54 protein-coding genes, 1 tRNA gene, 1 pseudogene and 1 riboswitch (2 of these 57 only partly in view) are annotated in these 54,106 nt (G+C 71.1%); of the genes and pseudogenes, 35 read left to right on the top strand and 21 right to left on the bottom strand.

Annotated elements, in window-relative coordinates:
• Positions 1 to 346 carry the 3' portion of an RdgB/HAM1 family non-canonical purine NTP pyrophosphatase gene (gene rdgB, locus ACH4F2_RS02585; RefSeq protein WP_398130838.1) on the top strand. The gene continues 257 nt to the left of window position 1, outside the view, so 346 of the gene's 603 nt are visible here — the last part of the coding sequence; its start codon lies off the left edge, out of view; the stop codon is at positions 344 to 346.
• Between the two features lie 42 nt (positions 347 to 388).
• Here rdgB and ACH4F2_RS02580 read toward each other — a convergent pair.
• The 3 genes and pseudogenes from ACH4F2_RS02580 to bcp all read right to left on the bottom strand — a co-directional run bounded on the left by ACH4F2_RS02580 (position 389) and on the right by bcp (position 1,527).
• Positions 389 to 472, bottom strand: a tRNA-Leu gene (locus tag ACH4F2_RS02580).
• A 12-nt stretch (positions 473 to 484) separates the two neighbouring features.
• Positions 485 to 923: pseudogene (locus ACH4F2_RS02575) on the bottom strand (HNH endonuclease).
• Between the two features lie 136 nt (positions 924 to 1,059).
• Positions 1,060 to 1,527 carry a thioredoxin-dependent thiol peroxidase gene (bcp, locus tag ACH4F2_RS02570; protein ID WP_398130837.1) on the bottom strand — a complete coding sequence of 156 codons (468 nt, stop codon included), beginning with the start codon at positions 1,525 to 1,527 and terminating at the stop codon, positions 1,060 to 1,062.
• Between the two features lie 92 nt (positions 1,528 to 1,619).
• On the opposite strand from bcp, the gene ACH4F2_RS02565 reads away from it, so the two are divergent.
• The 3 genes from ACH4F2_RS02565 (at position 1,620) to ACH4F2_RS02555 (ending at position 2,819) form a co-directional block, all read left to right on the top strand.
• The gene (locus tag ACH4F2_RS02565; RefSeq protein WP_398130836.1) at positions 1,620 to 1,952 is read left to right on the top strand and encodes a DUF3618 domain-containing protein; all 333 of its coding nucleotides are present in this window, start codon (positions 1,620 to 1,622) and stop codon (positions 1,950 to 1,952) included.
• A gap of 75 nt (positions 1,953 to 2,027) precedes the next feature.
• The gene (locus ACH4F2_RS02560) at positions 2,028 to 2,330 is read left to right on the top strand and encodes a GroES family chaperonin (RefSeq protein ID WP_398130899.1); all 303 of its coding nucleotides are present in this window, start codon (positions 2,028 to 2,030) and stop codon (positions 2,328 to 2,330) included.
• A gap of 66 nt (positions 2,331 to 2,396) precedes the next feature.
• Positions 2,397 to 2,466, top strand: a riboswitch (guanidine-III (ykkC-III) riboswitch).
• A 32-nt stretch (positions 2,467 to 2,498) separates the two neighbouring features.
• Positions 2,499 to 2,819, top strand: coding sequence for a multidrug efflux SMR transporter (locus ACH4F2_RS02555; RefSeq protein ID WP_055417143.1), 321 nt, complete (start codon positions 2,499 to 2,501; stop codon positions 2,817 to 2,819).
• Between the two features lie 16 nt (positions 2,820 to 2,835).
• On the opposite strand, the gene ACH4F2_RS02550 is transcribed toward ACH4F2_RS02555, so the two are convergent.
• Positions 2,836 to 5,214, bottom strand: a complete 2,379-nt coding sequence (locus ACH4F2_RS02550; RefSeq protein ID WP_398130835.1) for a transglycosylase domain-containing protein — start codon at positions 5,212 to 5,214, stop codon at positions 2,836 to 2,838.
• A gap of 253 nt (positions 5,215 to 5,467) precedes the next feature.
• Between ACH4F2_RS02550 and ACH4F2_RS02545 the strand changes: the two genes are divergently transcribed.
• The 4 genes from ACH4F2_RS02545 to ACH4F2_RS02530 all read left to right on the top strand — a co-directional run bounded on the left by ACH4F2_RS02545 (position 5,468) and on the right by ACH4F2_RS02530 (position 9,049).
• Complete coding sequence (locus ACH4F2_RS02545; RefSeq protein ID WP_398130834.1) at positions 5,468 to 6,274, top strand: ABC transporter permease; 807 nt, start codon at positions 5,468 to 5,470, stop codon at positions 6,272 to 6,274.
• Positions 6,267 to 7,139, top strand: a complete 873-nt coding sequence (locus ACH4F2_RS02540; RefSeq protein ID WP_398130833.1) for an ABC transporter permease — start codon at positions 6,267 to 6,269, stop codon at positions 7,137 to 7,139. The genes ACH4F2_RS02545 and ACH4F2_RS02540 overlap by 8 nt, the downstream gene beginning before the upstream one ends.
• 86 nt (positions 7,140 to 7,225) lie before the next feature.
• Positions 7,226 to 8,179: an ATP-binding cassette domain-containing protein gene (locus tag ACH4F2_RS02535; protein ID WP_398130898.1), complete on the top strand. Its 954-nt coding sequence runs from the start codon at positions 7,226 to 7,228 to the stop codon at positions 8,177 to 8,179.
• Positions 8,180 to 8,212: 33 nt separating this feature from the next.
• Positions 8,213 to 9,049 (top strand): DUF1707 domain-containing protein, encoded by an 837-nt coding sequence (locus ACH4F2_RS02530; protein WP_398130832.1) that lies wholly within the window; start codon positions 8,213 to 8,215, stop codon positions 9,047 to 9,049.
• 200 nt (positions 9,050 to 9,249) lie between these two features.
• Here the strand turns inward: ACH4F2_RS02530 and ACH4F2_RS02525 are convergent, their stop codons facing one another.
• A complete protein-coding gene (locus ACH4F2_RS02525; protein WP_398130831.1) occupies positions 9,250 to 10,614 on the bottom strand; it encodes an SGNH/GDSL hydrolase family protein in 1,365 nt (454 codons plus the stop codon).
• A gap of 208 nt (positions 10,615 to 10,822) precedes the next feature.
• Here ACH4F2_RS02525 and ACH4F2_RS02520 point away from each other — a divergent pair, with 208 nt between their 5' ends.
• A complete protein-coding gene (locus ACH4F2_RS02520; RefSeq protein ID WP_398130830.1) occupies positions 10,823 to 12,316 on the top strand; it encodes a DUF445 domain-containing protein in 1,494 nt (497 codons plus the stop codon).
• Positions 12,317 to 12,421: 105 nt separating this feature from the next.
• Positions 12,422 to 13,933, top strand: coding sequence for an MFS transporter (locus tag ACH4F2_RS02515; RefSeq protein ID WP_398130829.1), 1,512 nt, complete (start codon positions 12,422 to 12,424; stop codon positions 13,931 to 13,933).
• A 57-nt stretch (positions 13,934 to 13,990) separates the two neighbouring features.
• On the opposite strand, the gene ACH4F2_RS02510 is transcribed toward ACH4F2_RS02515, so the two are convergent.
• Complete coding sequence (locus ACH4F2_RS02510; RefSeq protein ID WP_337306383.1) at positions 13,991 to 14,293, bottom strand: hypothetical protein; 303 nt, start codon at positions 14,291 to 14,293, stop codon at positions 13,991 to 13,993.
• 275 nt (positions 14,294 to 14,568) lie between these two features.
• Here ACH4F2_RS02510 and ACH4F2_RS02505 point away from each other — a divergent pair, with 275 nt between their 5' ends.
• Together ACH4F2_RS02505 and ACH4F2_RS02500 are read left to right on the top strand one after the other, a co-directional pair.
• Positions 14,569 to 15,453, top strand: a complete 885-nt coding sequence (locus ACH4F2_RS02505) for an alpha/beta fold hydrolase (protein ID WP_398130828.1) — start codon at positions 14,569 to 14,571, stop codon at positions 15,451 to 15,453.
• A 155-nt stretch (positions 15,454 to 15,608) separates the two neighbouring features.
• On the top strand, positions 15,609 to 16,079 hold the full coding sequence (locus ACH4F2_RS02500; protein ID WP_398130827.1) for a carboxymuconolactone decarboxylase family protein: 471 nt from the start codon (positions 15,609 to 15,611) through the stop codon (positions 16,077 to 16,079).
• Positions 16,080 to 16,173: 94 nt separating this feature from the next.
• On the opposite strand, the gene ACH4F2_RS02495 is transcribed toward ACH4F2_RS02500, so the two are convergent.
• Entirely contained in the window at positions 16,174 to 16,869 is a 696-nt protein-coding gene (locus ACH4F2_RS02495) for a hypothetical protein (protein ID WP_398130826.1), read from the bottom strand.
• 217 nt (positions 16,870 to 17,086) lie between these two features.
• Here ACH4F2_RS02495 and ACH4F2_RS02490 point away from each other — a divergent pair, with 217 nt between their 5' ends.
• On the top strand, positions 17,087 to 17,914 hold the full coding sequence (locus ACH4F2_RS02490; RefSeq protein WP_398130825.1) for an SAM-dependent methyltransferase: 828 nt from the start codon (positions 17,087 to 17,089) through the stop codon (positions 17,912 to 17,914).
• 253 nt (positions 17,915 to 18,167) lie between these two features.
• On the opposite strand, the gene ACH4F2_RS02485 is transcribed toward ACH4F2_RS02490, so the two are convergent.
• Positions 18,168 to 19,796, bottom strand: a complete 1,629-nt coding sequence (locus tag ACH4F2_RS02485; protein WP_398130824.1) for a hypothetical protein — start codon at positions 19,794 to 19,796, stop codon at positions 18,168 to 18,170.
• Positions 19,797 to 19,845: 49 nt separating this feature from the next.
• Between ACH4F2_RS02485 and ACH4F2_RS02480 the strand changes: the two genes are divergently transcribed.
• The 4 genes from ACH4F2_RS02480 to ACH4F2_RS02465 all read left to right on the top strand — a co-directional run bounded on the left by ACH4F2_RS02480 (position 19,846) and on the right by ACH4F2_RS02465 (position 22,637).
• The gene (locus tag ACH4F2_RS02480) at positions 19,846 to 20,031 is read left to right on the top strand and encodes a hypothetical protein (protein ID WP_398130823.1); all 186 of its coding nucleotides are present in this window, start codon (positions 19,846 to 19,848) and stop codon (positions 20,029 to 20,031) included.
• A 320-nt stretch (positions 20,032 to 20,351) separates the two neighbouring features.
• Positions 20,352 to 21,395 (top strand): peptidoglycan-binding protein, encoded by a 1,044-nt coding sequence (locus ACH4F2_RS02475; protein WP_398130822.1) that lies wholly within the window; start codon positions 20,352 to 20,354, stop codon positions 21,393 to 21,395.
• A gap of 230 nt (positions 21,396 to 21,625) precedes the next feature.
• The gene (locus ACH4F2_RS02470) at positions 21,626 to 21,976 is read left to right on the top strand and encodes a hypothetical protein (RefSeq protein WP_398130821.1); all 351 of its coding nucleotides are present in this window, start codon (positions 21,626 to 21,628) and stop codon (positions 21,974 to 21,976) included.
• 70 nt (positions 21,977 to 22,046) lie between these two features.
• Entirely contained in the window at positions 22,047 to 22,637 is a 591-nt protein-coding gene (locus tag ACH4F2_RS02465; RefSeq protein ID WP_398130820.1) for a L,D-transpeptidase family protein, read from the top strand.
• Between the two features lie 728 nt (positions 22,638 to 23,365).
• Here the strand turns inward: ACH4F2_RS02465 and ACH4F2_RS02460 are convergent.
• The 3 genes from ACH4F2_RS02460 to ACH4F2_RS02450 are packed head-to-tail and all read right to left on the bottom strand — an operon-like array spanning position 23,366 to position 24,718.
• A complete protein-coding gene (locus ACH4F2_RS02460) occupies positions 23,366 to 23,662 on the bottom strand; it encodes a hypothetical protein (protein ID WP_398130819.1) in 297 nt (98 codons plus the stop codon).
• A 9-nt stretch (positions 23,663 to 23,671) separates the two neighbouring features.
• Entirely contained in the window at positions 23,672 to 23,869 is a 198-nt protein-coding gene (locus tag ACH4F2_RS02455) for a DUF397 domain-containing protein (RefSeq protein WP_398130818.1), read from the bottom strand.
• A 6-nt stretch (positions 23,870 to 23,875) separates the two neighbouring features.
• Complete coding sequence (locus tag ACH4F2_RS02450) at positions 23,876 to 24,718, bottom strand: helix-turn-helix domain-containing protein (protein WP_398130817.1); 843 nt, start codon at positions 24,716 to 24,718, stop codon at positions 23,876 to 23,878.
• A 207-nt stretch (positions 24,719 to 24,925) separates the two neighbouring features.
• Here ACH4F2_RS02450 and ACH4F2_RS02445 point away from each other — a divergent pair, with 207 nt between their 5' ends.
• Complete coding sequence (locus ACH4F2_RS02445; protein WP_398130816.1) at positions 24,926 to 25,585, top strand: ATP-binding protein; 660 nt, start codon at positions 24,926 to 24,928, stop codon at positions 25,583 to 25,585.
• Between the two features lie 31 nt (positions 25,586 to 25,616).
• On the opposite strand, the gene ACH4F2_RS02440 is transcribed toward ACH4F2_RS02445, so the two are convergent.
• Complete coding sequence (locus ACH4F2_RS02440) at positions 25,617 to 28,766, bottom strand: DUF3427 domain-containing protein (protein ID WP_398130897.1); 3,150 nt, start codon at positions 28,764 to 28,766, stop codon at positions 25,617 to 25,619.
• 278 nt (positions 28,767 to 29,044) lie between these two features.
• On the opposite strand from ACH4F2_RS02440, the gene ACH4F2_RS02435 reads away from it, so the two are divergent.
• Positions 29,045 to 29,629 (top strand): dihydrofolate reductase family protein, encoded by a 585-nt coding sequence (locus ACH4F2_RS02435; protein WP_398130815.1) that lies wholly within the window; start codon positions 29,045 to 29,047, stop codon positions 29,627 to 29,629.
• A gap of 331 nt (positions 29,630 to 29,960) precedes the next feature.
• Here ACH4F2_RS02435 and ACH4F2_RS02430 read toward each other — a convergent pair whose 3' ends face one another.
• From ACH4F2_RS02430 to ACH4F2_RS02420, 3 genes are all read right to left on the bottom strand, one after another.
• Positions 29,961 to 30,413, bottom strand: a complete 453-nt coding sequence (locus ACH4F2_RS02430) for an SRPBCC domain-containing protein (RefSeq protein ID WP_398130814.1) — start codon at positions 30,411 to 30,413, stop codon at positions 29,961 to 29,963.
• 124 nt (positions 30,414 to 30,537) lie between these two features.
• Positions 30,538 to 30,957: a DUF3592 domain-containing protein gene (locus ACH4F2_RS02425; protein ID WP_398130813.1), complete on the bottom strand. Its 420-nt coding sequence runs from the start codon at positions 30,955 to 30,957 to the stop codon at positions 30,538 to 30,540.
• A gap of 89 nt (positions 30,958 to 31,046) precedes the next feature.
• Positions 31,047 to 32,072, bottom strand: a complete 1,026-nt coding sequence (locus ACH4F2_RS02420) for an SEC-C domain-containing protein (protein WP_398130812.1) — start codon at positions 32,070 to 32,072, stop codon at positions 31,047 to 31,049.
• Between the two features lie 150 nt (positions 32,073 to 32,222).
• Between ACH4F2_RS02420 and ACH4F2_RS02415 the strand changes: the two genes are divergently transcribed.
• The 3 genes from ACH4F2_RS02415 (at position 32,223) to ACH4F2_RS02405 (ending at position 34,437) form a co-directional block, all read left to right on the top strand.
• On the top strand, positions 32,223 to 32,573 hold the full coding sequence (locus ACH4F2_RS02415) for a DUF6412 domain-containing protein (RefSeq protein ID WP_398130811.1): 351 nt from the start codon (positions 32,223 to 32,225) through the stop codon (positions 32,571 to 32,573).
• A gap of 99 nt (positions 32,574 to 32,672) precedes the next feature.
• Positions 32,673 to 33,386 (top strand): YidC/Oxa1 family membrane protein insertase, encoded by a 714-nt coding sequence (locus ACH4F2_RS02410; RefSeq protein WP_398130810.1) that lies wholly within the window; start codon positions 32,673 to 32,675, stop codon positions 33,384 to 33,386.
• A 193-nt stretch (positions 33,387 to 33,579) separates the two neighbouring features.
• Positions 33,580 to 34,437, top strand: a complete 858-nt coding sequence (locus tag ACH4F2_RS02405) for a fumarylacetoacetate hydrolase family protein (protein WP_398130809.1) — start codon at positions 33,580 to 33,582, stop codon at positions 34,435 to 34,437.
• A 112-nt stretch (positions 34,438 to 34,549) separates the two neighbouring features.
• Here ACH4F2_RS02405 and ACH4F2_RS02400 read toward each other — a convergent pair whose 3' ends face one another.
• From ACH4F2_RS02400 to ACH4F2_RS02390, 3 genes are all read right to left on the bottom strand, one after another.
• Complete coding sequence (locus ACH4F2_RS02400) at positions 34,550 to 35,422, bottom strand: LLM class F420-dependent oxidoreductase (RefSeq protein ID WP_398130808.1); 873 nt, start codon at positions 35,420 to 35,422, stop codon at positions 34,550 to 34,552.
• Positions 35,423 to 35,528: 106 nt separating this feature from the next.
• Positions 35,529 to 36,011, bottom strand: coding sequence for a heme-degrading domain-containing protein (locus ACH4F2_RS02395; protein ID WP_398130807.1), 483 nt, complete (start codon positions 36,009 to 36,011; stop codon positions 35,529 to 35,531).
• Positions 36,008 to 37,111, bottom strand: coding sequence for a Gfo/Idh/MocA family oxidoreductase (locus ACH4F2_RS02390; protein ID WP_398130806.1), 1,104 nt, complete (start codon positions 37,109 to 37,111; stop codon positions 36,008 to 36,010). Before ACH4F2_RS02390 ends, ACH4F2_RS02395 begins: the two co-directional genes overlap by 4 nt.
• Before the next feature lie 248 nt (positions 37,112 to 37,359).
• Here ACH4F2_RS02390 and ACH4F2_RS02385 point away from each other — a divergent pair, with 248 nt between their 5' ends.
• The gene (locus tag ACH4F2_RS02385; RefSeq protein WP_398130896.1) at positions 37,360 to 38,664 is read left to right on the top strand and encodes an ROK family protein; all 1,305 of its coding nucleotides are present in this window, start codon (positions 37,360 to 37,362) and stop codon (positions 38,662 to 38,664) included.
• Between the two features lie 187 nt (positions 38,665 to 38,851).
• On the opposite strand, the gene ACH4F2_RS02380 is transcribed toward ACH4F2_RS02385, so the two are convergent.
• Positions 38,852 to 40,402, bottom strand: a complete 1,551-nt coding sequence (locus ACH4F2_RS02380) for a PQQ-dependent sugar dehydrogenase (RefSeq protein WP_398130805.1) — start codon at positions 40,400 to 40,402, stop codon at positions 38,852 to 38,854.
• 234 nt (positions 40,403 to 40,636) lie between these two features.
• Between ACH4F2_RS02380 and ACH4F2_RS02375 the strand changes: the two genes are divergently transcribed.
• The 12 genes from ACH4F2_RS02375 to ACH4F2_RS02320 all read left to right on the top strand — a co-directional run bounded on the left by ACH4F2_RS02375 (position 40,637) and on the right by ACH4F2_RS02320 (position 51,760).
• Complete coding sequence (locus ACH4F2_RS02375; protein WP_398130804.1) at positions 40,637 to 41,488, top strand: hypothetical protein; 852 nt, start codon at positions 40,637 to 40,639, stop codon at positions 41,486 to 41,488.
• A 138-nt stretch (positions 41,489 to 41,626) separates the two neighbouring features.
• On the top strand, positions 41,627 to 42,382 hold the full coding sequence (locus ACH4F2_RS02370; protein ID WP_398130803.1) for a GntR family transcriptional regulator: 756 nt from the start codon (positions 41,627 to 41,629) through the stop codon (positions 42,380 to 42,382).
• A gap of 166 nt (positions 42,383 to 42,548) precedes the next feature.
• The gene (locus ACH4F2_RS02365; RefSeq protein ID WP_398130802.1) at positions 42,549 to 43,673 is read left to right on the top strand and encodes a TIGR03364 family FAD-dependent oxidoreductase; all 1,125 of its coding nucleotides are present in this window, start codon (positions 42,549 to 42,551) and stop codon (positions 43,671 to 43,673) included.
• An 8-nt stretch (positions 43,674 to 43,681) separates the two neighbouring features.
• A complete protein-coding gene (locus ACH4F2_RS02360; RefSeq protein WP_398130801.1) occupies positions 43,682 to 44,383 on the top strand; it encodes an HAD family hydrolase in 702 nt (233 codons plus the stop codon).
• On the top strand, positions 44,383 to 45,543 hold the full coding sequence (locus ACH4F2_RS02355) for an ABC transporter ATP-binding protein (protein WP_398130800.1): 1,161 nt from the start codon (positions 44,383 to 44,385) through the stop codon (positions 45,541 to 45,543). Before ACH4F2_RS02360 ends, ACH4F2_RS02355 begins: the two co-directional genes overlap by 1 nt.
• Positions 45,536 to 46,414, top strand: a complete 879-nt coding sequence (locus ACH4F2_RS02350) for a 2-aminoethylphosphonate ABC transporter permease subunit (protein ID WP_398130799.1) — start codon at positions 45,536 to 45,538, stop codon at positions 46,412 to 46,414. The genes ACH4F2_RS02355 and ACH4F2_RS02350 overlap by 8 nt, the downstream gene beginning before the upstream one ends.
• Positions 46,401 to 47,198 carry an ABC transporter permease gene (locus ACH4F2_RS02345; protein ID WP_398130798.1) on the top strand — a complete coding sequence of 266 codons (798 nt, stop codon included), beginning with the start codon at positions 46,401 to 46,403 and terminating at the stop codon, positions 47,196 to 47,198. Before ACH4F2_RS02350 ends, ACH4F2_RS02345 begins: the two co-directional genes overlap by 14 nt.
• A gap of 57 nt (positions 47,199 to 47,255) precedes the next feature.
• A complete protein-coding gene (locus tag ACH4F2_RS02340) occupies positions 47,256 to 48,308 on the top strand; it encodes a 2-aminoethylphosphonate ABC transporter substrate-binding protein (RefSeq protein ID WP_398130797.1) in 1,053 nt (350 codons plus the stop codon).
• Positions 48,309 to 48,454: 146 nt separating this feature from the next.
• Positions 48,455 to 49,234, top strand: a complete 780-nt coding sequence (locus ACH4F2_RS02335) for an HAD-IIA family hydrolase (protein ID WP_398130796.1) — start codon at positions 48,455 to 48,457, stop codon at positions 49,232 to 49,234.
• Between the two features lie 102 nt (positions 49,235 to 49,336).
• Positions 49,337 to 49,963: a hypothetical protein gene (locus ACH4F2_RS02330; RefSeq protein ID WP_398130795.1), complete on the top strand. Its 627-nt coding sequence runs from the start codon at positions 49,337 to 49,339 to the stop codon at positions 49,961 to 49,963.
• Between the two features lie 6 nt (positions 49,964 to 49,969).
• On the top strand, positions 49,970 to 50,644 hold the full coding sequence (locus ACH4F2_RS02325; RefSeq protein WP_398130794.1) for a class F sortase: 675 nt from the start codon (positions 49,970 to 49,972) through the stop codon (positions 50,642 to 50,644).
• An 84-nt stretch (positions 50,645 to 50,728) separates the two neighbouring features.
• Entirely contained in the window at positions 50,729 to 51,760 is a 1,032-nt protein-coding gene (locus ACH4F2_RS02320; RefSeq protein ID WP_398130793.1) for a glycoside hydrolase family 6 protein, read from the top strand.
• Positions 51,761 to 51,851: 91 nt separating this feature from the next.
• On the opposite strand, the gene ACH4F2_RS02315 is transcribed toward ACH4F2_RS02320, so the two are convergent.
• Positions 51,852 to 53,789, bottom strand: coding sequence for a galactose oxidase-like domain-containing protein (locus ACH4F2_RS02315; protein WP_398130792.1), 1,938 nt, complete (start codon positions 53,787 to 53,789; stop codon positions 51,852 to 51,854).
• Positions 53,786 to 54,106, bottom strand: partial view of a glycosyltransferase family 2 protein gene (locus ACH4F2_RS02310; protein ID WP_398130791.1) — the 3' portion only. It continues 1,683 nt past the right edge of the window; the window shows 321 of its 2,004 coding nt (coding positions 1,684-2,004); its start codon lies beyond the right edge, outside the window — the gene reads right to left on this strand; it ends in the stop codon at positions 53,786 to 53,788. Before ACH4F2_RS02310 ends, ACH4F2_RS02315 begins: the two co-directional genes overlap by 4 nt.

Raw genomic sequence — 54,106 nt, 5'->3', positions numbered from 1 at the left:
CTTCTCCGCCCGCTGGTCCGGCACCCACGGCGACGACAAGGCCAACCTCGACCTCCTCCTCGCCCAGCTCGGCGACATCGCCGACGAACACCGCGGCGCCCACTTCGCCTGCGCGGCGGCCCTCGCCCTGCCCGACGGCACGGAACGGGTCGTCGAGGGCCAACTGCGAGGCACCCTGCGCCACGCCCCCGCCGGTACGGGCGGCTTCGGCTACGACCCGATCCTCCAGCCGGAGGGCGAGACACGGACGTGCGCGGAACTGAGCGCGGAGGAGAAGAACGCGATCAGCCACCGGGGCAAGGCGTTCCGGGCGCTGGTGCCGGTGGTGCGGGAGCTTTTGGGCTGAGGCCCACGAGAGGGGCCGCCCAATGGGCGGCCCCTCTGTCCGTGCGGCCGGTGGGACTCGAACCCACACGGGCTTTCGCCCACGGCGATCTAAACGCCGCTCGGCTGCCAGTTACGACACGGCCGCGTGGCCGCCATGTTACCGGTTGAGGGCCACTTGACTACGTCTGCCCCCTCGGCACCAGGTGCGGGTGATCGCGTGGCAGTTGGGGCAGAGCAGCCGCAGATTCTCGCGCCGGTCGTCGCTCCAGTCGCCGTTGATGTGGTCGATCTCCAGTGTCATCGGTTTGCCGAGCCATACTGGGCCGACATCACAACGAGCGCACTGTTCAGTTGTCCCAACCGCCAGAAGCGCCCGGCGTAGGCGCTTCGTCGTTGTTCGGTGGGTGCGGCGGTGCTTGACCAACCTCGCGCTCGAAGTGCGAGACATCCACTCCCAGCTTCCTCATCCGATCGAAGACATACCGCCGTTTCCAGCTCTTCGGATCCACCCCCAACCGCACCAACGCCTCCGTCAGCGTCCGTGCCCCCCGAGCCGCCTCCTCCAGCCGCTCCTGGCTGTACGCACTTGCTGCCATCGATTCCCCTCCGTCCCCGGCCGCCCGTTCGCAGCCTCCCTCGTACGGAGTAACGAACCGGTTATCGGACAGTCACGCACGATAAACGGAAGGGGCCGTACCGGTCGTGCGGTACGGCCCCTGTGCGGACGGGGACTCAGATGCCCAGGTCCTTGATGATCTTGGCTACGTGGCCCGTCGCGCGGACGTTGTACAGGGCGTGTTCGATCCTGCCCTCCTCGTCCACCACGAACGTGGAGCGGATGACGCCCATGTAGGTCTTGCCGTAGTTCTTCTTCTCGCCGAAGGCCGCGTACGCGTCGAGGACCTTCTTGTCCGGGTCGGCGAGGAGGGTGACCTTCAGGGACTCGGCGTCGCGGAACTTGGCCAGCTTCTCCGGCTTGTCGGGGGAGATGCCGATGACGTCGTACCCGGCGCCGGCCAGCAGCTCCAGGTTGTCCGTGAAGTCGCACGCCTGCTTCGTGCAGCCGGGGGTAAGCGCGGCGGGGTAGAAGTAGACGATGACCTTGCGGCCCTTGTGGTCGGACAGGGACACCTCGTTGCCGTCGGCGTCCGGGAGGGTGAAGGCGGGGGCCGGGTCCCCGGGCTGGAGTCGCTCGCTCATCGATCCAGCGTAACCGGGGGTCCTGACAGTGCACGGGGGCGTGGAGCTGACAGACTGTCCGGGACAGTGTCGGAAGACTTCGGAGGCGTACGGTGGCGGACACGTCGGACATCAGAACCCCGGCGCAGATCGAGGCGGACATCAGGCGTCGCCGCGAGGTGCTGGCCGAGACGCTCGACGAGATCGGGATGCGGGTGCACCCGAAGACGATCGTGGGCGATGCGAAGGCCAAGGTCGCCTCCAGCGTCGATCACACCCTCGGGCGGGCGTACGTCCAGGTCAATCGTGTGGTCAGCGATGTGAAGGCGCAGTTCGTGGACGAGGAGGGCTCGCCGCGGATGGAGCGGGTCGTGCCCGTCGCGCTCGTCGTGGTCGGGGTCGTGGGGCTGTTCGCCCTGAGCGGCACCCGGCGGCGCGGGCGCTGAGCCCGGGCAGGTAGGTTTCAGGGCGTGAGCGCCAAGAGAAACGAGCACCCGCAGGACGACAAGCTGCCCATCCGGATGCTGCACGACCGTGTACTCGTGAAGCAGGACACCGGTGAGGGCGAGCGGCGTTCCGGGGGTGGCATCCTGATTCCCGCCACGGCTGCCGTCGGCAAGCGGCTGGCCTGGGCCGAGGTCGTCGCGGTGGGGCAGAACGTGCGGACCGTGGAGCCCGGTGACCGGGTGCTGTACGACCCGGAGGACCGAGCGGAGGTCGAGGTGCGGGGTACGGCGTACGTGCTCATGCGCGAGCGTGATCTGCATGCCGTGGCCGCGGACCGGTTCGAGGGGTCGGAGGATTCGACCGGGCTGTATCTCTGATCCGGCAGTAGGCGAAGGCCTCAGGAGGCTTCAGGGGCTGGTGATCAAGGTCACCAGCCCCTTTCTCCTGTCTTTGCTAGCTTGGAGGTACCCGACGAGACGCGCCGTACCGGGCTGAAGGAAAAGACGACGCACCACCGTTCAGTTCGTTTCACGGAGGTGCCTGTCATGGCCTGGGTTCTGCTGCTCGTCGCCGGTCTGCTCGAGGTCGGCTGGTCGATCGGGATGAAGTACACGGACGGTTTCACCCGGCTGGTGCCCAGTCTGTTCACCGGTGCCGGGATCGTCGCCAGCATGGTGCTGCTGTCGTACGCGGCCCGGACGCTGCCCATCGGTACCGCGTACGGCGTGTGGGTGGGGATCGGTGCGGCCGGTGCGGCGGTGCTGGGCATGGTGGTGCTGGGGGAGCCGGTGACCGCCGCCCGGATCTTCTTCATCTGTCTGCTGCTGGTCGCCGTCGTGGGGCTGAAGGCGACCTCCGGTCACTGATCCGGCCGGTGCGGTGTCACTGGCGGCGGGGCGGGGTGGGGAGGCCGCCGATCACTCCGGTGTCCGAGTCGCCGTCGCCGTCGCCGCCGCCCGCGCCGGTCGAGTCGCCGCCGCCTCCTTCGGTGGTGCCGCCGTTGGACGAGTCGTCGCCGGAGGGGCCCGGTGCGGTGGTGGGGCCGTCGGTCGGCGGGGCGCCGGTTTCGCTGCCGCCGGGCGGGGTGCTGCCGCCGCCGGTCCGGTCCGGGGTTCCGGTGTCGCTGTCCTCGTCGTCGCGGGTCGACGTGTCGCCCGGCTGCTCGCTGCCGCTCTTCTCGCCCGGGCCCGGCTCGTCCGAGGAACCGGCGGACGGGGACTCGGTGATGTTGGCGCCGGCCTGGAGCTGGAGGTCGAAGGCGGTGACCGGTTCGCCCTTGAGGGCGTTGCGGGTGTACTGGCCCCAGATCTCGGCGGGTGCGCCGCCGCCGTTGATCCGCTCCAGGCCCATCGCGCCGTACAGCGGTTTGTGGGCGGCGGTGACGGGGTCCTGGCCCATGACGGCGACGACCGTGGCGAGCTCGGGGGTGTAGCCGGCGAACCAGGCGGCCTTGTCCTCCTCGGCGGTGCCGGTCTTGCCGGCGGCGGGGCGGCCTGCTGTCTGGGCGGCGGTGGCGGTGCCGTTCTGGACGACGCTGCGCAGGACGGAGGTGGTGGTGTCGGCGGCTTCGCGGCTGACGACCTGTTCCTCGTGGCGCCCTGGCAGTTCGACCTCGTGCTTGCCGTCCTTCAGGACCTTCTCGACGAAGGTGTACGTGCCGTGCCGGCCGTGGTTGGCGAGGGTCGCGTAGGCCTCGGCCATGTCGAGGGGGCTGGCGTGGGCGACGCCGAGGGCGATGGACGGTGAGGGCACCAGTTCGGGAGTGTCGGGTGAGAGGCCGAGGTCGATGGCGGTCTGCTTGACCTTGTCGGAGCCGACGTCGACGGCCATCTGGGCGTACACGGCGTTGATGGACTTGTCGGTGGCCTCGCTGACGGTGACGTCGCCGTAGTCGTGGTGGTCCTCGTTCTCCGGGGCGTAGCGGCTGCCGCTCCAGCCTTCGACGGGGCGTTCGCTGGTGCCGTCGTAGATGGTGCCGGGCCTGATCAGGCGGCCGTCCTGGGTCCGGGAGCCGTTGGCGACGGCGGAGGCGAAGACGAAGGGCTTGAAGGTGGAGCCGACCTGGAAGTCCCGGCGGACGGCGTTGGGTGTGTACTGCTTGACGTAGTCGATGCCGTTGTACATCGCGACGACCTTGCCGGTCTTCGGGTCGACGGAGGCGCCGCCCGCGCGGACGTAGGTGTCGACCTTGCGGTCCTTCTGGTCGAGCCTGGACATCAGTTTGTCGTCGACGGCCTTGACGAAGGCGTCCTGCTTGTCCTTGTGGAGGGTGGTGGTGATGCGGTAGCCGCCGCGGTCGAGTTCCTCCTCGGCGACGATGTCGTTCTTGGCGAGGTAGTCCTTGATGATGTTGACGAGGTATCCGCGCTGTCCGGACATGCTGGTGGAGACGGTGGTCTCCTTGGGCGTGGGGAACTTCGTGCCGGCGCGTTCGGCCGCGGTGAGCCAGCCCTTGTCGACCATGCCGTCCAGGACGTAGTTCCAGCGGGCTTCGACGGCGGGCTTGTTCTCGGGGTGGGCGACGACGTCGTACTGGCTGGGTGCGTTGAGCAGGGAGGCGAGGTAGGCGCCCTGGGCGGGGGTGAGGTCCTTGGCGTCGATGCCGTAGTAGGCCTGGGCGGCGGCCTGGATGCCGTAGGCGCCGCGGCCGAAGAAGCTGGTGTTGAGGTAGCCCTCGAGGATGTCGTTCTTGCTCTTCTCGCGGTCGAGCTTGATCGAGATGAAGAACTCCTTCACCTTGCGGGTGACGGTCTGTTCCTGGGCCAGGTAGTAGTTCTTGACGTACTGCTGGGTGATGGTGGAGCCGGACTGCTTGCCCTGGCCGGTGGCGGTGTTCCAGCCGGCGCGGACCATCGCCATGGGGTCGATGGCGGACTCGGTGTAGAAGTCGCGGTCCTCGGCGGCGAGGACGGCGTGCTGGGCGTCCTCGGAGATGCGGGCGAGGCCGACGCTCTCCCGGTTGACCTCGCCGTCGCGGGCGAGGACGCTGCCGTCGGCGTACAGGTAGACGTTGGACTGCTTGGTGGCGAGCGCGTTGGCGGCCGGGATCTGTACGAGGTGGTAGCCGAGGAAGAAGCCGCCGATCAGCAGCAGGACGCCGATGACGCAGGTGCTGAGCGCGATGCGCCAGGTGGGGATCAGCCTGCGCCATCCGGTCCGCCTCGGCCGCTTGGGCTTCTTGGTCTTCCCCTCGCCGGCCGCCTGTGGCTCTCTCGGCGCCCAGCCCTGGTTCGGCTGCTGCGGCTGAGGCTCGTCACTCATCTCGTGCACGGACTCCTGTTTCGCGTCGTACGGTCGTCTGTTCTCGTGTCTCGTACGGCCTTGTGCGCTTCTGCGTCCTTCTGACGCCCTGTGCGCCCTCTGCGGCCTCTGGGCCCTCTGGGCCCTCTGGAGAAGACTCTCGCACCGGGTGTTCCGTTCCCGCTCGGCGGCAAGGCTGTGAAATTGCGTGGCACGGGCGGTCGCCGTCGCACTAAGCTCCTGCGCTTTGGTGCCTGGTCGGAGGAGGGGGGCTGTGGGCGTGGGTTCGGGGCGGTTGTACGTGGCCGTCGCGGCGGGGGGATTCAGACGGTACGCGACGTATCGGGTGGCTACCGCCGCCGGGGTGTTCACCAACACGGTCTTCGGTTTGATCCTGGTTTATACCTATTTGGCCCTGTGGGACGAGAAACCGCAGCTCGGCGGCTACGACCAGGCGCAGGCCGTCACTTTCGTGTGGCTGGGCCAGGCCCTGCTGGCGGCGCTGGCGATCGGGGGCGGCGGGTTCGAGGACGAGCTGATGGAGCGCATCCGAACGGGTGACATCGCCGTCGATCTGTACCGGCCGGCGGACCTTCAGCTGTGGTGGCTGGCGGCGGACGTGGGGCGGGCGCTGTTCCAGTTGCTGGGGCGCGGGGTGGTGCCGTTCGTGTTCGGGTCGCTGTTCTTCCCGGCGGCGCTGCCGCGGGAGGTGTCCACGTGGGTGGCGTTCCTGGTGGCGGTGGGGCTGGCGACGGTGGTGGGTTTCGCGCTGCGGTATCTGGTGGCGCTGTCGGCGTTCTGGCTGATGGACGGGACGGGGGTGACGCAGATGGCGTGGCTCGCGGGGTTGTTCTGCTCGGGGATGCTGCTGCCGCTGAACGTGTTCCCGGGGGCGCTCGGCGAGGTGGTGCGGGCGCTGCCGTGGTCGTCGCTGCTGCAGGCACCGGCGGACGTGCTGCTGGGGGAGGCCGATCCGCTGGGGACGTATCTCTTCCAGGCGTCCTGGGCGGTGGTGCTGCTGGCGGTGGGGCGGTTGGTGCAGTCGGCGGCGACGCGGCGGGTGGTGGTGCAGGGTGGCTGAGACGGCTCACGAGGCCGGCGGCGACGGGGCCGGTGGAAACGGGGCCGGTGGAAACGGCCGGGTCGTCGAGGGGCTGCGTGCGTACGGTCTGATCGCCGCGATGTGGGTCCGGTCGACGATGGCGTACCGGACGTCGTTCGTGCTGACGACGTTCGGGAACTTCGCGATGACCGCGCTGGACTTCGTGGCGATCCTGCTGATGTTCTCCCGGGTCGACGCGCTGGGCGGCTGGTCGCTGGCCGAGGTGGCGTTCCTGTACGGGCTGTCCGGTGTGTCCTTCGGGCTGACCGACCTGTCGATCGGCTCGATGGAGCGGCTGGGCCGCCGGGTGCGCGACGGCACGCTGGACACGCTGCTGGTGCGTCCGGCGCCGGTGCTGGCGCAGGTGGCCGCGGACCGGTTCGCGTTGCGCAGGCTGGGCCGGGTGACGCAGGGGGTGCTGGTGCTGGGGTACGCGCTGGTGGTCATGGACATCGACTGGACGGCGGCGAAGCTGCTGCTGATGCCGGTGATGGTGCTCAGCGGGGCGGGGATCTTCTGTGCGGTGTTCGTGGCGGCGGGGGCGTTCCAGTTCGTGGCGCAGGACGCCTCGGAGGTGGCGAACGCCTTCACCTACGGCGGTACGACGATGCTGCAGTACCCGCCGACGGTTTTCGCGCTGGACCTGGTGCGGGGGGTGACGTTCGTGATGCCGCTGGCGTTCGTCAACTGGCTGCCGGCGAGCTATGTGCTGGGGCGGCCGTATCCGCTGGATCTGCCTCAATGGGTGGCGTTCACGCCGCCGCTCGTGGCGGTGGCCTGTTGTGCGGTGGCGGGGCTGGCCTGGCGGGCGGGGCTTCGTTCCTATCGGAGTACGGGGAGCTGAGGGAGTTGGGGAAGTTGACGGAGTCGGGAGGGCCGGGGACGTCGGCCGAGGAGGGCGGTGAGGGGCGGTCGCCGGGTGCGGGCTTCATCGAGGTCGACGGTGTGGAGAAGGTCTTCGACGTACGCAGGAAGACCGGTTTCCTGAAGCGGGAGCGACGGCAGGTGCGGGCCGTGGACGGGCTGTCGTTCAGCGTGGCGCGCGGCGAGATGGTCGGTTACATCGGGCCGAACGGTGCCGGGAAGTCGACGACGATCAAGATGCTGACCGGCATTCTGACGCCGAGCGGCGGCCGGCTGCGGGTGGCCGGTATCGATCCGTCCCGGGAGCGGGCGCGGCTGGCGCACCGTATCGGGGTGGTGTTCGGGCAGCGGACGACGCTGTGGTGGGACCTGCCGCTGCTCGATTCCTACCGGCTGATGCACCGCATGTACCGCATCCCGGACGCCCGTTACCGGGAGAACCTGGACCGCTGTGTGGAACTCCTCCAGTTGCGGGAGCTGTTGGACGTTCCGGTGCGGCAGCTGTCGCTGGGGCAGCGGATGCGCGGCGACATCGCGGCGGCGCTGCTGCACGACCCGGAGGTGCTGTACCTGGACGAGCCGACGATCGGTCTGGACGTGGTGTCGAAGGCCAAGGTGCGGGGTTTCCTGCGGGACTTGAACGCGGAGCGCGGCACCACGGTGCTGCTGACCACCCACGACCTGCAGGACATCGAGCAGTTGTGTTCGCGGGTGATGGTGATCGACCACGGGCGGATGATGTACGACGGTTCGCTGGAGGGGTTGCACGAGGCGGGGGAGAGCGAGCGGACGCTGGTGGTGGACCTGGAGCGGGAGTTGCCGCCGATCGAGGCGCCGGCGCCCGCGCGGGTGGTGCGGGTGGACGGGCCGCGGCAGTGGCTGGCGTTCCCTGCGTCGGCGTCCGCGGCGGGGCTGGTGGCGCGGATCGCGGCGGAGTACCCGCTGGTGGACCTGTCGGTGCGGGAGCCGGACATCGAGTCGGTGATCGCCAGGATGTACGCGGAGCGCGCGGGCGCGTAGTGTCCGGCGCGGTGACCTCGTAGGCTGCTGTCCATGACCGACGACGCCCCGGAACTCCGCGCATCCGACGCCGACCGTGAACGAGTCGCCGAGGTCCTGAGGGACGCCCTCGCGGAGGGGCGTCTGGACATGGCCGAGTTCCAGGAGCGGCTGGACACCACGTACAGCGCGCGCACGTACGGGGAGCTGGCGCCGATCACCCGGGATCTGCCGGTGGGTTCCGTGGACGGGCCGCCCCGGGTGTCGATGACCAAGGAACCCGAGCGGAGCGGGGACTGGGCGGGCCGGATCACCGGCGGCGAGGGGTCGTCGTCGTGGGCGGTCGCCGTGATGTCAGGGTTCCAGCGCAAGGGGCGCTGGACGGTGCCGAGGCGGTTCAACTCGTTCGCGTTCTGGGGCGGCGGGGAGATCGACCTGCGTGAGGCGGTCTTCGCCGACCGCGAGGTCGTGATCAACTGCGTGGCGATCATGGGCGGGATGAACGTGATCGTGCCGCCGGGTGTCGAGGTGATCGTGCGCGGCGTCGGCGTCATGGGCGGTTTCGACCACCGTGAGGAAGGCGTCCCCGGGGATCCGGGCGCGCCGCGTGTCGTCGTGACGGGTTTCGCCCTGTGGGGCGGGGTCGGTGTCGAGCGCAAGGTGACGTGGGCGGAGCGGCAGCGGCAGAAGGAGGAGCGCCGGCAGGAGAAGCGGGAGCGCAGGGCCGCGTCGAGGGAGCGGCACTCCTCCTTCCGGGAGGAGGTGGAGGGTGCCCACCGCAGGATGCTGGACGGGCACCGGGACATGATGCGCGAGCACCGTGACGAACGCCGCGAGGAGCGCGAGCTGCGCCGCGAGGAGCGGGACCGCCGCAGGTGGGACGAGGACTGAGCGGGCCGGGGGTACGGGCCGCGGGCGCGGGGGTTCCGGTGCCGCGTCCTCGGGTCGCGGTGGTTCGGTGCCGCGTTTCTCGGGCCGAAGCTGGTTCGGTGCCGCGTCCTCGGGTCGCGGTGGTTCGGTGCCGCGGCCTTGGGACGTAGTGGTTCGGTGCCGCGCTCCCGGGCACGGTGGGTCGGTGCCGCGCTACCAGGTCAAAGCTGGATCGGTGCCGCGCCCTTCAGGTCGTCCAGGTCGAGGAGCCGGCCCATCCGCGCGTACCCCTTGTCGCTGGGGTGCAGGTGGTCGCCGCTGTCGTAGTCGGAGCGCAGCCGGCGCGGGTCGTAGGCATCGCGCAGGGCCTTGTCGAAGTCGACGACCGCGTCGAACACGCGGCCCGAGCGGATCTCCTCGTTGATCTCCTGCCGCATCGTCTCGCGGGCCTGGGTGTAACGGCCGTAGCCGCCGAACGGCATGATCGTCGCGCCGACGACCTTCAGGCCGCGGGCGTGGGCCCGGTCGGTCATCGTGCGCAGGCCGTCGAGGATGCCTTCCCGGTCGGCGAGTTCCGGGCTGTGCAGGATGTCGTTGACGCCGAGGGCGATGACGACGACCTTGACGTTGGTGCGGTCGAGCACGTCCCGGTCGAAGCGGCTCAGCGCGCTGGGGTTGTCGGCGGGCCGGCCCGTCCTGCCGGTCAGGATCCGGTTGCCGCTGATGCCCTGGTTGACGACGCCGTAGCGGGGGGTGTCCCGCCCGTCCTCGGCCGCGTCGTGCAGTCGCTCGGCGAGGATGTCGGGCCAGCGGTGGTTGGCGTTCATCTCGGCGCCGAAACCGTCGGTGATCGAGTCGCCGACGGCGACGGCGGTGCCGTCGGCCTCGTGGCTCAGCACGTCCAGCGCGGTCAGGTAGCGCCAGTACGGGGTTTTGGTCGTGTACGCGACGCCGGTGACGTCCGCGGTGTGCTCGCCGTCGGCGACGTAGCTGGTCTGCCGTGCGTTCGGGTGGTGGGTGACCGGTCCGGACGGCACGGGGGAGTAGGTGGTGACCAGGACGTCGGTGCCGTACGGGACGGTGAGGCGGGCGAGGTCGCTCATCACCTGTCCGCCCGCCGGGATGACGACCCGGGGGCTGCCGGCGAAGGTGAGCCGGCGCATGGTGTCGGCGAGCGCGGCGGCGGTGCCGGGACCGTCGGCCAGGGCGATGGTGGCGTGCGTGACGGTCAGCGGGGACTGCCCGTAGAGGTTGGACAGGGTGATGCGCGCGCTGGTGCCGCCGATGCTGGTGTGCACGACGTTGCGCACGGAGCGGCCCGCCATGCCGGTCGCGCGGGTGCCCGGTTCGGCCGCGGCCGGTGAGGCGGACCAGGCGCCGACCCAGGTGCCGGTGGAGGCGGGAGCGGCGTCGCCGCGCGGGAGGGGGCCGCCGGCGAGTGGTGTGCGGTCCCTGGCGCCGTCGTCGGCGGACACTCCGGCGTATATGGCCGCGGAGATCGCCACTATCAGGGTGACGATCGCCGCGAGCAGGGCACGGTGCTTGGTGGGGGGCGCCCCCGCACCCCCGTCACGACCCCGGGTCATGCTGTGCTGTTCTCCTCGGGCGAGGGGAGCCCCGAGGCTCCGGTCCGATGAACCCATGATGCGGCATGGGCCGGGAAAAGGCCGCAGGACTCCCACGGGATCCCCGGGCGTTCCCCTCCGGGACAGACGCCGGGAACTTGTGTTCCGTTCCAGGAGTCGGTCAGGAAGGGACAATGTGTGCGGGACGGATCAGCGAACGGTGGAGCGGATGGAACGCGCGAAAGCGGAACTGCCTGACGGTTCCGGAGGTGCCGGTCGTTTCGGGGGTGCCGGTGGCTCTGGGGGTGCCGGTGGTTCCGGGGGTGCCGGTGGTTCCGGAGGTGCCGGTGGCTCTGGGGGTGCCGGTGGTTCCGGAGGTGCCGGTGGCTCTGAGGGTCCCGGTGATTCAGGGCAGGACGCCGGGGCGGGTGCGGGAGGCGGCGCCGTACGCGACCGTGCGATGACGGCCTTCAGCCCGGCCGACGAGGAAAAGCGCCGCGGTGTGCGCCGCATGAAGCTCACCGCCACCGGCCTGCTGCTGTTCGTCGCCGTGGTCTACGTCCTGGCCGAGTGGGCCTCCCACCGCGGCGCGGGCGCCTGGGCGGGCTATGTGTCGGCCGCCGCCGAGGCCGGCATGGTCGGCGCGCTCGCCGACTGGTTCGCGGTCACCGCCCTCTTCCGCCACCCCCTCGGCATCCCCATTCCGCACACCGCGATCATCCCCAAGAAGAAGGACCAGCTGGGTGTCTCGCTGGGCGAGTTCGTCGGCGAGAACTTCCTCTCCGAGGACGTCGTACGCGGGCGGCTGCGCGCCGTCGGCATCGGCAGCCGGCTCGGCACCTGGCTCGCCGTGCCGGAACACGCCGACCGGGTGACGGCCGAGCTGTCCGCCGCCCTGCGCGGCGCCCTCACCGTGCTGCGCGACTCCGACGTGCAGGCGGTGGTGGGGGAGGCGATCACCCGGCGGGCCGACGCGCAGGAGATCGCCCCCGGCATCGGCAAGCTGCTGGACCGGATCGTCGCCGACGGCGGTCACAAGCGGGCCGTCGACCTGATCGTCTCCCGCGCCCACGACTGGCTGGTCCTGCACGGCGACTCCGTGATGGACGCCGTACAGGGCGGGGCACCCGGATGGACGCCCCGGTTCGTGGACAAGAAGATCGGTGACCGCGTCTACAAGGAGCTGCTGCGCTTCGTCACCGAGATGCGCGACATGCCCGCCCACCCGGCGCGCGGCGCCCTCGACCGCTTCCTCGCCGACTTCGCCTCCGACCTCCAGTCCGACACGGAGACACGCGCGCGTGTGGAGCGGCTGAAGACCGAGGTGCTGGGCCGCGGGGAGGTGCAGGACCTGATCGCGTCCGCCTGGACGGCCGTACGCTCCATGATCGTCTCGGCGGCGGAGGACGAGCGCAGCGAACTGCGCATGCGGGTGCGGGCCTCGCTGCTGTCGCTGGGCGCCCGGATGGCCTCCGACCCGAAGGTGCAGGGCAAGGTCGACACGTGGGTCGAGGGTGCCGCGGTGTACGTGGTCACCACCTACCGCCGCGAGATCACCTCCCTGATCACCGACACGGTGGCGAGCTGGGACGCCGAGCACACCACGAAGAAGATCGAGGCGAACATCGGCCGGGACCTGCAGTTCATCCGCATCAACGGCACGGTGGTCGGCTCGCTGGCCGGGCTGCTGATCTACACGGTCTCCCGCATGCTGGGGGCGTAGGGCTGCTCCGGAGGCGAGGGCGGGCCCTGCGGCCTCCCGGCGCGGCGGGCGTGTCCCTTCCGGTGCAGGGCACACGGGAGGCGTTCGCTCGACGGAGAGGGAGCCATGACAGAAGAATCGTCGCCGGCCTCAGTGCCCGCCTCCACCCGCATCGTCACCACGGCCGTACCGGCCCGCCTGGACCGGCTGCCCTGGTCGCGATGGCACTGGATGATCGTGATCGGCCTGGGCACCGTCTGGATCCTGGACGGCCTGGAAGTCACCATCGTCGGCAACGTGGCGGGCCGCATCGCCGAGGAAGGCAGCGGTCTGGACATCAGCTCCGCCCAGATCACGGGCCTCGCCGCCGCCCTGTACGTGGCGGGCGCGTGCTCCGGGGCGCTGTTCTTCGGCTGGCTGACCGACCGTTACGGCCGCAAGAAGCTGTTCATGGTGACGCTGGTCGTCTACCTGGCGGCGACCGCGCTGACCGCGCTCTCCTTCGAGTCCTGGTGGTTCTTCCTCTTCCGCTTCCTCACCGGTTTCGGCATCGGCGGCGAGTACGCGGCGATCAACTCCGCGATCGACGAGCTGATCCCGTCCCGCTACCGGGGCCGGGTCGACCTCATCATCAACGGCAGCTACTGGCTCGGCGCGATCGGCGGGGCGCTGCTGTCCATCGTGATGCTGGACACCGACATCTTCCCCAAGGACCTCGGCTGGCGGCTCAGCTTCGCCCTCGGCGTGGTCCTGGGCCTGGTCATCCTCCTCGTACGGCGGCACGTCCCGGAGAGCCCGCGCTGGCAGTTCATCCACGGCCACGGCGAGAAGGCCGACACCCTCGTGTCATCCGTCGAACGGGAGATCGAGGAGGAGAAGGGGGCGAAGCTGCCGCCGCCGGCCGGTGAGATCACCATCCACCAGCGCAAGAGCATCGGCTTCGGCCTCATCGCCAAGACCGTCTTCCGCCGCTACCCGCGCCGCGCCGTCCTCGGCCTGTCCCTCTTCATCGGCCAGGCCTTCCTCTACAACGCCATCACCTTCGGCTTCGGCACCATCCTCATCACCTTCTTCGACGTGCCGACCGGCTCCACCGGCTACTACTTCGCCGTCATCGCCGCCGGCAACTTCTGCGGCCCGCTGCTCCTCGGACCGCTCTTCGACACGGTCGGCCGCCGGATCATGATCTCGAGCACGTACCTGCTGTCGGGCGTGCTGCTCTTCGGCACGGCGTGGCTCTTCGACCGGGGATCGCTCACGGCCACGACGATGACGGTCTGCTGGTGCGTGGTGCTGTTCTTCGCGTCGGCGGGCGCCTCCAGCGCGTACCTGACGGTCTCCGAGATCTTCCCCATGGAGACCCGCGCCATGGCCATCGCCTTCTTCTACGCCATCGGCACCGCCGCCGGCGGTATCAGCGGCCCGCTGCTCTTCGCCAGCCTCACCGAGTCCGGCGTGGTCGCCGACACGGTCCTGGCCTTCCAGATCGGCGCCGGGCTGATGTGCGCGGCCGGCCTGGTGGCGGCGTTCCTGGCGGTGAAGGCGGAACGCCGCTCGCTGGAGGACATCGCGGAGCCGCTGTCCGTGGTGGACGCGGGCTCGGCGGCGACGCCGGATCCGGGCGCGCCGGCCAGGTAGCGTCGTGGGCGTGGTGAACGTACTGACGCACCTGGCCTGAGCCCGTCCGGGTGGTGTTCAGCCGCGCCGGTCGGCGACCGCCCACGAGGCCAGCGCCACGGCACCGGCGACACCGAGGACGGCGGGCCAGGCGCCCACCTTCTTGGCCAGCGGGTGGGACCCGGCGAAGCCTGCGACGTACGCGGCCGTCAGGGCTCCTGCGGCCCGCCCGCCGGCCCGTTCCCGCCACTGCTGTGCGGCGGCGGCCCCGGCCACGGCGAGTACGGCCCCGCCGAGCTGCCGCTTCTTCGTCCAGCGGGCGACGCCGTACCCGCCGACGAGACCGCCCGCGGCGACCACCGCGCTGGGAACCTTCGCCATGTCTGCCTCCTGCTGCTCCTGCTGCTCCTGCTGCTTTCGCGTGCCTGCTGTGCCGGCTGCTGGAACCGAACCTAATCCGCGCCGGGCGAGCCGCACGCGCGGGGGTGACCGTCGGTGCGCCGCTCGATCGGCCTCCATCGGCGTCCATCCGCCTCCATCGGCGTCCATCGGCCGAACCCCGTGCCCGGCCGCGTCACTTCCGGGTATCCACCCAGTTAGGACGAAGAGCGACGGGCGACGGTCGAAGGACGGACGGACGAGGGAGCTGGATGCCGATGAGTACGCAGAGCCCCGGCGCGGACCGGCCCCGCGCCCGGTCGGTCAGGGTGGACGGCGGTGCCCGCGTGGCCTGCTGGGAGTCGGGACCCCCCGACGCCGAACCGGTCGTCCTCCTGCACGGCTACCCCGCCGACCACCACTGCTGGCGCCACCAGATCCCACCCCTGTCGCGGCAGCACCGGGTCATCGCCCCGGACCTCCTCGGCTGGGGCGGGTCGGACCGCCCCCTGCACCTGTCCTTCGACTACGACACCGAGGTCGCCCGCCTCGGCCGGCTGCTGGACGCGCTCGGTCTGGGCCCGGTGAACCTGGTCGGCCACGACTACGGAGGCTTCCTCTCCCTCGGCTTCGCCGAGACCCACCCCGAGCGGGTGCGCCGGCTGGCCGTCCTCAACAGCCGCGCGCACGCCACGTTCACCCGCAACTGGTACGCCGTCTTCAGCCTGGTCAGCCTCGCCGGACGAACGCCCGTACTCCGGCCGGCGGCGATGCGCCTGCCCTACGCCGCCCTCCACCGCCGGGCCTTCGCGCCGCTGGTCCGCGCGGGCCACCTCGACCCCGGCGTCCTGGACGGCTACGTCGGCTGGATGGCCACACCGGAGGGCCGCCGCTGGCTGCTCCACTACTTCGGCGACTACCGCACCCCGCCCCGCCCCGAACTGCGCCGACGCCTCCACGCCGTCCGCTGCCCGACGGCGGTCATCTGGGGCCGCGCGGACACGTATCTGCGCCCGGCGATCGCGACGCAGCTGGCCGGGGCCGTCCCCGGGGCCGAGCTGACGATGCTGGACGACGCCGGCCACTGGGTGATGGACGAACGCCCGGCCGAGGTGACGGCGGCGCTGCGCCGGCTGCTGGCACGAGCCGTCCCGGACGGGTGAGACGCAGGTCACACCCATTGTTCCCGGGGGGCCTGTCACATCCCGTCCGCGCGCTCCGTCGTAGCTGTGTACGCCGAAGGGCGAACGACCGACTGCGAAGACCGACGGCGAAGACCGACGACCCGGCTCGACGCCCGACAATGGAGGAACTCATCATGGAAGCCCGTCTCAACATGTTCGGCAGCCCGCTCGCCGGGAAGTTCCTGCGCCACATCAACTCCGCGGGCAAGGTCCTGGAGTCGTCGCTGCCGGCCGCGACCCAGGAGCTGGTGAAGATCCGCGCCAGCCAGATCAACGGCTGCGGCTTCTGCCTCGACATGCACACCAAGGACGCCGAGAAGGCGGGTGAGACCGCTCAGCGCCTGAACCTGGTGGCGGCGTGGCGGGAGGCCAAGGTCTTCACCGACGCCGAGCGCGCCGCCCTGGAGCTGACCGAGCAGGGCACCCGCCTCGCCGACGGCGCCGGCGGCGTCACCGACGAGGCCTGGGCGAACGCGGCCGAGCACTACGACGAGGACCAGCTCACCGCACTGATCGGCCTGATCGCCGTGATCAACATGTACAACCGCATGAACGTCATGAACCGCCAGCCGGCCGGCGACTACGTGCCGGGCATGTTCGGCTGACCGCCCGGCCGACCCGCCCGCCCAGCCCTACCCGGCCCAGCCCCACTCAGCCCGGCCCCACCCCGCCCGGCCCCGTCCCGGACCCGGCCCCGGTTCACTGGATGCTCCAGCGATGCGGGTGCCCGGGGTCGGCGGGGCAGGCGAAGACGTTGAGCCCACCATGACGCCCGACGACGACCTCGGTGGGTGTGGCGTACGGGCAGGGCGGCAGACCGTGTTCCTCGACGGGCTTCCAGCTGCCGCTGCCACCGTCCCACTCGGAGCTGTCGACGGTGATCAGCAGCTCCATCGCGGTGCCGCAGGCCCGGCAGTCCATGGCCGCCGGATCGGTCAGATGCCAGGACGCGAACCCGCCCGCACGCCATCCGGGCGGGATGGACAGGTCGTACTGGTAGCCGACCGGTTCGGGCTCGTCGGGGTCGTCCGACTCCTCGGCCTGCTCCTCGAGCCGCTCCTCCCAGGCGTCGATCCGGTCGCGCAGGTCCTCGGGCAGCAGTCCGGCGAACGGATACGTGACCACCTGCCCGGGATGGAGTACGCAGGGCTCGGGCAGGTACCCGTCGAAGCCGACCACCTCCGGCAGCGGCGGTAGGGCCGGTGTCTCCCCGACCTCCGCCGATCTGCGCCAGGGCTCGTCCGCCGGCCACAGCATCGGCCCGCCGACGGAGGAGTCCCGCACGTCCGGGCTGCCCGCCCGCGGATGCGGCCGCGTGGTGGTGCCCCGGTGGCCGGCCAGTTCGGGGAAGAGCGCCTCGACGTCGAGCGGGCGGGGCGGGGTGGTCCTCGTCATGCGGCGACTCCGGTCACGGTGTTCACCCGTTCAGCCGGTACCTCCGCGAGGTGACGACGGTACCCACCGGACCGAGACGGCCGGGAAGTCCTGTCCGCCGCCCGAACGCGCCGCACGTGCCCGCGAGTTGGTGATCGTCACCAACTGCTGCGGTCAGGAGCCGTGTGCTCGTAGATTGGGACCGCGATCACCCACGCCAACCCGAGGAGACCCTGCCGTGTCGGACACCAACTCCCAGATCGAGGCCGCCGCGGAGATACGGGCCCGGATCGACACCACCACACCGCACTCGGCCCGCTTCTGGAACTACTTCGTCGGCGGCAAGGACAACTACGAGATCGACCGGGAGATCGGGGACCAGATCAAGGGGATCTTCCCGGGCCTCGTCGACGTGGCGCTCTCCAGCCGGCTCTTCCTGGGGCGCGCGGTCCGCCACCTGATCCGGGAGGAGGGCATCCAGCAGTTCCTGGACATCGGCACCGGCCTTCCCACCGCCGACAACACCCACGAAGTCGCGCAGCGCGTCGCTCCCGACGCCCGGATCGTGTACGTCGACAACGACCCGATCGTCCTCGCCCACGCCAACGCGCTGCTCACCAGCACCCCCGAGGGCAGGACCGCCTACCTGGACGCGGACCTCTACGCCCCCGGCACCGTCCTGGAAGCCGCCGCCCAGACCCTCGACTTCTCCCGGCCGATCGCCTTGATCATCCTCAACACCCTCGGCCACGTCGCCGACTACGACCAGGCCCGCGACCTGGTGCGCCGCCTGATGGCGGGCCTCCCGTCGGGCAGCTACCTGGTGATCAGCGACAGCACCGCGACGAGCGAGGGCATGATCGCCGCCTCGAACGCCTACAACGCCAGTGGCGCGACGCCGTACTACGTACGCGGCGTCGAGGAGATCGCCGGCTTCTTCGATGGACTGGACCTGGTCGCGCCCGGCATCACCCAGGTCACGTCCTGGCGCCCGGACCCGGACGTCCCGGCCGGCCCGACCGCCGCCTCTGTCGACGCCTACTGCGGGGTGGGCCGCAAGGCGTGAGGTGAGGTGAGGTGAGGTCGGGTGGGGCGGGGCGGGCTCGGCTCCGGACGATCAGGCTCCCGGCATACGGCTCCTGGCCCGACCTGCCATGCAGGTGACCTGCGCCCGGCCTGCCGCAGAGGTGGCCCCGGTGAGCGGCGAGGGAGCCGGTGCCGGCGGGGCCGCGGTGGCGGCGGAGGGCGGGCAGGACGGGCGCCCGCCCTCCGGTCACCGCCCTCCGGTCACCGCCCTCCGGGCTCGCCCTGCCTCCCGGTCACCCGGAGGCCAGCTGCTCCGCGATCTCCGAGATCCAGCCGTCCCTCTTCGTCGGGTCGTTGAGGGACTCCGCCCACCGCTCCGGGGACAGCTTGTGCTGGGCGGGACCCGCCTTGAGTGCGATGAGCAGCTCCCGGGCGGACTCGCGCAGCTGGGGTGTCGTGCTGCCGCTCCCGGGGATGTCGGGGCCCGCCGCCAGGCCGTAGATCCTGCGCGCCATGGCCTGGCGTTCGCCCTTCGACACCTTCTTCCAGAACTTCAGGGCGTGCTTCAGCGAATCCGTGCGGGGTGCGGCCTCCTCCGCCGTCTCGCCCTCCAGCGTGTAGCGGTCGGGGTGGCGTTTCTCGTCGTAGCGCTTGGTGGCCGCGCGGCCCGCCTTGTAACCGGTGGTGAGCAGGACGAGACCGGCCCCGACCGCGGCGAGGATCCAGCCGGCCGGGTTGCTCGCCATCGCTCCCGTCGCCGTGACCAGCGTCAGGACGCCGGCCGTGGCCTTGGCGGGCTCGCCCATCATGCCGCCCACCATCTCCTTGCTGATCTTGGTGAGCTGCTTGTTCTTCACGTACGTCTGCGCCTGTCTCAGGTTCGCCGTGTCCTTCACGGCACGCCTGTACGCCTCTTCGGCGGGCTCGATGGTGCGGAGCTCCCTGTCGAGGGCCGCGAAGGCCGCCTCGACGCCCTCCTGCCAGCCCTCGTGCGGGTACGCCTCGGCCGCGTCCAGCCTGGCCTGCGCCTCCGCACGGGCCGCGTTGGCCCGGTACACGGACATGTGCACTTCCCGGTCCAGCCGGGCGAGCAGGTCCGCGTTGACTTCGTTGGCATCGCCGAGGTTCTTCACGTTCTTGTACTTGCTGGCCGCTCCCCCGACACGGATCAGGGCACGGATGCCCTTCGCGTAGCCGGTGACGGCGCTGAGGGCACCGCTCGCCTCGGCCGCCGTGGCGGCGTTCGTCGCCCCCTGGACCTTGGTCGCCTCCTTGGCGATGGCGGCGCCGTAGGAACCCGAACTGACGGCACCGACACCCGCGTCCGTCCCCTTGGTCTTGGCCTTCCGGTTGGCCGTGTGGTGTTTGGCCCCGGTCTCGTTGCTCTTGGCGCCCTTCATGTTCTTGTACGCGTCCATGCCGCTGACCACGACGCCGGTGGCCTCCGTGAGGAGGTTCCACCCCGCGGCGGAGGTTCCCGAGATGGCGGCGTTGTTCGCGAGGCCCCCGTTGGCGGTGGCGCCGGCCTGGTGGGTGAGGGCGGCGTTGGTGGGGGTCTGGCCGCCCTTGACGATGTTGTCCGTGGGTTCGAGGTTCTTCTTGAACCGGTCCAGCATCGCGTTGATCCGGTCACGGTAGCTCTTCTTCTGCCGCGCCCCGTCGGCCCCGCCACCGCCTCCCGCCGCCTGCTCCCCGGCAGGGCCGGTGGCCTGCGCCGCCCGTTCCCCGGTCGCGCTTCTGGCACGCTGCACCGCCGCGGTGGCGGCCCGGTTGCCGACGCTGGACTGGAGTCGGAGGAAGGCGTGCTCCGCCGAGTTCCCGGACGGACTCCCGGCCCGGCTGCCCTCCCGACGCTGCTCGACCGAGGCCAGCGTGGCCACGGACGTCGGCCGTGTCGGGGTGCGGTGGACCGGGGTGCTCATGGGCATGCCTCTCCTGCTGCCGGACCGGGCGAGGCGAAGGTAGCCAGGCGTGGCCAACGGGAGTGGGGCGGCGGGGGAACTCCGCGTGGACGCCGCGGGAAGCCTTGTGGTGGAGGCGGGCGACGCCGCGGGCGCTCCCGCCCGCGCGAAGTGCCCGGGCAGCGTGGTCGAAGCGGGCCGGCAGGGCGGCACGCCCGGGGGTGAGGCCGAGTCGGGCCGTGAACCTGGAGAGTGAACATTGCGTGCCGGACCGCTCCGTCCCGGGCACTCCTTCGGATGAACGCGGGCCCCTTTCGCCCTCGCCGCGGTGCGACCCGTCGACGAGGCGGGCGCCGCTTTCCTGCGGTGTCTGAACGTTTCGCCGCTCGCCCGGGGACGCGGGCGGTGCCCGGAAACACGTGGTCCGGCGCGCCGACCACGTCGTTACGATCTGCGCCTCCGCAGGCCAAGGCAACCGCGTATGCCGTCATGCAGGCTCATGACCTGCTGCTATGCCGTCATGCAGTGACGTGGACGCTCGCCTGTTCGTACGACGACCGGGAGGTACGCGCACTCATGACGCACGAGCGAGAGAGCCGGCATCCGCAACGACCGGGGGTGGAGCTGGCGGGACTGCTCCGGCGCTGGTGGGAGGAGGCAGGTGGCTCCGCCGATGGCAGGCGTCCCACCCAGCAGGCACTGGCCGCGCGCCTCGGCATCGACCAGACGACACTCTCGCGCTACCTGAACCCGAAGCACACCTCGACCGCGCCCCCGAGGATCGTGGAGGCTCTCCACGCCCACCTGCGGGCACCGGCGACGGAACTGGACCGGGCGAGGTCGCTGTGCAGGGCCGCCCTGGAGGAGAACAGCCGGCACCGCCCGGCCGAGCCCGACGGCACGGACGCGCCCGGCGCCGTCACCACCGTCGGCGCCACCACCCGTACCACCGGCGGACCGGGCGGCCGCGGCCCCCTGTTCCGCCGGGCCCGCCCCTTCCTGGCGCTCGCGGTCACGGCAGTCCTGTCCTTCGCCGCCGGGCTGTACGTCGACGAACGGAACGTTCCCACCGGCCGGGCCGCCACCGAGGTCAAGGAGCGGGCCGTGGCGGGCGGTGGCGCCGTGGACCCGGAACGGGAGAAGTGGCCGCTGCTGTACATGAAGGGGGAGACCGTGGACGAGTACTCGTGGGGGCGTGCCCTGCAGAACCTGCTGAAGGCGCACGGCTACGACCTGCGGGCCGACGGGCTGTTCGGCGAGGAGACCCACCAAGCGGTCATGGAATTCCAGCAGAAGCGCCATCTCCCGGCCGACGGCAAGGTGGGGAACCGTACGTGGCCGGAGCTGGTGATGCGGGTCGGGCCCGGTTCCACCGGCCCGGCGGTGCGGGCCGTACAGGACCTCCTGAACAACGTGGGCCTGGGAGCCACCGCGGTCTCGGGAGAGTTCACGGCGGCGACCGCCGCGGACCTCCAGTTGTTCCAGCGCACCCATCGTCTCCGGGTGACCGGAAAGACGGACCGGGCGACCTGGCACGCCCTGCTCGTCAATCAGCGTCCGCCCGTCGGCGCGCCGGACTACCAGCGCCCCGCGAGCCGTTCGCCCGTGCCCTTTGCATGACCTCTCGAAGCACCGCATAGCCACAGGTCGGTGCCGCGCCATGCACGGTGCATGAATGCACATGGGAAAGCCCCGTCCATCGTGCTCGTCGGCGGGTTCCACCGGCCATGCTGATGTGGCGACCGGCGCTCCCGGGCCTCGCCCCCCTCGCCTCATCGACGGGGACACCCGGGAACGGAAGACAGCGCGTCGGTCCCGTTCCCGCCGACTCTCTCCGAAGGGGTACCTCCATGTCCGCAGTCCGCAAGTCCCTCACGTCCGCGCTGTCCGCCGTCCTGCTCGCCGGGGGACTCGCCCTCGGCGCCGCCGCTCCGGCGAGCGCGGCCACCTGTCCGTCGTCCGCGTCCCCCAAGATCGGCGGAGCGGAGGCCAGCTGGACGCTGCGTTGCGCGGGCGGCAAGGTCACGGTGTCCGGCTGGGTCGAGGACACCCGCATGGACGGCAAGTGCGCCCTGGTCCGCATCGTGGGCGGCAACGGCGTGACCAAGCGCGCCCAGGCCTGCAACTCCGGCGTACGCGAGCACTTCTCCCACAGCTTCGCCGGGGTGAACAAGGCCGAGGCGCGACTGGCCCTCGTCTGACGACTCCGGACGGTTTCGCGGGGGTGGGCCGCGCGGCCCACCCCTCACACGACAAGAGTGAGAGGAACGTATGACCCACGAGGGATTCCGCACCCCGGTCGCCCTGCCGGCCGTCGCGGCAGCCGCAGCTGTCCTGGCCCTGGCCGCGACCCTGGCACCGTCGGCCGTCGCCGACACCTCGGCCGCACCCGCGGCAGCCGCACCCCGCGCGGTGACCACCCTGGTCTACGACAAGAACCCCTCCGCCCCCGCCGACTCGCGTCTCTCCGTCCACCGAGGCGGCAAGCTCTGGGCCACCTACCGCGCCGGATCGGGCATCGGCGTCAAGGACGACTGCGTCCGCAACAAGGGCTGGATGCCCAACGGCAACTGGAAGATCAAGCTCAAGTCCCGTCAGTACGACGGCCAACTGATCAAGGGCTACGCCGTCTACCTCCAGGACATGAAGTGCTCCAAGCGCACCGTGACGCGCACGGAGATGTTCATCCACTCGGAGATGAACCGCGACGGCTCGGCAGGCACGTCCGAAGCCCGCCGCTGGGACGGAGCGTCCGACTACAAGTCCAACGGATGCGTGAAACTGAACCCGACGGACATCAAGAAGATGTTCCGCCTCCTCGACCGCATCGGCTGGCCCACCCACCTGCGCGTGGTGTCCTGACGCAGCAGGTCGGTACGGTCCCCGGCCGGCGTGCCGCATGGCCGCCCCGGCCGGGGACCGTCCGCGTCGCCTCCCGGTGCGGCGCGGGCGGGGTAGTTAGTGGAGGCGGAGCACTGTTCCCCCTGTTGGCGCGGGGACCGGCGTCGCAACTCGGGGGAGTGACTACGACCATGAGGCAAGCGTTCGCTGCCGCGTGTACGGCCGCGGTGATCCTCGCGTCCTGCGCGGTCGGCTGCACCACGAGCACGAGCGACCGGTCGGGTGCGGCGGCTCGGCCGCAAGGGGACACCGCGGACAGGAGTGCCGGGCTCCGGGAGCGGGACCTGACGGACGCCGAGAGGATCCTGTTGCAGCGTGCGGAACAGGCGCTGGTGAAGGAGTGCATGGTGGGGCAGGGCTTCTCGTCCCCGTCTGTGACGCACGCGCGTCCTCTGCCCGCCGGTGAGCCACCGGCGGGCAGAGCCCTGCCTACGCGGGGCGCGGCTTCCCGGTCGACGAGAACCCGGGTTCCGGCCATCGGCCCGTGTGACGGCCCCAACGGCGTGGCGCAGGGGCAGGCCGATCAGAACTTCCCCGCCGGGACGTCCGCCCCGTATGCCGGTGCGCGTACCGGCCTGACCGTCACCGCGGGTCAGCACGAGCAACCTGCCGACGGTCGGACATGACACGCCCTCCGAGTCGCGCTTTTACGGAGCCCACTCGGGAGTCGCGGTGTTCGAAGCCATTGGTCACCGGCTCGAAGCATCCCGCTTCAGCCGCGCCGTGAGGGCGATGCCTTCCTGAACGGCGGTGTCGAAGCCGGGTTCTTGGTGCAGGCGGATCCTGCCGCGGTAGTCGACGATCACAGTGGCCACGGCCTTGATATCCGCTTCTGTCGTTCCCTCCAACGCGCGCTGCAAGTCGGTCTCGAAGGCCTCCAGGTCGCCGGGAAATCCGTACCCGCACCGTAGAGCGGCCCATACGTCGTCAACGGTCTGCAAGGGGATCGCCGTCGGGGTGGCGGCCCTCGCTTGCTGTGCAACCACGATCACTTACTATCTCGGGCGATCTTCGTCCAATGCGTCAATAAAGTGGAGCCAGGCGTCTGTTCGTACGGACAGGACAGGCCCGGTTACCGACTTCGAGTCGCGTATCAGCGCCCTGTGTGAGGTGTATGCGCACTCGACGCACTCCGTTCCGCTGCCTCCGCTGTACGAGGACTTGAACCACTGGTGCTCTGGTGTTGTCGTCATCGAGACTCACTCCTTGCTGACCCTGTTGATAAGTTCGGCGGACGACTCCAAGTCGAGTGCCTGGGCACTGAGGTACTGGAACGCCAACCTATAGCGCTCAAGTTCCTCAGGTTTCTCCATGAACAGCCCACCGCCGAGGAGATCGACGTACACCACGTCCAGTTCAGGAGACTGGCCGCGAAGAATGGCGAAGCTGCCGACGGCAGCAGCATGGGCGCCCCGCTCGAACGGCAGTACTTGTACTGTGACGTGCGGCCGTTGGGCGGTGTGGATCAAGTGCGTGAGTTGCTCTCGCATGACCTCGGGGCCCCCGACTCGTCGCCGGATCGCAGCTTCGTCGATCACACACCAGATGTGCGGGGCTTCGTCGCGATCCAGCAACTCCTGTCGCTTCATTCGGATGTCGACCATGTGCTGTACTTCGCGCTCATCGCAGTGCACCTCTGAAGCCCGGTGCACGGCTTCGGCGTAGGCGCGTGTCTGGAGCAAGCCGGGCACATACATGCAGGCGTAGTGGTCCTCGCGTGTGACCTCGTCTTCGAGGGTGAGCATGAGGTTCATGGACTCGGGGATGGGATCGGCGAGAGATCGCCACCACCCCTGGATCTTGGCGCCCTTTGCCAGCTCGATCAGCGCTGATCGTTCCTCATCTGTGGCTCCGTACTCGCGGCACAAGGCGTCGACGGTCGGCCACTTGACCGTGCCCTCCTTCGTCTCATAGCGGCTCAGCGTCGCCTTTGAGATGCCGACGCGTGCGCCTGCGTCCTCAAGTGTCAGTCCTTTGAGCTCCCTGAGGCGTCGCAGGTCGGCGCCGAGTTGGCGCCTGCGAGTGGTGGGTCCAACTGCCATGTTCGCGGCCCTTCAGGTAGGTGCAACAGATCGTCGTGGTCGGTCATTGGGGACCGCAAGAAGGCGTGCGCTGGGGGCGTGCGATGCGGAGCCGTGCCCCCGGCGACGCCAGTGTGAGAGTGCCATTTTGAGAGTTCCAATGCAACTCTGAGTCCTGACAAAAATACGCTGCGCTACTAGCGGCGCCAGGAGAGGAGTGGGCAAGACATGGACAGCCCTCTATGGATGCCAACGCGACCGTGGCGCCTGCCGTTTCTGGCGGACGCCGAGCAGGTGTCTTCCTTGCGGCGGGCCCTGAGGATGCACTTGGAGTACTGGGGATTGCACGAACTGAGAGACTCCGCCGAGCTCTGTGCCGGTGAACTCATCGCCAATGTCATCAGGCACGTCGGGGCCGGGACGCCGTCCACGTTGGTCGCCTCGCTGAACGGCCCCAACCTGCGCGTCGAGGTGCACGACCCCGACCCGCGCGCGCTGCCGACCCTTGCTTGCACGGGCGCCGACGCCGAGGAGGGGCGAGGGATGATGCTGGTGGACGCCATCTGTGACCGCTGGGGCGTCGAGCTGACCGCTGATCGCAAGGTGACCTGGTGCGAGTTCCGCATGAGCGTCACCAGGGGCGACCGTCACGCGCCAGTCCCCCGACTGGCGCGAGCCGCGGACGTACTGAGCCTCTACAGCGGTTCGGACTCGGCGCCGCAGCCGTTCAGCCACGGCCGGTTGGGTGCAGCGGTGGCAGAGGAGGCGGCGATCAACATCATCACCGATCTCCTCTGCTGGTTCCGCGTACACGGGCGGGACGTTGACGACATTCTGGATCAGGCCCAAGCACACTTCGAGGCGGAGAGTGGAGCTCGGCTCTCCTGAGAGCGGGTGCACTGCGGCCGACGTGCAGGGCTCAGCTCGCCTGGATGGCGGCCGAGTACGTCCACACGTCGGCCGGGAGGGCGTGCTTGAGGTGCCAGGTGATTGCCATCGGCTTGCTGCCGGTGTGCTTCACGTAGGTTGCCGGGCCGAGGAGCATCCACGGCTGGGACTTGCCTATGTCTGTGTTCTTGTAGCGGCGCATGAACAGCAGGACCTGGCTGCCGCGACGCGCGTGCTGCTGGTAGCGCAAGCCCGTGCGGGAATCGGAGGACGTCGAGTTCTGGGACTCCCAGTGGAAGAGGTTGGGACTCACCGCGTAGTCCTTGTAGCGGATGGTGGGTGAGAAGTCCTTCTCGTTCTTTTCGAGCGTGATGAGAAGCGCGTCCGTCTGGATCTGCTCAACCCACTGCACGCCCTGCGCGAAGGACCTCGGCATCTGTCCACCGAAGCGTGCCACGCCCAGCGCCGCCAGGATCTCCGATCGGTTGTACGCGCTGTGGACCTTCAGCGGGACCTGACCGAAGCGGTCGGACAAGGCGATCGGGAAGTGATCGGCCTGCTCGATGACGTACGAAAGCACCTGCCGGAGTTCATCCCGCAGTGCTCGCTGAGAGTGCAGCGACGCAAGGCCTTCCTCGAAGCTAGTGAATCCACCGGCGTTGTCCCACAGGTTGAAGAACAGCATGCGAGCGTAGACCTGCTCGACCGGTCCGAGCGCGTCGTACGGCGGGGCGTCGTCCGCGAGGAGACGCAGGTACGCCTGTGCTCGCTCGGGGTCATCCACGTGCAGAAAGGCGTGAACCCGCTTCAGCAGTTCCGTCTCGCCCGGTGGGGGAGTGCCGGTGATCAGGTCGGCTCGGCGGAGGACGGTCGTCCAAGAATTGGCATTCTTGTACAGCTCCTTGATCTCTCGGCGGCTTTCCCGGAGATAGTCGGAGAGGCATGGAGTGCTGTACTCCTTGACCTCCTTCACAAGCGTCTTCACCGAGGCGCCCAGCTGAGTCCGGATGTTGTCGAGCACGAGGTCCTTCGACTTGCCCTCCAGAATGATCTGGCAGCCGGACGGCAGTTGGGGGAAGCCACGCTCGATGTGCTCGACCAGCCGATTTCGCGACAGGTTGGTCAGGGCTCGGAACTGCTCCTCGAAGCGGAACTCGGCCCGGTGCTGGCCGATGAAGTCGAGGACCGTGAGCACCGGCTTCGTCTCGGTACGTCGCAGTCCTCGCCCCAACTGCTGGAGGAAGACTGTGGCGCTGTTGGTGGGCCGCAGCAAGAGGAGGGTGTCGACATCCGGGATGTCGAGCCCTTCGTTGAACAAGTCCACCGAGAAGATCACCTGGATCTTGCCGTCCCGCAAGTCGGACAGCGCACGGGCGCGCACGTCGGGCGGCGAGTCACTGTCGAGTGCCACAGCCTGAAGCTCGGCCTTGCGGAAGTAGTCGGCCATGAAGTGAGCGTGCGCCTTGGTCACACAAAAGCCCAGCGCACGCATGGCGCCGGGATCGGAGACCTTGTCCTGGATCTGCTTGACCACGATGCGGGCCCGCGCGGTGTTGCCCGTGAAGAGATCGCCGAGCTCCTGATCAGCGTAGGAACCCTTCTGCCAGTTGAGGTTGGTCAGGTCCGTGCCGTCCGGGATGCCGAAGTAGTGGAAGGGGCACAGCAGGTCGTTCTCCAGTGCCTCCCAGAGCCTCATCTCGGCGGCGATGCGGCCCTCGAAGAACTCGTCCTGGACATTGAGCCCGTCCATCCGCTCAGGAGTGGCGGTGAGGCCCAACAGCTCTTTCGGTGCGAAGTGGTCGATCACCCGTCGGTAGATGGGGGCCGTGGCATGGTGGAACTCGTCGATGACGATGACGTCGAAATGGCCCGGAGCCAGTTGCTCCAGCCTCTGGACGTTGAGCGACTGGACGCTGGCGAAGACGTGGTTCCACTCACGCGGGTCCGCGCCGCCGTAGAGCAACTCACCGAACGAGGCGTCATCCAGTACCTCCCGGTAAGTACGCAGGGATTGCTTGAGGATCTCCTTACGATGCGCCACGAACAGCAGCTTCGGCCTCCCGCTGGTGGACTCCTTGCACAAGTGGCGGTAGTCGAGGGCGGCCATCACGGTCTTACCGGTACCAGTAGCGGCGACGAGCAGGTTGCGGTGCCGTCCACGGATCTCGCGTTCGACGCTGAGCCGCTCCAGCATGTCCCGCTGGTGCGGGAAGGGGCGTACCTCAAGCCCTGAAAGGTTGATCTTCAGGTCGCTGGTCGACGTGGTCCCACTAGCCTGGGCCAGAGCTTCGGAGAGGCGCTCGCCGTGGAGATCGGGGTCATACGTCTCGAATGCAGTGTCGTTCCAGTACGCGTCGAAGGTCGCCTCGAACTTGTCCAGAACTGCGGGTGTGGCGACCGACGACAGGCGTACGTTCCACTCCAAGCCGTCGAGCAGCGCGGCCCGAGACAGGTTCGAGCTGCCGACGTATGCCGTGTCGAATCCTGTTCTGCGACGGAAGAGCCAGGCCTTGGCATGCAGCCGCGTCGATCGGATCTCGTAGTTGACCTTCACGGTGGCGCCGAAGTCGCGAACGAGCCGGTCGAGTGCGTGGCGGTCCGTGGCACCCATGTAGGTGGTGGTGATGACCCGGATCGGTACCCCGCGTTCCTTTGCGGCACGCAGAGAATCCTCCAGGACCCGGATGCCGTACCACTTCACGAACGCGCAGAGCAGGTCGACACGGTCCGCGGTGGCCAACTCGGCCCGCAGCTCCGAGCCGAGGCTGAGGTCCTCCGGCGCGTTGGTGAGCAGTGACGTTTCGGAGAGCGGCGTGAGCGGACGGATCGCGTATGCCCCGGGAGCCTCCTGCTCCGCCAGGGCCAGCAGTTGCCGAGGCCCCTCGACGATGGTGCTGACGGGCTCGTCGTCGCCCTGCTCGCCGACACCGGCGGAGAGGGACTCCAGAATGCGGTTCGCGAAGGGAACGCGCTTGTCGGCCGGGAGCTGGTTGAGGCGACGGGTCACCATGTCACCAATGTGCCGCGCCAGCACATGAGGCGAGGACTCCGCGCTGACTTCCGCGTCGACGGCCTTCCACCCAGCGGCCTCAAGCCGTTCCAGCTCGCCGTTCACACGGTCCGTGATCAGCTTCTCGTAGACCCCCGCGACCGGCTGCGCCGGTCCCCCAGCTTCTCCCACCACGACCCCCCTCGTTCAGCACGCAGATGTGGCTCAGTTCTAACAGGAGCCACTGACAAGCGAAGGGTGCGGTCACGCAGTCCGTCAGTGCCTGCTGGTGACGGGGGCCGATGCGCGTCGTTTACGCCGACCTTTCACCGCGGTGCAGCCTCCGGGGCCGTGTCCGGGGCGGCCGGGTCCCAGGACCCAGGGACTCAGGACACGAGCGATGATTTTGGCCGTGGTCGTCGGTCTGTATCTCCGGGGGGTGGATCGACCGCAATCGAGGAGAGAGCATCATGACCGCCACCTACACGTTCGACGTCTTTTCCAGCCTCGACGGCTTCGGCTCCTACGACAGCAGTGGCGACTGGGGCGGCTACTGGGGCAAGCAGGGTCCCGAGCTTCTCGATCACCGCCTCGGCCTGTACGGCGAGGAGCAGCGGATGGTCTTCGGGGCCACCACGTATCGGGCGTTCGCGCGGATGCTGGCCGAGAGCACCGAGGAGTCCGAGGTGCGTGACCCGTGGGTCACGCGGATGAGGAGCCTGCCGGCGACGGTGGTGTCGACCACGTTGCGGGGACCGCTCGACTGGCCGGACGCGGATGTCGTGAGCGGCGATGCCGTCGACGTCGTCGCTCGGCTCAAGGAGGAGTCGGAGGTGCCGTTGCGCTCACACGGCAGCCTGTCCATGAACCGGGCGCTCATGGCCGCCGGTCTGGTCGACCGGGTCCAGGTGACGGTCTTCCCCGTGATCACCGGTCGGACGGGGTCGGAGCCGATCTTCCAGGGTGCGGCCGACTTCGATCTCGAGCTGATCGGGCACCGGACGCTCGACGGTCACACCCAGGAGCTCGTCTACCGGCCCACCCTGCACGTCTGAGTCCGTCCGTGCGCCCGGCGCCGTCCAAGTAGCCGAGTCGGCGGGGAGGGACCGCCGAGCGGCATGTCAAGGTCCGCGTGGGAGCCCCGGGCACGTCGCCCGCTGATCGTCTCCGGGGCTGGACCGGGCCCGGAGACGGGGCCGGGCCGGCCCCGACCGGGCCGGGCCGGGCGGCCTCGGTGTTCACGCTGCCGCGCTCATCTGAGAGGCGCGTGAACACTTCGGCGGAAAAGTTCACGCTTTCCTGGCTGTGCCCTGACGGCAGGACGGCAGGGGAACGCACCGACGGGCCCGGCCCGGAGGGTCCCGGGGCCGGACCCGTCGCTCCCGTTCAGCCCTTCGCCCCGTCCGACAGGAACCGCTCCAGCCCGTCCAGCAGCATGCCGCTGCCCTGCTCCGCCATGTCCCGTTCCTCCGCTGTGTCGCAGGTCTGGCTCAGGACGATCACGGTGTTGCGGGGGCCCTGCTCGGTGAGCTCCATGGCCATCGTCGCCGGGTCGGGGCGGCCGGGGACGTCCATGCCGAGGACCAGGTGGCGGTTCTCGGTGACCTCCTGGTAGGTGCCGGTCAGGGGGAACTCGGCGCCGTCGGGGGTGAGCATCGTGGCCTTCCAGGCGCCGCCCGGGCGTACGTCCAGTTCGACGGAGCCGGGGGCGGCGTGGGCCCACTGGGCGTACTCGTCAGGGGTGATCCAGGCCTGCCAGACCCGGGCCGCGGGAGCGTCCAGGGTGCGAGTCAGGGTGTAGGAGAAGCCGTTGGCCGCGGTGGTCTGCTCGTTGGTCATGTCCTGTCTCCTCATTTCGGGTCCTTGCGCCCCTCGCGCGGGGCCGTACGCATCTGTAGACCTCCGCCGGTGCGAAAGCTCATCGGTTCGCCGAGGCCTTTCCGCGGGGCGCCGGCCGGACGCCTCAGACAACCGCCCACACCCCCAGCCCCACCCCGAACAGGAACAACAGCACCCCCCACACCAGGTTCGTCGTCGGAGCGAACGTCTTCCCCGTCCGGACCACGACCACCCGGCGCGGATCCGCCGGGTCGTAGCGCACCACGACCGTGCAGCCGGTACGGAGCGTGTGAAAGGCGGAGTTGAGAGGAGCACGGCGATACGTCTGACGGTGCGGGCCCGCCTCGAAGCGGACCTGGGCCGGGTGAAGGTCCGGGCCCTCGCGGCGGGGACCCCGGGCGACCTCGCCCTCCGCGCGGACGCCCCGGACACCGAGAAGGCGCAGGCCCCGCCGGCCGCGGAGGGCGAGGTAGGTGACACGGACGCCGAAGGCCGACCAGCCGGCCGCGAAGAGCAAGGCGATCGTCAACCAGGGCTGTGACACGGCAGGCTCCCCCCGAAGCGCACGACAGTCATCCCCGAACGCCGTCCGCGACCGGCACCGGCGTCAGACGAGCGGGAAGACGCGCCCCGTCACGCCCCGGTTCCGTGACACTCCCCGTACGGCCGGCCCGAACCGCACCAGCACGCCGCCCCCCGCTGCGGCGGCCACGCCACCGCACGCCCCCGGGCCGCCAGCGTCGTCGCGTACTGAGGGAGAAGGGCCGGGTCGTCCGGAGACGAGCCCTCCGACGCCGCGAACGCCTCGTACGACGGGACCGTCCCACGGACCACGCCCAGGTTCGGAGTGCCGGACGACGCCAGCTCCCTCAAGGCCGCCTCTATGGCCGCCACATGCCCCTCGTACGAGGGATACTCGGCGGCCAGAGGCGGATACGCCTCGACGAGCTCCGTCAGCTCGTCCGCCGGCCAGTGGAGCATCGCCACCGGGAAAGGGCGGGACAAGGCCTCCCGGTAGGCGCCCAGCTCGGCGCGCAGGCGGGAGATCTCCGCCTCCAGGTCCGCCGGATCGTCCGACCCCAGCGACCAGACACGCTTCGGATCGTGCAACTCGTCCAAAGAGACCGGCATGGAATGCAGGGTGTCGGCCAGGGCGTCCCACTCGTCATGAGGCAGGCCCAGCATGCGGCGGACGCGGTGACGGCCGTAGAGGAGGGGATACGTCGAGTACGGGGGCTCCGCCACGTCCGTCAGAAGGAGGCGGGCGCCCTCCGTGAACGTCTCGTGCGCCGCCTCCAGCTCGTCATGGGCCGCCAGAGCGTCGGCCGCGATCACCCAGGGAGCCGGGTCGCGCGGCGACGACGCGCGGACACCGTCGATGATCGCCCGGGCCTCCGCCTCATGGCCGTACTCCCACAAGTTCGACGCCTTGAGAGCGCGGACCAGGGACGGGCTCTCCAGCACGGCAGAGGCGGTACCGGCGGACAGCAGGCGGTCATAGAGCTTCGTCGCGGCAGGGCGGTCACCGGACAGCTCCAGGTGGGCCGCCGCACGCAGCAGCAGGGCCTCCGCGTCCTCCGGATAGAGGCCGGCGGTCCGCTCCAGGCGTGCCGCCTCGGCGGTGTGGTCGACGTTCTCGGCAGGCGTGTCGGGGCGCATGGGTGACACCGTACTGCCGACAGGTGACAAAGGTGAGATACCCGCAGGCCGGAGACCCGGGCCGGGACAGCACCCGACGATGCCCGTACCGGGCCCCGCACAGCTCCTGTATAACTGGGGCAACCGCGCGTACGAGAGGGGGAGCGGCCGATGACCCGAGGACCGGCCGACGCCCCGCGTACCCTGCGCCTCATGCGCCCGCCGCGCGCCCTGCGTACCCTGCTCGTCCTGCTGCTCGTACTCCTCCCCGTCGCGTCCGTCGACGTCGGCACCCTCTCCGCCACCGTCGCGCTCGCCGCGACCGCCGCGGCCGGTTCCGCACTCGCCGTCTGCGCCGTCATCGCCGCGCGCTGCGCACCCGCCGTGCCGCCCACCCGGGTACGCACCGCCATCAGAGACCGGGACCTGCGCACCGCCTTCCTGCCCCAACGCGACCCCGACGCCCCCGGCCGCCGCCGGCCCCGAGCGCCCGGACACGCCCTCCCGGCGACCACCGCGTAGGGCACAGCTCCCCCCACACCTGGCCCCGCGCCGGTCGTGTCGTCATGCCGCCAACCCCTTCACCCGGCACGACGAGACCCCCGGAGGGCTCACCCACCCATGTCCGTTTTCGCCAGCCTGGTCGAGCACCTCGCCGACCTGCTCCAGCCGCTCTTCGGCACCAGCGCCGCAGCCGCCGCCATCGTCCTGTTCACCGCCCTCGTACGGCTCCTCGTCCACCCCCTGTCCCGGGCCGCCGCACGCGGGCAGAAGGCGCGCACCGAACTGCAGCCGAAAATCGCCGAACTGCGCCGCAAGCACGCCAGGAACCCCGAGAAGCTCCAGCGGGCCGTGCTCGAACTGCACGCCGAAGAGAAGGTGTCCCCGCTGTCGGGCACCCTGCCCAGCCTCTGCCAGCTGCCCGCCTTCTTCCTCCTCTACCACCTCTTCTCCAGCTCCACCATCGGCGGCCAGGCCAACACACTGCTCACGCACCAGCTCCTCGCCGCCCCCCTCGGCGGGCGGTGGACCGACGCGCTCGGCGACGGCGGGCCGGCCGGGGACGCCGGGCTCGTGTACGTCGCGCTGTTCGCGTTCGTCACCGGGATCGCCGTCTTCAGCTACCGGCTCACCAAGCGGACGATGGCCGACCGGCCGATGCCGGCGGCCGGAGACGGACAACAGGTGCCGGGACTCGCCACCCTCACCAAGGTCATGCCGTTCATGTCCTTCTTCACGCTCCTCACCGTGGCCGTCGTGCCCCTGGCCGCCGCCCTGTACGTCGTCACCAGCACGACGTGGAGTGCGGCCGAACGGGCCTTTCTGTACCGCTGAAGCACCCGACGCGCCTCGGTGATGTCCCGGCGAGCCGAGGACGGACGGCATGGCTACGGTCCAGTACGTGAACGGGGTCTTGCGGAGTGCACCCCGACCTTGGACGATCGACCAGTCCTCCGATGGCTGCGCGCTGCCGCATCCAGAGCGCACCTCATCGGGCGGGCTGCCCGCGATCGAGGAGTTGGGGAACATGAAGCTGTTGCGAGTCGGTACGGCGGGGTCGGAGCGTCCCGCACTGCTCGACGCCGACGGGACCCTGCGAGACCTGTCGGGCGTGGTGCCGGACATCGACGGAACGCTGCTCGCCGACGACGCGGCGCTCGGCCGGATACGGGCCGCCGCCCAGGCCGGTGAGCTGCCCGCCCTGGACGGCACCGGACTGCGCGTCGGACCGCCCGTGGGGCGCATCGGCAAGATCGTGTGCATCGGCCTCAACTACCACGACCACGCCCGCGAGACCGGGGCCGAACCGCCCGCCGAACCCGTCGTCTTCTTCAAGGCGGCGGACACGGTGGTCGGGCCGGACGACACGGTGCTCGTGCCGCGCGGCTCGGCCAAGACCGACTGGGAGGTGGAACTGGCGGTCGTGATCGGGCGCACGGCCCGCTACCTGGAGTCGGCCGAGGAAGGCCTCGCCTGCGTCGCCGGGTACGCGGTCGCCCACGACGTGTCCGAGCGGGAGTTCCAGATCGAGCGGGGCGGGACCTGGGACAAGGGCAAGAACTGCGAGACGTTCAACCCGCTGGGGCCGTGGCTGGTGACCGCCGACGAGGTACCCGACCCGCAGCGGCTGTCACTGCGGCTGTGGGTGAACGGGGAACTGAAACAGGACGGAACGACCGCGGAGCAGATCTTCCCCGTGGGGGAGGTCGTGCGGTACGTCAGCCAGTTCATGGTGCTGCGGCCCGGTGACGTCATCAACACCGGGACGCCGGCGGGAGTGGCGATGGGACGGCCCGAGCCGAAGCCGTACCTGCGGGCGGGAGACGTCGTGGAGCTGGAGATCGAAGGGCTCGGGCGGCAGCGGCAGGAACTCAAGGACGCGTAGGCGCTCCGCTGGGGCGCGGGGAGTGCGGCGCGTGGGCCGCGGTGCGTTGTCGGCTGCGGGCCGTCGCTGGCTGGTCGCGCAGTTCCCCGCGCCCCTTTCGGGGCGCCTCAGCTCACGTCAGCAGCGCAGCGAGGCGGCGCCAGGCCTCTCGGGGGAGGGGTGCCATGTCGTCCTCCACCACCTGGATGGCCACGTGGTCCGCGCCCGCGTCGTGGAACGCGTCGACGCGGGCGCGGATCGTGTCCTCGTCGCCCCAGGCGAAGACCGCGTCGATCAGGCGGTCGCTGCCGCCGCCGGCGACGTCGGCGTCGCTGAAGCCGAGGTTGAGGAAGTTCCTGGTGTAGTTCGGGAGCTTCAGATACATGGCGAGGTAGGCGCGGGCCGTCGCGCGGGCGCGGGCCGGGTCGGAGTCGAGGACGACCTTGAACTCCGGGGCCAGCAGCGGGCCCTCGCCGAGCCTCTCGCGGGCCTCGGCGGTGTGCTCCGGGGTGACCAGGTACGGGATCGCGCCCGCCGCCCGGTCCCGGGACAACTCCAGCATCTTCGGGCCGAGCGCGGCCAGCACCCGGTGCCCGGCCCGCATCCCCGCCCGGTCCAGGTCGTCGAGGTAGCCGACCATCGTCGAGTACGGGCGGCTGTACCCGCCCACAACCGGGCCGTGGCTCACGCCGAGGCCGAGCACGAAGCGGCCCGGGTGGGCCACCTCCAGCTCGGCGAAGGCCGCGGCGGTGGCGGCGGCCTCGTGCTCCCAGATGCTCTGGATGCTGGTGCCGACGACGATGCGCGAGGTCGCCTCGATCAGCGGGGCGGCATGCTGGGCGGAGGTGTTGCCGCCCAGCCACAGGGCGCCGAACCCGAGCTTCTCCAACTCGGCGACGGCCTCGGCCCGTTCGGTGGCGTGCTCCGCGTCCCTGGAGCGCAGCTGCGCGCTCCAGACGCCGTACCGTCCGACCGACTCCTTCAGAGCTGCCGTCGCGTCGTTCATCGGTTGCGATCCCTCCGGTGGGCGCCGTGATCATCCTGCGTACCTGCCTGCCAACCACAGGTACCCACCGGTGATTCCCCGATCACGCCGCCCGGGGCCAGTCGGGCTATTCGCCCAGGAACCGTTCCAGCGCCTCCACGACGAGCCGGTGGTCCTCCACCTGCGGCAGCCCGGACACCGTCACCGCGCCGACCACACCGACATCGGCCACGGTGACCGGGAACGAGCCGCCGTGCGCCGCGTACGTGTCCGCGTCGAGCCGCGAGGACTCCTCGAACGTCGTGCCCTTGGCGCGGAAACGGGAACCCACCAGGTACGACGCCGAGCCGCACCGCTCCACCACCCGGCGCTTGCGGGCGATCCAGGCGTCGTTGTCGGGGGCCGAGCCCGGCAGGGCCGCGTGGAAGAGCTGCTGGCCGGCACGGTGGATGTCGATGGCGACCGGCGCCCGGCGCTCCCGGGCCAGCTCGACCAGGAGGGAGCCGAGCGCCCACGCGTCGTCGTTCGTGAACCGGCGGAAGACCAGGCGGCGTTCCTGCGCCTCCAGTTCCTCCACGGTCGGGACAGCGGTGTCGGCAGAGGAACTCACAGGGTGACCACCATTCCGTCGCGGGCGGACCGGCGGGCCGCCTCCAGTACGTCCAGGGCGTCGGCCGCCTCCCGGGCGCCGACCGGGTTCGGGCCGCCCTCCAGCAGGGCGTCGGCCACCGCCGCGTAGTAGGCGGGGTAGTCGCCCGCCACGGTCGCCTCCACGCGGCCGCCGCCGGTCACCGGGGACTCCCCGGCGCCCACACGGCCCCACAGCGACTCGTCCTCCTCGCCCCAGCCGGGGCCCGGCCGCTTGCCCTCGCGCAGCGCCGCCTCCTGCGGATCCAGGCCGTGCTTGACGTAACCGGCCTGCGAGCCGAGGACCCGGAAACGGGGACCGAGCTGGGCCGCGGTCGAGGAGACGTAGAGGTGGGAGCGGACGCCGTTGGTGTGCGTGATGGCGATGAACGTGTCGTCGTCCGCCTCCGCGCCCGCGCGCCGGACGACGGACTCGGCGTACACCTGCGAGGCCGGCCCGAAGAGGACGAGCGCCTGGTCCACGACGTGGCTGCCGAGGTCGTAGAGGAGACCTCCGATCTCTGCCGGGTCGCCCGACTCGCGCCAGCCGCCCTTCGGCTTCGGCCGCCAGCGTTCGAAGCGGGACTCGAAGCGCCACACGTCGCCCAGCGCGTTCTCGGCGAGCAGCTTGCGGAGAGTCAGGAAGTCGTTGTCCCAGCGGCGGTTCTGGAAGACGGAGAGCAGCAGGCCCCGCTCCTCGGCCAGCGCCGCCAGCTCCCGCGCCTCGGCCGCCGTGCCCGCGACCGGCTTGTCCACCACGACCGGCAGACCGGCCTCCAGGGCCCTCGTCGCGAGCGGTACATGCGTCTTGTTCGGGGACGCGATGACGATCAGGTCCAGCTCGGCGGCCCGGTCGAACAGCTCGTCGGGGCCGGCGACGGTCCGCACGTCCGGGAACTCGGCGCGGGCCTGCCGCTGCCGTTCGGGGTTCGAGGTGACCACGGTGTCCAGGGCCAGGCCCTCGGTGGCGGCGATCAACGGGGCGTGGAAGACGGAGCCCGCGAGGCCGTAGCCGACGAGGCCGACGCGCAGCCGGCCGCGCGGAGCGTTGCCAGGGGGATTGCCGGGGGGAGTACCAGTCATGCGACCTACTTTCGCAACGGTGTTGCCAAAGTGCAAGCGCCGGAGACAATGGGGGCGTGAACAGGACGAACGGCGGAGGCGCGGGTACGGGTACGGGCACGGGTGTCGGTACGGGCACGGGCACGGGTACGGGCACGGGTGCCGGTACGGGTTTCGGGGTGGAGCTCGGTGCGGGGTCGGGTGCCGGTGCCAGGGCCGGTGCTGGTGCGGGCGGGAGTGCGGGGGCGGGATCCGCGAGGGGCGGCGGAATGCGGGGCGCGGCGGGCGGTGCCAACCTGCTCGCCCTGCGCAGCCACAACACCGCGCTGGTGCTCGACCTGCTGCGCACCGCCGGCGCCGAGGGGATCAGCCGGCTCGAACTCGCCGAGCGGACCGGGCTCACCCCGCAGGCCGTCAGCAAGATCACCGCCCGGCTCCGGGACGAAGGCCTCGCCGCCGAGGCCGGACGCCGCGCCTCCACGGGCGGCAAGCCGCGCACGGTGCTGCGTCTGGTGCCGGGGGCGGGGCACGCCCTCGGCGTCCACCTGGACCGGGACGAGCTGCGGGCCGTGCTGGTCGAGCTCGACGGCGCCGTGGTGGGGGAGCGGCATTCCCCGCTGGACCTGGGCGCGGGCGCGGCGGCCGTGGTGGAGGCGGTGGCGCGGGCGGCCCGGGAGCTGGTCGCCGGCACCCTGGCCCCGCCGGAGGGATCCCTCGCCGCCGCGCCCACCCTCCTCGGCCTGGGCGTCGCCCTCCCGGGCCCGCTCGACCACGTCCGGGGCGTGCTGCACAGGGTCACCGGGTTCCCGGAGTGGGACGGGTTCCCGTTGCGGGACGCGCTGGCGGGGCGGCTCGGGGTGCCGGTCGTCGTCGACAAGGACACCAACGCCGCGGCGCTCGGTCTCGCCGTCGGCCTCGCGGCCGGGGGCGAGGGCGGTGAGGGCGGCGAGCGGCACGGTGAGGGCGGCCGCGACGATGGCGGCGGTGAAGGGGGCCGCGACGGTGACGGTGAGGGCGGCTGCGAAGGCGGCGAGGGCGGCGAGAGCGGCGAGGGTGGCGGCGAAGGGGGCGGTGGCGCGGGCGGTGGCTCCGGCGGTGGGGCGGGTGGCTCCTTCGCCTACCTGCACCTCGGTACGGGGCTCGGCGCCGGCCTCGTCTTCCGCGGTGGCGTGCACCGGGGCGCCCGGACCGGCGCCGGGGAGTTCGGGCACCAGGTCGTCCAGCTGGACGGGCCGCCCTGCACCTGCGGCGCCCGCGGCTGCATAGAGGCCCTGTGCCTCGGTGCCGTCGCCCGCGGCGACCTCGCGGAGGCGGCGCGGGTGCTGGGCGCGGGCGCCGCCAACCTCGTCGGGCTGCTGGACATCGACCTGGTGCTGCTGGGCGGCCGTACCGTCGCCGCCGCGCCCGAGGTCTTCGTCCGCGGCGTCGGCGCCGTCCTCGACGCCCGCGCCCGGCGCGAGGGCGGACACGACGCCGCCGTACCGGTGCGGATCGCGCCCGGCGGCACGCGCGGGGTGGTGGAGGGCGCGGCCCAGCTGCTGCTCGCGCCGCTGTTCGGGCGGGGGGACGCCTGACGAAGGCAGCGCCCCGGACCCGGCCCGGTTCTCCCGCCGACAGCCTGCGGGACCGTACGCCGGCGCGCGGAGCGGCGTACCGCGCCGGGCACCGGCACCGAGCACCGAGCACCGGCACCGGCACCGGCACCGGCTCCGAGAACAGGCACCGGGCACGGCACAGAGAAACCGGCACCGGCACCGTCGCTCAGCGGCCCACCGCGCACGCGTCCCCGTTGAGCATGAACCGCGGCGGCGGCGACGCGTCACCGGTGTGTCCGACGAGGTAGCCCAGTGTGACGCTCGCGCCCGGCGCGATCGTGGCGTTGTGCGCGGCGCTGCCCGCCGAGACCGTGTTGCTCAGCTGCGTCAGCTCCGTGTTCCAGTCGGAGACGACGGTCTGCCCGAGGGGCAGCGTGAACTCGAGCGTCCAGCCGTTCACCGGGGCGTCACCGGTGTTGGTGACGGTGAGGTCCACCGTCGAGCCGGTGCCCCAGGACGTCACCGTGCGGTCCACCCGGCAGGTGGGCTCCTCCCGCGCGAACGACACCCGGTGCAGGCCGCCGGGCAGGTCGTTCACCACGTAGAACTCGCCGTCCACCGTGGTGCCGATGTTCGTCACCTGGGTGGGCATGTTGCCGATCTCGGCCTGCTCGTAGCCGCCCCGGCCGTCGGGGCGCAGCGCCCAGACGGTGGACGAGCAGTAGTCGGTGGCGATGTAGGTGCCGCCGACCAGGCCGGCGTACCGCTCGCCCCGGTAGACGTGGCCGCCGATGACCGAGCAGCCTCCGGTGTAGGGGGAGTAGGTGAAGACCGGCTCGGTGTACTCCTGGCCGGGCACGCAGTCCCCGCCGGTGAACTTCTCCAGCCCCTCGTAGCAGGACCAGCCGAGGTTCAGTCCGCCCCGGCCGGCGGCGATGTGGTCGATCTCCTCCCAGTGGCCCTGGCCGACGTCGCCGATCCACAGCGAGCCGTCGGCGGCGTCGAAGGAGAAGCGCCACGGGTTGCGCAGCCCGTACAGCCAGATCTCCTCACGGGCGCCGGGGGTGCCCACGAAGGGGTTGTCGGCGGGGACGCAGTAGGCGAGCGGGGCGCAGGCGCGGCTCACGTCGACGCGCATGATCTTGCCCAGCAGGGTGTCGAGCCGCTGACCGGCGTCGAAGGGGTCGCCGGAGCCGCCGCCGTCGCCGATGCTCCAGTACAGGTGACCGTCGGGGCCGAACGCGAGCTGCCCGCCGTTGTGGTTGCTGTACTCGGCGTGCTCCTGGGAGAGCAGGACCTCCAGGCGGGACTCGTCGAGCCGGTAGCGGGCGAGGGTGACCGCGCCGTCGGGGAGCGCCGTGTACGCCAGATACAGGTCCTGGCTGTCGGCGAAGTCGGGCGGCAGGGCGATGCCGAGCAGGCCGCGCTCGTTGCCCGACTCGTCCACGGCCGAGGTGATGTCGATCAGCGGGGTCCCGGCCAGGCCGGTGTCCGGGTGGTAGGCGCGGACGGTGCCGCGCTTCTCGGTGATGAACAGCCGCTCCGTGCCGTCGTCGGGGGCGACGAGGGCGGTCGGCCGTCTCAGCCCGGAGGCGACCTGGGTGGTGGTGGCACTGAGGGAGGGGAGGGGGACGGAGGGCGACGCCTTCGCTGCCGCCGATGCGGAGGGCGCGGGGATCAGGGTGATCAGCAGGAGAGCCGTGGTGAGAGTGGTCAGGAGAAGCGGTAGGCGGCGCCGGATAAAACTGGCGTGTATATGACAACCTAGAGCGTCCATGGGTCCTCTTCCGGTATGGCGGGGGCGAGCTGTGGGAGCGCTCCCGCCCACAGGCTGCGGCTCGCTGAGCGGAGCGGCAACGCGTGATCGCGCCACTTTCGTGCCGCCTGGCGCAAACGGTGCCGCTCGGAGTGCCGTTCGGTCGCCGATCGAGGGGTGCGTGTCCTCCGTCCGGGCGTCATGGCCCGAATGGCGGTGCCCGAAGCAGCGTTCCATCGGCACGCTCATGTGTTTATGCGACTGTTCACGCCCGTGTCCCCCTGCCTGGTGGCGGCAGCCGCCTTCCTCGCGGCCTCCGCGTCCGTCGTTTCCGCCGTTCCAGCCGTTCCCGCCGTTCCCGCGTACGCTGATCCCCAGGCGCCGCTGCCCGCCTGCACGGCCCCGGACGACCACACCTTCCCCCTCACCACCCGCATCCACGGCGGCCCCGCCGGCTACGAGGCGGGCGGCGGCTACGGCACCTGGTACCTGGACCTCACCAACACCACGTCCCGTACCTGCGAGGGCATCCACCCGGTCGTCGTCCTCGTCGACGAACGGCGGACGCTGGAGCCGTCGCAGCCCCGCCTGGAGTTCTACGACGGCGCCCGCCCGCACCCCGTCGGCTTCGAAACGACCGACCGGGACGAGCTGATCGGCGCCTTCGGCGAAGGGAAGGGCTTCCCCGGCTTCACCGTCGGCCCCGGCAGGACCCTCACCGTCAAGGTCCGGCTCGCGCTCACCTCCGACGCCGCACCGGGCGAGGTCACCGCCAACGCGGCCGTCGTCCAGCGCCGGGGCGGCGACGGCGAGTGGATCGGCCAGTCGAACGACTACCGCTTCCGCATCCGGGCGGGCAAGCCCACCGGCGACTCCACCGGCGACTCCACCGGCGCCTCCGCCGACCAGTCGGCCGCCGGCCAGGGCACCGACCCCGCCGCTCCCTCCGCCGCCGCCACCCCGGACGACCAGGGCGGCACCGGCATCCCGTTCGCCGACGAACTCGCCGGCACCGGACTGGGCCGGGCGGACGCGGCCCTGGCAGCCGCCGCCCTGCTCGTCACCGCCGGCGGCACGGCCGTACTGCTGGCCCGCAGGCGCGGCTGACGGGTCGGGGGGGCGGTGGCGCGGCGGGGCGGGGCGGGGCGGTGGCGGGTACAGGGCGCGAGCGTCCGGACACTGGGACGACGCCCGGAGGCCCGGGCGCCCTGCGCCCCCGCCGCCCCCGTCTGCGACCATCCCTGCGTGGACTACCCGAACGACCAGGCCCCGGGCGCCCCCGTCCGCTCCGGGATCCCGGAGCACGGCCGCGTGCCGAAGTACTACGCCGTCAAGGCGCGGATCGACCGACTGGTCGCCGAACTGGGGGAGGGCGGCGCCATCCCCACCGAGCGGGACCTCTCCGAGCGGTACGAGGTCGCCCGCGAGACCGTCCGGCAGGCCCTGCGCGAACTCGTGCTGGAGGGCAAGCTGCGCCGGCAGGGGCGCGGCACCGTTGTCGCGGGCCCCAAACTGGCGCAGCCGCTGTCCCTGGCCAGCTACACCGAGGGCGTCCGGCGCCAGGGCCGCACCCCCGGCCGCGCGCTCGTCACCCTCGACCGCTTCCCCTGCCCCGACGCGCTCGCCGCCGAGACCGGCCTCACGCGCGGGGAGCCCGTCTGGCACCTGGAGCGCGTGCTGCTCGCGGACGACGAGCGGGTCGGCCTGGAGAGCACCTACGTCGCCATGGCCCGCATCCCCGACCTGGACACCGCCTTCGACCCGGACTCCTCCTTCTACGCCCACCTCGCGGCCCAGGGCATCGCCTTCGGTGACGCCGACGAACGCATCGAGACCGTGCTCGCCACCCCGCGCGAGGCCCTGCTCATCGGCACCCCGCCGGCCCTGCCGATGCTGCTCATCCACCGCGTCTCCCGCGACACGGAGGGCCGCCCGCTGGAACGCGTGCGGACGCTGTACCGGGGCGACCGCTTCTCCTTCACCACCCACCTGCGCGGCTGAAAACCACCGCCGCACCACCGCTGCCCCCACCGCCGTGCCACCGTCACCCATCACCCTCCCGGTATAACGAAAAGGTAACGGGTCTAGCCCAAACGTGGCGACCAGTTCACGCTCTCGTTGTCGGCCGGATTCCTCCGGTTCCCCGATGCCAAGGAGCGTGGCGGTCGTGAGAGTGATAGTCGTCGGAGCCGGCGTGGTGGGCACCATGCACGCCTGGCACGCAGTGAACCGCGGCCACGAGGTCGTACAGATCGAGCGCGAGACCGAGGCCCGAGGCGCCTCACTGCGCAATTTCGGCCAGATCTGGGTCAGTGGCCGCGCGGGTGGAGAGGAGCTGGAGACCGCGCTGCGGGCGCGGGAGCTGTGGGAGGAGATCGGCGACCGGGTCCCGGCGCTGGGCTTCCGCCCGAACGGCTCCCTGACCCCGGTCCGCGGCGACCTGGAACGCGCGGTCGCCGAGGCGGCCGTCGCCCGCCCGGACGCCGCCGCCCGCGGCCACAAGCTCCTCACCCCGGGTGAGGCCCGCGCCCTGAACCCGGCCCTGCGCGGCGAGTTCGACGCCGCGCTGTACTGCGAGCGGGACGCGGCCGTCGAACCGCGCACCGCCCAGCTCGCCCTGCGCGCCGAGCTGCTCAGGTCCCCGAAGTACACCTTCCTGCCCGGCCGCGAGGTCCGCGACGTCATCGGCGAGAACGCCGTCCGCGACGACCACGGCGACACGCACACCGGCGACGTCGTCGTCCTGTGCACCGGCGCCTGGCTCGGCGGCCTCGTCCGCGAACTGGCCGGGCCCGGCCTGCCCGTGCGCCGGGTCCGCCTCCAGATGATGCAGACCGACCCCCTCGGCGAACCGCTGACCACCTCGGTCGCCGACGCCGACAGCTTCCGCTACTACCCGGCGTACGGCTCACCCGCCCTGGACGAGCTGAACGCGCGGCAGCCGCAGCCGGCCACGGCCGCGGAGCACAGGATGCAGCTGCTGATGGTGCAGCGCGCCGACGGCGGCCTGACCATCGGCGACACCCACGAGTACGAGCACCCCTTCGCCTTCGACACCGTCGAGGACCCCTACGAGCACCTCACCGGCGTCGTCGAGTCCCTCCTCGGCCGCCCGCTGCCGAGAATCCGCCGCCGCTGGGCCGGGGTGTACGCGCAGTGCACCGACAAGAGCCGGGTCGTGCACCGGCAGCAGGTCCGCGACGGGGTGTGGCTGGTCACCGGGCCCGGCGGGCGCGGCATGACCTGCTCACCCGCGATAGCCGAGACCACCGCGAACGAACTGGGCTGGTGAAAGCACCCATGACCACTTTGACCCCGACGGACATCCGCCTCGTCGTCCTCGACATGGCCGGCACCACCGTCGCCGACGGCGGCCTCGTCGAGCGCGCCTTCATCGCCGCCGCCCGCGAACTGGGCGTCGAACCCGGCACCCCCGACCACGCCGAGAAGCTCGACTACGTCCGCGCCACCATGGGCGAGTCCAAGATCTCCGTCTTCCGGCACCTGTTCGGCGACGAGGACCGCGCCCAGCACGCCAACGCCGCCTTCGAAACGGCGTACGGCGAACTCGTCGACGGCGGCCTGATCGCCCCCGTCCCCGGCGCCCGCGAGGCCGTCGAGGAGCTGACGGCCGACGGCCGCACCGTCGTCCTCACCACCGGCTTCGCCCGCGTCACCCAGGACGCCGTCCTCGGCGCGCTCGGCTGGCGCGACCTGGTGCCGCTCACCCTGTGCCCCGCCGACGCCGGCGGGCGCGGACGGCCCTACCCGGACATGGTGCTGGAGGCCTTCCTGCGCACGAAGGCCGCCGACGCCGTGCACCAGGCAGCCGTCGTCGGCGACACCTCGTACGACGTGCTCAGCGGCGTACGGGCCGGGGCGGGCCTGGTCGCCGGGGTGCGCACCGGGGCGCACGGCGACGACGCCTTCCGCGAGGCGGGCGCCGGCCACGTGCTCGACTCCGTCGCCGACCTGCCCGCCCTCCTGCGGGGAGCCGGCTGATGGGCACCCCCGCCACCACCCCCACCGCCACCCACGCCACCGCCGCCCCCACAACCGCCACGAGCGGCACCACCACCCCCACCACCCCCACCACCCCCGCCCCCACCGGCATCCGTTTCGACGCGGTGACCGTCGCCTACGACGGCAACGTCGTCCTCGACGCCCTGGACCTCACCGTCGAACCCGGCGAGGTCATGGCGCTCCTCGGGCCGTCCGGATCCGGCAAGACCACCGCGCTGCGGGCGGTCGCCGGGTTCGTACGGCCCGCCTCGGGGCGGGTCTTCCTCGGCGACCGCGACGTCACCGGCCTGCCCCCGCACCGGCGCGGCATCGGCATGGTCGTCCAGCAGTACGCCCTGTTCCCGCACATGCGGGTGGAGGACAACGTCGCCTTCGGCCTGAAGGCCCGCAAGGCCGCCAGGGCCGAGATCCGCACCCGTGTCGCCGAGGCGCTGGACATGACCGGCATGGGTGCCTACGCCCGCCGCTACCCCCGGGAGCTGTCCGGCGGCCAGCAGCAGCGCGTCGCCATCGCCCGCGCGCTCGCCATCCGGCCCGGCGTCCTGCTCCTCGACGAACCACTGTCCGCGCTCGACGCCCAGCTCCGCTCCGGCATGCTCGCCGAACTGGCGCGACTGCACCGCGAGCTGCCCGACGTGTCGATCCTGTACGTCACCCACGACCAGGTGGAGGCGCTGACCCTCGCCGACCGGATCGCCGTGATGGACAAGGCCCGCCTCCAGGCCTGCGGCACCCCGCGCGAGCTGTACCGGGCGCCGGCCAACGAGTTCACGGCGTCCTTCGTGGGCAACGCGAACCTGCTGCCCGTGACGGTGAGCGCCCGAGGAGTGTCCTTCGCCGGCGCCGAGATCGAGGTCGGCACGGGGAACGCCGCGCGGGGCGCGTCGGCCACCCTGTGCGTACGCCCCCACCTCGTCGGACTCGGCGAGGGCGACGGCCCCAACCGGCTCACCGGGACGGTGGCGGAGATCCAGTGGCGGGGCGCCACCCACCGCCTCTACGTCGACGTCGCCGGCCACCGCGTCATGGCCGACCTCCGTGAACTGCGGGACCCGCCCGCGCACGGCGACGAGGTCACCCTGCGCTTCGCGCCCGACGACGCGGTGCTGCTGCCGGCCGAGGTGGGCGGGCATGTCTAGTACGACGATCAGCACACCGGCCGCGAAGGGGACGGAGGGAGGGATTCGTGCCACGGTCCCGGGCTGGGTCTGGGCCCTGCCGCCCGTGGCCCTCCTCGCCCTCTTCTTCCTCTACCCCCTCGCCCTCGTCGTCCAGCAGTCCCTCCAGCCCGACACCGGCGGCACCTCGCTCCAGCCCTACGCCGACGTCTTCGCCTCCGGGGCGTTCCGCGAGGCGCTGTGGACCACCGTGTGGCTGGCGGTGGCCGCCACCGTCGGATGCCTGGTGCTCGGGTTCGTGCTCGCGCTGGTCATCGCCTTCGTCCCCTTCCCCGGGGCGAAGGCGGTGTCCCGGTTCATCGACGTCTTCCTGTCCTTCCCGTCCTTCCTGATCACGCTCGCCCTGCTCTTCGTCTACGGCACGGTCGGCATGGCCAACGGCGCCTGGACCGACGTCACGGGAGCGGCGGAGGGGCCGTTCCGGTTCCTGACCACGCCGTGGGGCGTGCTGCTCGCGGAGATCACGTACTTCACGCCGTTCGTGATGCGCCCGCTGCTCGCCGCCTTCTCCCAGCTGGACACCGCCCAGCTGGAGGCCGCCGGTTCCCTGGGCGCCCGCGCGCCGCGCATCATCCGGCGGATCATCCTGCCCGAGGCACTGCCCGCCCTCGCGGCCGGCGGCAGCCTCGTCCTCGTCCTGTGCCTGAACGAGTTCGGCATCGTCCTGTTCACCGGCGCCAAGGGCGTCACGACCCTGCCGACGCTCGTCTACGGCAAGGCGATCCTGGAGTCCGACTACCCGGGCGCCTGCGTGGTCGCCGTCGTCAACGTCCTGATCTCCGTGGGCCTCTACGGCCTCTACCGGGTGGTGAGCCGTCGTGCTGGTGCATAGCCGCGGGGCGAGGTGGGCCGTGTGGACGGTCTTCCTCCTCCTCTTCCTGCCCCTGTTCGCCCTGCCCCTCCTGGTCGTCCTGGGCGCCTCCTTCGCCACCAACTGGTCCAGCGTCCTGCCCTCCGGCCCGACCACCGCCAACTTCCAGGCAGCCACCCGCGGCGAGGCCCTCCAGGCGCTCACCACCAGCCTGGTCACCGCCGTCACCGCCAGCCTGCTCGCCCTCGCCACCGGCACCTGGGCCGCCCTCGCCGCGGCCGCGCTGAGGAAGCGGCACCGCAAGGTGCTCGACGCCCTGTTCGTGCTGCCCCTCGCCGTGCCCTCCGTCGTCGTCGGCCTCGCCACCCTGGTCGCCTTCTCCCAGCCGCCGATGCTGCTCAACGGCACCCGCTGGATCGTGATCATCGCCCACACGGTCCTGGTCACCGCCTTCGCCCACCAGTCCGTCTCCGCCGCCATCACCCGCCTCGACCCCGCCTACGAGCAGGCCGCCGCCTCCCTCGGCGCCAGTCCGGCGTACGTCCTGTGGCGGGTCAGGCTGCCGCTGCTCCTGCCGTCCCTGACGGCCGCCGCCGGCCTCTGCTTCGCCCTGTCCATGGGCGAGCTGAGCGCCACGATGATGCTCTACCCGCCCGACTGGACCCCGCTGCCCGTCCTGATCTACGCGGCCACCGACCGCGGCTCGCTGTTCACCGGCTCGGCGATCGCGGTGGTCCTGATGGCGGCCACCCTGCTGGTCCTCCTCGCGGTCTCCCGGATCCGCACCAGAGCCTCGTACCGCTGACGCCCTTCCGCCGCCCTCCTTCCCCACCGCCCCGCCTCGCAAGGAGTCCACCTCGCCATGCCCAGGAACGCCGCCAAGCCGCTCGCCGCCCTCTGCCTCCTCGCCCTCCCCCTGACCGCCTGCGGCACCGGCACCGCCGCCTCCGACGAGAACGTCGTCACCGTCTACAGCGCCGACGGCCTCAAGGGCGAGAACGGCGACGGCTGGTACGACCAGGTCTTCGAGGACTTCGAGAAGGAGACCGGCATCAAGGTCGAGTACGTCGAGGGCGGCTCCGGCGAGATGGTGCAGCGCGTCGCCCGCGAGAAGCGCAACCCGCAGGCCGACGTGCTCGTCACCCTCCCGCCCTTCATCCAGCAGGCCGACACCAAGGGCCTCCTCCAGAAGTACGCCCCCACGGGCGTGGACCGGGTCAGCGGCGCCGACAAGGCCGCGAACGGCACCTGGACCGCCGTCGTCAACAACTACTTCGGGTTCATCCACAACAGGAAGGAGCTGAAGCAGGCCCCCGCCACCTGGGAGGAACTGCTCGACGGCAAGTACGAGAACAAGCTCCAGTACTCCACCCCCGGCGTCGCCGGCGACGGCACCGCCGTCCTCATCAAGGCCATGCACGACTTCGGCGGCGAGAAGCCCGCCATGGAGTACCTGAAGAAGCTCCAGGCCAACAACGTCGGCCCGTCCGCCTCCACCGGCAAGCTCGCACCCAAGGTCGACAAGGGCGAACTCCTCGTCGCCAACGGCGACGTCCAGATGAACTTCGCCCAGTCCAAGTCCATGCCCAACCTCGGCATCTGGTTCCCGGCCCGCGAGGGCGGCACGCCCACCACCTTCGCCCTGCCCTACGCGGCCGGCCTGGTCACGAAGGCCCCGCACAGCGAGAACGGGAAGAAGCTCCTCGACCACATGCTGAGCCAGAAGGCGCAGGCGCAGGTCAGCGAGATCGGCGGCGGTTTCGCGGCCCGCCAGGACGTCAAGGCCACCGACGCCAACGCCATCGCCCTCACCAAGCTGATGGACGGCGTGGAGGTCTTCGAGCCCGACTGGGAGGACATCGAAAAGAACCTCACGTCGTACGTCGACGCCTGGAAGGAGGCGACCGGCAGCTGACCCGGGGGCGGACCCCGGGGACGGACCGGGGGCACGGACCGGGGACACGGACCCGGAACCGACCGGTGAACCGACCGTTCCCCATGATCGGGCCGCCGTCTAGGCTGGGGCGCACGCAGGACCGCGTACGGCAGGAGATCTGGCACATGGCAGAACGCAGGCCCATCGAGTCGTGGCTCACCGACATGGACGGGGTCCTCATCCACGAGGGCGTGCCGATCCCCGGCGCCGACGCCTTCATCAAGAGGCTCCGCGAATCCGGCAAGCCCTTCCTGGTCCTCACCAACAACTCGATCTACACCCCGCGCGACCTGCACGCCCGGCTGCGCCGCATGGGGCTGGAGGTGCCGATCGAGTCCATCTGGACCTCGGCGCTGGCCACCGCCAAGTTCCTGGACGACCAGCGGCCCGGCGGCTCGGCGTACGTCATCGGCGAGGCCGGCCTGACCACCGCCCTGCACGACATCGGCTACATCCTCACCGACCACGACCCCGACTACGTGGTCCTCGGCGAGACCCGCACCTACTCCTTCGAGGCCATGACGAAGGCGGTCCGCCTGATCAACGCCGGAGCCCGCTTCATCTGCACCAACCCCGACGAGACCGGCCCCTCCACCGAGGGCCCGCTCCCGGCGACCGGCGCGGTGGCCGCACTCATCACCAAGGCGACCGGCAAGCAGCCGTACTTCGCCGGCAAGCCCAACCCGCTGATGATGCGCACCGGACTCAACGCGATCGGCGCCCACTCCGAGACCAGCGCGATGATCGGCGACCGCATGGACACCGACGTGCTGGCCGGCATCGAGGCCGGGATGCAGACCTTCCTGGTGCTCACCGGCCTGACCCGGCCCGAGCAGGTCGAGAACTTCCCGTACCGCCCGTCCAAGGTGGTCGACTCGATCGCGGACCTCGTCGAACGGGTCTGAAACCCGTCCCACCCCGTCGTAACCCGTTCGGAGCAACCAGGCCCCGCGCAGGATGCGGGGGCCTGCCCCGCGGGGGAGCCTCCAGGTGACTGGAGGTGCACGATGGGCCCACTGAAAGCCACTCTCCGTGCCGCGGTCGCCCTGACCGCGGTGATCGCGCCGATCGTGCCGATCGCGCCCCTCGCGGCGACCGCGTACGCGACGGACGGGGCAGGCGTCTCGGTGTCCCCGTCCGCACCCGCGCCCGGCAGCGACGCCGAGCTCCGCGTGGCGGGCTGCGAGGAGAGGACGGCCGCCGCGGACGCGCGGCTCACCCCGGCGAAGGACGCGCGGCTCACCCCGGCGCGGAAGGACGGCGTCCTCGTCGGGACGAGCGGCATCCGCTCCACCGCCGAGGCCGGCGCGTACACCGTGCGGGTCACGTGCGGCGACGGCGCGCGCCGGGGCACCGTCACCGTCGGCGAGCGGCAGCGCCCGGCCGCCTCCGCCGTGCCCGTCGCCCCCGCCGTGCCCGTCGCCCCCGCCTCACCGGTCGCCCCCGCATCCCCCGTCGCCCCCGTCGACGCGGGCGGCGGCGGCACCGCGCACCTGGCCGCCGACGCACGGGACCCGGCCCGCCCCGATCCCCCCGGCACGGCACACACCGTGACCGGCCTGGTCCTCGCGGGCATCGCCGCCGTCGTCGTCGCGCTGCGCGGGGTGCGCAGCCGGAGCCGCAGGACGGACTGACCGACCATGCCCGAACAGGACCAGCGGCACGCCCCCGGCTCCGGCCGCCTGGTGACCGGCATCGCCTGGGTGGTACTGCTCCTCGGGGTGTGGCTGTGGGGCCGCGAGGCCACCGACGTGCGCGAGGGCGTGTCCCGGCCGGCCACCGGCGACATGGCGGCCGCGGGCCGGCCCCCCGACGTACCGCTGCCGCCCGCCCGCACGCCCCTCGGCGACGCCCCGCCGCAGCGGCTCGACATCCCCGCCCTCGGCATCCAGGCCCCGGTCGTGGCCGGCGGCCTCGACGCCAAGGGCGCGATCGAACCACCGCCCTTCGACCGGCCCGGATCCGTCGCCTGGTACGCGGCCGGCGTGACGCCGGGCGCGGCCGGGACCGCGCTGATGGTGGGGCACGTCGACACCGAGACCCGGCCCGCCGTCTTCCACAAGGTCAGCACCCTGGAACCCGGCGAGACGATCCGGGTGGTCCGCGCCGGCACCGAGGCCGCCGAGTTCACCGTCGACGACGTCCAGGTCCTCACCCGCGACGGCTTCGACGCCCGGCAGGCCTACGGGCCGCACCGCGCGGGGCGCGCCGAACTCCGCCTGATCACCTGCGGCGGCACCTTCGACCGCGCCACCGGCAGCTACACGGCCAACGTGGTCGTGTCGGCGTACCTCACGGGCACCGGCCTCCCGTAACTCCGGGCCGGTTCCGGGAACCTCCTGGGTGCCACAGGCGTATGTCAGGATTGAGCCTTGGAACAGTGCACCCAGGGGGGTCGGATGTACGGCAGCAGGGGGGCCGGAACCATGTCCACTAGGCGAGCGTCCGCGGTGGTGCTGGGGGCGGCACTGCTGCTCGCGGGCTGCTCCTCGTCATCGGACGGCGAGGACGAGAAGAAGAACGCGGGTGCCGGGATAACGCAGCAGCCGAAGGACGCCGACCCGTTCTGGGTCAACCCCGACGGCAACGCGGCCCAGCAGCTGGCGGAGCTGGAGAAGTCCGACAAGAAGGGGGAGGCCGAGCAGATCCGCAAGATCGCCCAGCAGCCGACCGGCGAGTGGATCAGCCCGGAGAACCCCGAGGAACAGGCCCGCGGCTTCACCGAGGCCGCCGACGAGGCCGGGCGCACCGCGCTGCTCGTCCTCTACAACATCCCGCACCGCGACTGCGGCCAGTACTCGGGCGGCGGCGCCGCCGACGGCAACGCCTACCGCGACTTCATCGACGGCGTCGCCAAGGGCATCGGCGACCGCTCCGCCACCGTCATCCTGGAACCCGACGCGGTGCTCCACCTGGTGGACGGCTGCACCCCCGAGCAGTTCCACGAGGAGCGCTACGACCTCCTCAAGGGCGCCGTCACCAAGCTGACGGCCCTGGAGAACACCCAGGTCTACCTGGACGCGGGCAACGCCGGCTGGGGTCACCCGGACCAGATCTTCGAGCCGCTGAAGCGGGCGGGCATCGACCAGGCCGACGGCTTCTCGGTCAACGTCTCGAACTTCTACACGACCGAGGACTCCATCGCCTACGGCAAGCAGCTCTCCGCCAAGGTCGGCGGCAAACACTTCGTCATCGACACCAGCCGCAACGGCAACGGCCCCTACACCGAGGGCGACCCGGGCGAACGCTGGTGCAACCCGCCGGGCCGCGCCCTCGGTGAGACCCCGACGACGAAGACGGCCGACCCCCTCGTGGACGCCTACCTGTGGGTCAAGCGCCCCGGGGAGTCGGACGGCGAGTGCAAGGGCGGCCCGAAGGCGGGCGAGTGGTGGGCGGAGTACGCCCAGAAGCTGGCCACGGCCTCCGAGTGACGGCGACAGCCCCGCGCCCGAGGGGCGCGGGGCTGTGACATGTGCGGCTCCGCCGTGTGCGCGCGGCCGGCCGCAGCCGAGCCGCGCGGCGCTACGGCACGCGCACCCACTGCGCCTTGGAAGGCGTCCCCTCCCCGTCGGTCACGAACATCATGTACCAGCCCGACTGGACGAGGTTCTTGTTCTCCGGCACCGTCACCGTCAGCTTGTCCCCGTCCGCCTTGAAGTCCAGGGCGATGGACCGCTGGTCGACGTCCGTGACGTGCGTCGAGGCGCTCGGCCGGATCAGCCGCACCTTCTTGACCGTCGAGGCCGCCCGCGAGGTGAACGTGCCCGACTCACCGCGCTCGATGGTCTGCGGGCCGCCCGACAGGTCCGGCCGCGAGTCCTTGTACAGGTACGGCGGCGTGTAGATCTCGATGCGCTGCTCGAACTTGCCCGGCTTGGTGTTCGCCTTGTCGGCGTAGAGCGAGTCCGAGCCGAAGAACATCAGGCGGCCGTCGGGCAGCAGGATCGAGCCGGAGTGGTAGTTCCTGCCGACCAGTGGATCGGCGACCTTCTCGAACTCGTTCGTGTCCGGCTGGTACAGCCGGGCCTCCAGGATGTTGGAGTCGCCGCGGCCCCGGTAGTCCTCCGAACCGCCGGAGACCAGCACGCTGTCGTCGGGCAGGATCGAGGCCTGCGGATACCGCGTGCCCTTCTCCAGCGACGGCCCGTCCACGAACTTCGGGTCGTCGGCCTTCAGATCGACGATCCGGGTCTTCTCGCTGGACAGCTTGGACTCGCCGACCCCGCCACCGCCGATCACCATGTACTTCTCGTCCTGCGCCGGAGGCAGCAGCACCGTGTTGGCGGTCTCCAGCATGTTGGCGTCGCTCAGGCCGGGGACCTTGGTGAACTTGTAGGTGTCCAGGTCCCAGACGCCCGGGTCGCGGCCCACGTCGGCGGGGCCGTAGCCGGCGTTCGCGCCCGAGTAGAAGATCTTGCCGTTCTGCATCAGGAACAGCGCCGGGTACGTCGGGAACTGGCGGACCTTGCCGGTGTACTCCCACGTCTTGGTCTCCGGGTCGTAGACCTCGTTCTTGCCCGGGACGATCTGGCCGATCTCGTCGAGGCCGGAGACGCTGAGGATCTTGCCGTCGCTCAGGGTGGTGAGCGTCGGGTACCAGCGGGCCTCGTTCATCGGGTCGACCTTGATGTACTTCTCGGCGACCGGGTCGAACTCGAAGGCGTCCCGGATGCCCTGGAAGTCCTTCTTGTCGAGGGCGAGCTTCTCCGCGATGCCGTACGTGTTGCGCGCGTCGTCGCCCGACAGGCCCGCGATGGTGTAGTTGTCCTGCGTGCCCGTCTCGTACTTGGCGCCGCTCTTCTCCGCCTCGACGTAGATCCGGCCGAACCCCGGGTCGTTGCGCAGGAACCTGCCGGTCTCCGGGTCGAAGACCTTCTCGGCGCGCGGCACCAGCACCGGGTCCTTGGAGACGAACGTCTTGCCGTTCTCCTTGCCGGTGAACCTGGTGCCCGCCGGCAGGGTGATCGGCTTGTCCGGGTTCTCGTTGTGGACGACCATCAGGCCGCCCGCCTTGGTGACGTCACCCTGGAGCTTCTCGTACCGCTTGGTGCCGCCCGCGATCAGCAGGTTGCCGTTGGCGAGCTGGGTGTGGCCGGTGCAGAACAGGTCGGCAGGGGTCGGCACCTTCTTGATGCTTCCCTTGACCGGGTCCCAGATCCGGGTGTCGAACTGCTTCGCGTCGAAGTTGTCCTGGTTGTTGCCCGACCCCGCGACGAGCAGCACCTTGCCGGTGCGCAGCAGCGCCGCGTGGATGGTGTTCTGCCGGTACTCCTCGGGAAACTCGATGATCTCCCACTTGCCGTTGGCGGCCTTGTACTCCGGCTTGTTGATCTTGTACTGGTGGTATTTCTCGGTTCCGAAGCGGTAGAGCCACGGCCCGTTCATCCCGGCCAGCGCGACTACCACCGCCGTACCTATCGCGATGCGACGGGCGCGGCGGCGGCCGGCACGGTCCTTCATTCCTTACGTCCCCCAAGTCCACCAAGGGCGATCTGCATGGTCTGGTCGCTGCCTCCGTCGGAGGCTGCCCAGCTGGGTTTCTGCTGCGGTGTGTGCGGCGCGTGCGGCGCGTGCGGTGTGTGCGCCTGAGCGCCGGCCGCGTCCGCGGGTGCCGAGTGCTGCGACGGGACCCGCGGTGCGGGCTCCGCCGTCGCGGCCGGCGGTTGCTTCTTCGCCTTCCGCATCTCGTGGCGCCAGGCGAACATCGGCGACGCGGTGATCAGCAGCGCGAAGGTCGCCCAGATGATCATCGCGGGGTGCGCGTGCCCGTAGACGTA

The organism is Streptomyces sp. NPDC017890 (genome assembly GCF_044328675.1).
Classification (GTDB): Bacteria; Actinomycetota; Actinomycetes; order Streptomycetales; family Streptomycetaceae; genus Streptomyces.
This window is presented reverse-complemented; position numbering and strand designations above follow the sequence as displayed.

What these genes read in the sequence shown, in the direction of transcription:
- bcp (WP_398130837.1), bottom strand. Translation starts at nt 1,527, where the DNA reads ATGAGCGAGCGACTCCAGCCCGGGGACCCGGCCCCCGCCTTCACCCTC.
- ACH4F2_RS02560 (WP_398130899.1), top strand. Translation starts at nt 2,028, where the DNA reads ATGCTGCACGACCGTGTACTCGTGAAGCAGGACACCGGTGAGGGCGAG.
- ACH4F2_RS02555 (WP_055417143.1), top strand. Translation starts at nt 2,499, where the DNA reads ATGGCCTGGGTTCTGCTGCTCGTCGCCGGTCTGCTCGAGGTCGGCTGG.
- ACH4F2_RS02550 (WP_398130835.1), bottom strand. Translation starts at nt 5,214, where the DNA reads ATGAGTGACGAGCCTCAGCCGCAGCAGCCGAACCAGGGCTGGGCGCCG.
- ACH4F2_RS02530 (WP_398130832.1), top strand. Translation starts at nt 8,213, where the DNA reads ATGACCGACGACGCCCCGGAACTCCGCGCATCCGACGCCGACCGTGAA.
- ACH4F2_RS02525 (WP_398130831.1), bottom strand. Translation starts at nt 10,614, where the DNA reads ATGACCCGGGGTCGTGACGGGGGTGCGGGGGCGCCCCCCACCAAGCAC.
- ACH4F2_RS02520 (WP_398130830.1), top strand. Translation starts at nt 10,823, where the DNA reads ATGGAACGCGCGAAAGCGGAACTGCCTGACGGTTCCGGAGGTGCCGGT.
- ACH4F2_RS02515 (WP_398130829.1), top strand. Translation starts at nt 12,422, where the DNA reads ATGACAGAAGAATCGTCGCCGGCCTCAGTGCCCGCCTCCACCCGCATC.
- ACH4F2_RS02510 (WP_337306383.1), bottom strand. Translation starts at nt 14,293, where the DNA reads ATGGCGAAGGTTCCCAGCGCGGTGGTCGCCGCGGGCGGTCTCGTCGGC.
- ACH4F2_RS02505 (WP_398130828.1), top strand. Translation starts at nt 14,569, where the DNA reads ATGAGTACGCAGAGCCCCGGCGCGGACCGGCCCCGCGCCCGGTCGGTC.
- ACH4F2_RS02500 (WP_398130827.1), top strand. Translation starts at nt 15,609, where the DNA reads ATGGAAGCCCGTCTCAACATGTTCGGCAGCCCGCTCGCCGGGAAGTTC.
- ACH4F2_RS02495 (WP_398130826.1), bottom strand. Translation starts at nt 16,869, where the DNA reads ATGACGAGGACCACCCCGCCCCGCCCGCTCGACGTCGAGGCGCTCTTC.
- ACH4F2_RS02485 (WP_398130824.1), bottom strand. Translation starts at nt 19,796, where the DNA reads ATGAGCACCCCGGTCCACCGCACCCCGACACGGCCGACGTCCGTGGCC.
- ACH4F2_RS02475 (WP_398130822.1), top strand. Translation starts at nt 20,352, where the DNA reads ATGACGCACGAGCGAGAGAGCCGGCATCCGCAACGACCGGGGGTGGAG.
- ACH4F2_RS02470 (WP_398130821.1), top strand. Translation starts at nt 21,626, where the DNA reads ATGTCCGCAGTCCGCAAGTCCCTCACGTCCGCGCTGTCCGCCGTCCTG.
- ACH4F2_RS02465 (WP_398130820.1), top strand. Translation starts at nt 22,047, where the DNA reads ATGACCCACGAGGGATTCCGCACCCCGGTCGCCCTGCCGGCCGTCGCG.
- ACH4F2_RS02455 (WP_398130818.1), bottom strand. Translation starts at nt 23,869, where the DNA reads ATGACGACAACACCAGAGCACCAGTGGTTCAAGTCCTCGTACAGCGGA.
- ACH4F2_RS02450 (WP_398130817.1), bottom strand. Translation starts at nt 24,718, where the DNA reads ATGGCAGTTGGACCCACCACTCGCAGGCGCCAACTCGGCGCCGACCTG.
- ACH4F2_RS02445 (WP_398130816.1), top strand. Translation starts at nt 24,926, where the DNA reads ATGGACAGCCCTCTATGGATGCCAACGCGACCGTGGCGCCTGCCGTTT.
- ACH4F2_RS02435 (WP_398130815.1), top strand. Translation starts at nt 29,045, where the DNA reads ATGACCGCCACCTACACGTTCGACGTCTTTTCCAGCCTCGACGGCTTC.
- ACH4F2_RS02430 (WP_398130814.1), bottom strand. Translation starts at nt 30,413, where the DNA reads ATGACCAACGAGCAGACCACCGCGGCCAACGGCTTCTCCTACACCCTG.
- ACH4F2_RS02420 (WP_398130812.1), bottom strand. Translation starts at nt 32,072, where the DNA reads ATGCGCCCCGACACGCCTGCCGAGAACGTCGACCACACCGCCGAGGCG.
- ACH4F2_RS02415 (WP_398130811.1), top strand. Translation starts at nt 32,223, where the DNA reads ATGACCCGAGGACCGGCCGACGCCCCGCGTACCCTGCGCCTCATGCGC.
- ACH4F2_RS02410 (WP_398130810.1), top strand. Translation starts at nt 32,673, where the DNA reads ATGTCCGTTTTCGCCAGCCTGGTCGAGCACCTCGCCGACCTGCTCCAG.
- ACH4F2_RS02405 (WP_398130809.1), top strand. Translation starts at nt 33,580, where the DNA reads ATGAAGCTGTTGCGAGTCGGTACGGCGGGGTCGGAGCGTCCCGCACTG.
- ACH4F2_RS02400 (WP_398130808.1), bottom strand. Translation starts at nt 35,422, where the DNA reads ATGAACGACGCGACGGCAGCTCTGAAGGAGTCGGTCGGACGGTACGGC.
- ACH4F2_RS02390 (WP_398130806.1), bottom strand. Translation starts at nt 37,111, where the DNA reads ATGACTGGTACTCCCCCCGGCAATCCCCCTGGCAACGCTCCGCGCGGC.
- ACH4F2_RS02385 (WP_398130896.1), top strand. Translation starts at nt 37,360, where the DNA reads ATGCGGGGCGCGGCGGGCGGTGCCAACCTGCTCGCCCTGCGCAGCCAC.
- ACH4F2_RS02380 (WP_398130805.1), bottom strand. Translation starts at nt 40,402, where the DNA reads ATGGACGCTCTAGGTTGTCATATACACGCCAGTTTTATCCGGCGCCGC.
- ACH4F2_RS02375 (WP_398130804.1), top strand. Translation starts at nt 40,637, where the DNA reads ATGCGACTGTTCACGCCCGTGTCCCCCTGCCTGGTGGCGGCAGCCGCC.
- ACH4F2_RS02360 (WP_398130801.1), top strand. Translation starts at nt 43,682, where the DNA reads ATGACCACTTTGACCCCGACGGACATCCGCCTCGTCGTCCTCGACATG.
- ACH4F2_RS02355 (WP_398130800.1), top strand. Translation starts at nt 44,383, where the DNA reads ATGGGCACCCCCGCCACCACCCCCACCGCCACCCACGCCACCGCCGCC.
- ACH4F2_RS02350 (WP_398130799.1), top strand. Translation starts at nt 45,536, where the DNA reads ATGTCTAGTACGACGATCAGCACACCGGCCGCGAAGGGGACGGAGGGA.
- ACH4F2_RS02340 (WP_398130797.1), top strand. Translation starts at nt 47,256, where the DNA reads ATGCCCAGGAACGCCGCCAAGCCGCTCGCCGCCCTCTGCCTCCTCGCC.
- ACH4F2_RS02335 (WP_398130796.1), top strand. Translation starts at nt 48,455, where the DNA reads ATGGCAGAACGCAGGCCCATCGAGTCGTGGCTCACCGACATGGACGGG.
- ACH4F2_RS02330 (WP_398130795.1), top strand. Translation starts at nt 49,337, where the DNA reads ATGGGCCCACTGAAAGCCACTCTCCGTGCCGCGGTCGCCCTGACCGCG.
- ACH4F2_RS02325 (WP_398130794.1), top strand. Translation starts at nt 49,970, where the DNA reads ATGCCCGAACAGGACCAGCGGCACGCCCCCGGCTCCGGCCGCCTGGTG.
- ACH4F2_RS02320 (WP_398130793.1), top strand. Translation starts at nt 50,729, where the DNA reads ATGTACGGCAGCAGGGGGGCCGGAACCATGTCCACTAGGCGAGCGTCC.
- ACH4F2_RS02315 (WP_398130792.1), bottom strand. Translation starts at nt 53,789, where the DNA reads ATGAAGGACCGTGCCGGCCGCCGCCGCGCCCGTCGCATCGCGATAGGT.